Annotated in this window: 50 protein-coding genes (1 of these 50 running past the window's edge); 32 read left to right on the top strand and 18 right to left on the bottom strand. The window is 63.4% G+C overall.

Annotated features, from left to right (window positions below):
- Positions 1-270: 270 nt before the first annotated feature.
- Positions 271-960, bottom strand: a complete 690-nt coding sequence (locus HNP00_RS02155; protein ID WP_184735403.1) for a YigZ family protein — start codon at positions 958-960, stop codon at positions 271-273.
- Between the two features lie 22 nt (positions 961-982).
- Here HNP00_RS02155 and coaE point away from each other — a divergent pair, with 22 nt between their 5' ends.
- From coaE to HNP00_RS02130, 5 genes are all read left to right on the top strand, one after another.
- Entirely contained in the window at positions 983-2203 is a 1221-nt protein-coding gene (gene coaE, locus HNP00_RS02150; RefSeq protein WP_184735401.1) for a dephospho-CoA kinase, read from the top strand.
- 9 nt (positions 2204-2212) lie between these two features.
- Complete coding sequence (locus HNP00_RS02145) at positions 2213-2542, top strand: hypothetical protein (protein ID WP_184735399.1); 330 nt, start codon at positions 2213-2215, stop codon at positions 2540-2542.
- Between the two features lie 29 nt (positions 2543-2571).
- Positions 2572-4659, top strand: a complete 2088-nt coding sequence (gene uvrB / locus HNP00_RS02140) for an excinuclease ABC subunit UvrB (protein WP_184735397.1) — start codon at positions 2572-2574, stop codon at positions 4657-4659.
- Between the two features lie 178 nt (positions 4660-4837).
- Complete coding sequence (locus tag HNP00_RS02135; RefSeq protein WP_184735395.1) at positions 4838-5872, top strand: TerC family protein; 1035 nt, start codon at positions 4838-4840, stop codon at positions 5870-5872.
- Positions 5873-5944: 72 nt separating this feature from the next.
- Entirely contained in the window at positions 5945-7312 is a 1368-nt protein-coding gene (locus HNP00_RS02130; RefSeq protein ID WP_184735393.1) for an MFS transporter, read from the top strand.
- A gap of 24 nt (positions 7313-7336) precedes the next feature.
- Here HNP00_RS02130 and HNP00_RS02125 read toward each other — a convergent pair whose 3' ends face one another.
- The 3 genes from HNP00_RS02125 to HNP00_RS02115 are packed head-to-tail and all read right to left on the bottom strand — an operon-like array spanning position 7337 to position 11799.
- Positions 7337-8677, bottom strand: a complete 1341-nt coding sequence (locus HNP00_RS02125) for an alpha/beta fold hydrolase (protein WP_184735651.1) — start codon at positions 8675-8677, stop codon at positions 7337-7339.
- 4 nt (positions 8678-8681) lie between these two features.
- Entirely contained in the window at positions 8682-9182 is a 501-nt protein-coding gene (locus HNP00_RS02120; protein ID WP_184735390.1) for a GNAT family N-acetyltransferase, read from the bottom strand.
- A gap of 40 nt (positions 9183-9222) precedes the next feature.
- Entirely contained in the window at positions 9223-11799 is a 2577-nt protein-coding gene (locus HNP00_RS02115) for an RNA helicase (protein WP_184735388.1), read from the bottom strand.
- Positions 11800-11857: 58 nt separating this feature from the next.
- Between HNP00_RS02115 and HNP00_RS02110 the strand changes: the two genes are divergently transcribed.
- The 17 genes from HNP00_RS02110 to HNP00_RS02030 all read left to right on the top strand — a co-directional run bounded on the left by HNP00_RS02110 (position 11858) and on the right by HNP00_RS02030 (position 31369).
- Positions 11858-12637 (top strand): trans-aconitate 2-methyltransferase, encoded by a 780-nt coding sequence (locus HNP00_RS02110; RefSeq protein WP_184735386.1) that lies wholly within the window; start codon positions 11858-11860, stop codon positions 12635-12637.
- A 138-nt stretch (positions 12638-12775) separates the two neighbouring features.
- Complete coding sequence (locus HNP00_RS02105; RefSeq protein WP_311770468.1) at positions 12776-14521, top strand: ABC transporter ATP-binding protein; 1746 nt, start codon at positions 12776-12778, stop codon at positions 14519-14521.
- An 89-nt stretch (positions 14522-14610) separates the two neighbouring features.
- Positions 14611-16443 (top strand): ABC transporter ATP-binding protein, encoded by a 1833-nt coding sequence (locus HNP00_RS02100; RefSeq protein ID WP_184735383.1) that lies wholly within the window; start codon positions 14611-14613, stop codon positions 16441-16443.
- Positions 16440-16820: a GntR family transcriptional regulator gene (locus HNP00_RS02095; RefSeq protein WP_184735381.1), complete on the top strand. Its 381-nt coding sequence runs from the start codon at positions 16440-16442 to the stop codon at positions 16818-16820. Before HNP00_RS02100 ends, HNP00_RS02095 begins: the two co-directional genes overlap by 4 nt.
- A gap of 65 nt (positions 16821-16885) precedes the next feature.
- A complete protein-coding gene (gene uvrA, locus HNP00_RS02090) occupies positions 16886-19813 on the top strand; it encodes an excinuclease ABC subunit UvrA (RefSeq protein WP_184735379.1) in 2928 nt (975 codons plus the stop codon).
- 101 nt (positions 19814-19914) lie between these two features.
- The gene (locus HNP00_RS02085; protein ID WP_311770466.1) at positions 19915-20631 is read left to right on the top strand and encodes an HAD hydrolase-like protein; all 717 of its coding nucleotides are present in this window, start codon (positions 19915-19917) and stop codon (positions 20629-20631) included.
- Entirely contained in the window at positions 20618-21286 is a 669-nt protein-coding gene (locus HNP00_RS02080) for a 1-acyl-sn-glycerol-3-phosphate acyltransferase (RefSeq protein ID WP_184735377.1), read from the top strand. The genes HNP00_RS02085 and HNP00_RS02080 overlap by 14 nt, the downstream gene beginning before the upstream one ends.
- A 58-nt stretch (positions 21287-21344) precedes the next feature.
- Entirely contained in the window at positions 21345-23345 is a 2001-nt protein-coding gene (gene uvrC, locus HNP00_RS02075) for an excinuclease ABC subunit UvrC (RefSeq protein ID WP_184735375.1), read from the top strand.
- An 84-nt stretch (positions 23346-23429) separates the two neighbouring features.
- A complete protein-coding gene (gene rapZ, locus HNP00_RS02070; protein WP_184735373.1) occupies positions 23430-24353 on the top strand; it encodes an RNase adapter RapZ in 924 nt (307 codons plus the stop codon).
- Positions 24353-25369, top strand: coding sequence for a uridine diphosphate-N-acetylglucosamine-binding protein YvcK (gene yvcK, locus HNP00_RS02065; RefSeq protein ID WP_184735371.1), 1017 nt, complete (start codon positions 24353-24355; stop codon positions 25367-25369). Before rapZ ends, yvcK begins: the two co-directional genes overlap by 1 nt.
- 9 nt (positions 25370-25378) lie before the next feature.
- On the top strand, positions 25379-26359 hold the full coding sequence (gene whiA / locus HNP00_RS02060) for a DNA-binding protein WhiA (protein ID WP_133202987.1): 981 nt from the start codon (positions 25379-25381) through the stop codon (positions 26357-26359).
- A 122-nt stretch (positions 26360-26481) separates the two neighbouring features.
- Complete coding sequence (locus HNP00_RS02055; RefSeq protein ID WP_184735369.1) at positions 26482-27105, top strand: superoxide dismutase; 624 nt, start codon at positions 26482-26484, stop codon at positions 27103-27105.
- A 287-nt stretch (positions 27106-27392) separates the two neighbouring features.
- A complete protein-coding gene (gene gap, locus HNP00_RS02050; RefSeq protein ID WP_184735367.1) occupies positions 27393-28403 on the top strand; it encodes a type I glyceraldehyde-3-phosphate dehydrogenase in 1011 nt (336 codons plus the stop codon).
- A 9-nt stretch (positions 28404-28412) separates the two neighbouring features.
- Entirely contained in the window at positions 28413-29639 is a 1227-nt protein-coding gene (locus HNP00_RS02045; RefSeq protein WP_184735365.1) for a phosphoglycerate kinase, read from the top strand.
- A gap of 82 nt (positions 29640-29721) precedes the next feature.
- Positions 29722-30537 carry a triose-phosphate isomerase gene (tpiA, locus tag HNP00_RS02040; RefSeq protein ID WP_184735363.1) on the top strand — a complete coding sequence of 272 codons (816 nt, stop codon included), beginning with the start codon at positions 29722-29724 and terminating at the stop codon, positions 30535-30537.
- Positions 30538-30585: 48 nt separating this feature from the next.
- Positions 30586-30843 (top strand): preprotein translocase subunit SecG, encoded by a 258-nt coding sequence (gene secG / locus HNP00_RS02035; RefSeq protein ID WP_074589634.1) that lies wholly within the window; start codon positions 30586-30588, stop codon positions 30841-30843.
- A 130-nt stretch (positions 30844-30973) separates the two neighbouring features.
- Positions 30974-31369, top strand: coding sequence for an RNA polymerase-binding protein RbpA (locus HNP00_RS02030; protein ID WP_184735361.1), 396 nt, complete (start codon positions 30974-30976; stop codon positions 31367-31369).
- On the opposite strand, the gene pgl is transcribed toward HNP00_RS02030, so the two are convergent.
- The 6 genes from pgl to tkt are packed head-to-tail and all read right to left on the bottom strand — an operon-like array spanning position 31322 to position 39589.
- The gene (pgl, locus tag HNP00_RS02025) at positions 31322-32140 is read right to left on the bottom strand and encodes a 6-phosphogluconolactonase (protein ID WP_184735352.1); all 819 of its coding nucleotides are present in this window, start codon (positions 32138-32140) and stop codon (positions 31322-31324) included. The two genes, HNP00_RS02030 and pgl, sit on opposite strands and share 48 nt — an antisense overlap.
- An 8-nt stretch (positions 32141-32148) precedes the next feature.
- A complete protein-coding gene (locus tag HNP00_RS02020) occupies positions 32149-33072 on the bottom strand; it encodes a glucose-6-phosphate dehydrogenase assembly protein OpcA (RefSeq protein ID WP_184735350.1) in 924 nt (307 codons plus the stop codon).
- Entirely contained in the window at positions 33069-34634 is a 1566-nt protein-coding gene (gene zwf, locus HNP00_RS02015) for a glucose-6-phosphate dehydrogenase (protein WP_184735348.1), read from the bottom strand. Before zwf ends, HNP00_RS02020 begins: the two co-directional genes overlap by 4 nt.
- Positions 34635-34649: 15 nt before the next feature.
- Positions 34650-36281 carry a glucose-6-phosphate isomerase gene (locus HNP00_RS02010; RefSeq protein WP_184735346.1) on the bottom strand — a complete coding sequence of 544 codons (1632 nt, stop codon included), beginning with the start codon at positions 36279-36281 and terminating at the stop codon, positions 34650-34652.
- Positions 36282-36286: 5 nt separating this feature from the next.
- Positions 36287-37405: a transaldolase gene (gene tal, locus HNP00_RS02005; RefSeq protein WP_184735344.1), complete on the bottom strand. Its 1119-nt coding sequence runs from the start codon at positions 37403-37405 to the stop codon at positions 36287-36289.
- Positions 37406-37465: 60 nt separating this feature from the next.
- Positions 37466-39589: a transketolase gene (gene tkt / locus HNP00_RS02000; protein WP_395893768.1), complete on the bottom strand. Its 2124-nt coding sequence runs from the start codon at positions 39587-39589 to the stop codon at positions 37466-37468.
- A 485-nt stretch (positions 39590-40074) separates the two neighbouring features.
- Between tkt and HNP00_RS01995 the strand changes: the two genes are divergently transcribed.
- On the top strand, positions 40075-41037 hold the full coding sequence (locus HNP00_RS01995; RefSeq protein ID WP_184735342.1) for a heme o synthase: 963 nt from the start codon (positions 40075-40077) through the stop codon (positions 41035-41037).
- A gap of 272 nt (positions 41038-41309) precedes the next feature.
- Here HNP00_RS01995 and HNP00_RS01990 read toward each other — a convergent pair whose 3' ends face one another.
- From HNP00_RS01990 to HNP00_RS01980, 3 genes are read right to left on the bottom strand one after another with little or no spacing between them, the layout of a single operon-like run.
- Complete coding sequence (locus HNP00_RS01990) at positions 41310-42254, bottom strand: COX15/CtaA family protein (protein ID WP_184735340.1); 945 nt, start codon at positions 42252-42254, stop codon at positions 41310-41312.
- Positions 42255-42313: 59 nt separating this feature from the next.
- Positions 42314-43090, bottom strand: coding sequence for an ABC transporter permease (locus HNP00_RS01985; RefSeq protein ID WP_184735338.1), 777 nt, complete (start codon positions 43088-43090; stop codon positions 42314-42316).
- Complete coding sequence (locus HNP00_RS01980; protein WP_184735336.1) at positions 43087-44052, bottom strand: ABC transporter ATP-binding protein; 966 nt, start codon at positions 44050-44052, stop codon at positions 43087-43089. Before HNP00_RS01980 ends, HNP00_RS01985 begins: the two co-directional genes overlap by 4 nt.
- A 124-nt stretch (positions 44053-44176) precedes the next feature.
- Here HNP00_RS01980 and HNP00_RS01975 point away from each other — a divergent pair, with 124 nt between their 5' ends.
- From HNP00_RS01975 to HNP00_RS01950, 6 genes are read left to right on the top strand one after another with little or no spacing between them, the layout of a single operon-like run.
- Positions 44177-44989: a MarR family transcriptional regulator gene (locus HNP00_RS01975; protein ID WP_184735334.1), complete on the top strand. Its 813-nt coding sequence runs from the start codon at positions 44177-44179 to the stop codon at positions 44987-44989.
- Between the two features lie 11 nt (positions 44990-45000).
- Complete coding sequence (gene sufB, locus HNP00_RS01970; protein WP_184735332.1) at positions 45001-46476, top strand: Fe-S cluster assembly protein SufB; 1476 nt, start codon at positions 45001-45003, stop codon at positions 46474-46476.
- A gap of 2 nt (positions 46477-46478) precedes the next feature.
- The gene (sufD, locus tag HNP00_RS01965; protein ID WP_184735330.1) at positions 46479-47795 is read left to right on the top strand and encodes a Fe-S cluster assembly protein SufD; all 1317 of its coding nucleotides are present in this window, start codon (positions 46479-46481) and stop codon (positions 47793-47795) included.
- 26 nt (positions 47796-47821) lie between these two features.
- Positions 47822-48178 (top strand): non-heme iron oxygenase ferredoxin subunit, encoded by a 357-nt coding sequence (locus HNP00_RS01960; protein WP_184735328.1) that lies wholly within the window; start codon positions 47822-47824, stop codon positions 48176-48178.
- Between the two features lie 38 nt (positions 48179-48216).
- Entirely contained in the window at positions 48217-49011 is a 795-nt protein-coding gene (gene sufC, locus HNP00_RS01955) for a Fe-S cluster assembly ATPase SufC (protein WP_184735326.1), read from the top strand.
- A 14-nt stretch (positions 49012-49025) separates the two neighbouring features.
- A complete protein-coding gene (locus HNP00_RS01950) occupies positions 49026-49358 on the top strand; it encodes a metal-sulfur cluster assembly factor (RefSeq protein ID WP_059389266.1) in 333 nt (110 codons plus the stop codon).
- 79 nt (positions 49359-49437) lie between these two features.
- Here HNP00_RS01950 and HNP00_RS01945 read toward each other — a convergent pair whose 3' ends face one another.
- Positions 49438-50334, bottom strand: coding sequence for a neutral zinc metallopeptidase (locus HNP00_RS01945; RefSeq protein WP_184735324.1), 897 nt, complete (start codon positions 50332-50334; stop codon positions 49438-49440).
- Positions 50335-50395: 61 nt separating this feature from the next.
- On the opposite strand from HNP00_RS01945, the gene HNP00_RS01940 reads away from it, so the two are divergent.
- Positions 50396-51805: a class I adenylate-forming enzyme family protein gene (locus tag HNP00_RS01940; RefSeq protein WP_184735322.1), complete on the top strand. Its 1410-nt coding sequence runs from the start codon at positions 50396-50398 to the stop codon at positions 51803-51805.
- Complete coding sequence (locus HNP00_RS01935; protein WP_221451050.1) at positions 51798-53015, top strand: thiolase family protein; 1218 nt, start codon at positions 51798-51800, stop codon at positions 53013-53015. The genes HNP00_RS01940 and HNP00_RS01935 overlap by 8 nt, the downstream gene beginning before the upstream one ends.
- On the opposite strand, the gene HNP00_RS01930 is transcribed toward HNP00_RS01935, so the two are convergent.
- From HNP00_RS01930 to HNP00_RS01915, 4 genes are all read right to left on the bottom strand, one after another.
- Positions 53012-53635, bottom strand: coding sequence for an energy-coupling factor transporter transmembrane component T (locus HNP00_RS01930; protein ID WP_184735303.1), 624 nt, complete (start codon positions 53633-53635; stop codon positions 53012-53014). The two genes, HNP00_RS01935 and HNP00_RS01930, sit on opposite strands and share 4 nt — an antisense overlap.
- Positions 53632-54399, bottom strand: a complete 768-nt coding sequence (locus HNP00_RS01925; protein WP_184735300.1) for an energy-coupling factor ABC transporter ATP-binding protein — start codon at positions 54397-54399, stop codon at positions 53632-53634. Before HNP00_RS01925 ends, HNP00_RS01930 begins: the two co-directional genes overlap by 4 nt.
- Before the next feature lie 34 nt (positions 54400-54433).
- A complete protein-coding gene (locus HNP00_RS01920) occupies positions 54434-55048 on the bottom strand; it encodes a biotin transporter BioY (RefSeq protein WP_184735298.1) in 615 nt (204 codons plus the stop codon).
- Between the two features lie 162 nt (positions 55049-55210).
- Entirely contained in the window at positions 55211-55372 is a 162-nt protein-coding gene (locus HNP00_RS01915) for a hypothetical protein (protein WP_184735296.1), read from the bottom strand.
- A gap of 256 nt (positions 55373-55628) precedes the next feature.
- Here HNP00_RS01915 and HNP00_RS01910 point away from each other — a divergent pair, with 256 nt between their 5' ends.
- Positions 55629-56037 carry the 5' portion of an ABC-F family ATP-binding cassette domain-containing protein gene (locus HNP00_RS01910; RefSeq protein ID WP_184735294.1) on the top strand. It continues 1190 nt past the right edge of the window, so 409 of the gene's 1599 nt are visible here — the first part of the coding sequence; its start codon is at positions 55629-55631; its stop codon lies off the right edge, out of view.

Below are 56037 nucleotides of genomic sequence, written 5' to 3'. Positions count from 1 at the left end.
CCCGCGTTCCGAGGGGACATGTCCGGTTTTCTTGCCAGGTCTCCGTGGGACATGCGCATCCTTGGCAGCGAGGACTGGGCATATAGCTGTTATGTCCATCGGTGACAGCCAGGGGAGGGCATGTCCCGTGGCCCGCGTTCCGAGGGGACATGTCCGGTTTTCTTGCCAGGTCTCCGTGGGACATGCGCATCCTTGGCAGCGAGGACTGGGCATATAGCTGTTATGTCCAGTGGTGAGACCCAGGGGAGGGCATGTCCCGTGGATGTGGGTTCAACCCGGGACGTCGACCCATTCCGTTCCCTGCAATTGGAGTCCCGACGCGCCGCCGGTCATGGCTGCCAGCCGTTCGCCGGCGTCGGCGATTGATGTTGCATCGTCAGGCAAGGCCAGGCGCAGCACGGTCTCCGTGGGCTCGTAGCTTGTTTCAGCCATGACGTAGCCTGTAGAGCGCAGATCGTTCTCCAGCCTCCCGGCAGCGTGGTGGGCCACAGGGATGGCGCAAATCCGCAGGCGTCGCCGCTGAACCAGGGGAGCGGAGTCAAGCGCAGCCGAGACTGACTCGGAATAGGCCCGGACCAGCCCACCGGCGCCCAGGAGGATCCCGCCGAAATAGCGCACGACGACGGCACTGACGTCGCTGAGGTCGGTCACCCCGGGCAGCGTTTCCCGTTTGATGAGCGCCTCGAGCATGGGGATGCCGGCTGTTCCGGAGGGCTCGCCGTCGTCGTTGGAACGCTGGATGATGCGATCCGGACCGAGGACAAAAGCGGAGCAATGGTGCCGGGCATCATGGAATTCCTTCCGGAGCTCTGCCACCAAGGCGCGCGCGGCGTCTTCGTTGGAAGCGCGGCGCAGCACGGTGATGAAGCGCGAACGCTTGATCTCGAGCTCGTGGCGGAAATCGGCACCCAGCGCCAACGTTGTGTACGCCGTCGCCCGGCTTTCGTCCTGATCTGCCACCGACCCAGTCTAGTGTGGAGGGGTGTTGAAGATTGGACTTACAGGCGGGATCGCCTCCGGCAAATCACTCGTATCTGCCCGGCTCAGGGAGTTGGGCGCCGTCTTGATCGACGCCGATGCGCTGGCCCGGGAGGTCGTTGAGCCGGGGACGCCGGGCTTGGCGGGCGTCGTGGCTGAGTTTGGGGAGGACATCCTCGACGCCGAGGGGCGCCTTGACCGGGCACGACTCGGTGCGATTGTGTTCGCTCAGCCGGATCGCCGGGAGGCGCTCAACGCGATCATCCATCCGCTGGTCAGGGAACGGGCCGGCGAGCTGCTCGCCATGGCAAAACCCGGGAACGTTGTGGTCCAGGACATTCCGCTGCTGGTCGAAACCGGGCAGGGCAGCAACTTCCATTTGGTGCTGGTGGTGGATGCGCCGGATGAGGAGCGCCTCCGGCGCATGACGGAGATCCGTGGAATGACTCTCGATGACGCAGTCTCGCGGATGGCCGCCCAAGCCACCAGGGATGAACGGCTGGCTGCAGGCGAAATCGTGGTGGACAACTCCGGAAGCGTCGAAGATGTCACGGCGCTCGTGGACACTTTGTGGCAAGAGCGCTTGGCGCCATTTGCCCGAAATCTTGCGGCCGGTCGCCCGGCACCACGATCCGGCGGGCCCATACTGTCCGACCCTGACCCCAGCTGGCCGCTGCAGGCTGAAAGGCTTCTTGCCAGGATCAAGAAAGCATCTCCGGAAGTGCTGGGCGCGGACCACATCGGTTCAACCGCTGTACCCGGGCTTCCCGCCAAAGACATCCTCGATCTGCAAATCACCGTGCCCTCGCTGGAAGCGGCAGACCGGATAGCTCCCGCTCTGGGCGAGGCCGGTTTCCCGTTGCGGGAGGCTTCCGCTCGTGACACGCCCAAGCCGCCGGACTTGGATCCCTCGGCCTGGCAAAAACGCTTCCATTGCAACGCGGACCCCGGACGGGCCGTCAACATCCATGTGAGGGTCCTCGGAAGCCCGGGTTGGCGCTACGCGTTGTTGTTCCGGGATTGGCTCCGTGCCAACCCCGTTGCCGTGAAGATGTATGCGGACCTGAAACAGCGGCTCGCCGAGGTGCACGCCGGCGACCCCCGGACGCTGGGGTACGCGGAGGCCAAGGAGCCGTGGTTTACCGAGGTAGCCTGGCCGCTCATGGATGCCTGGGCCGAGAGCAGCGGGTGGCGGCCGCCGTCGTACTCCGTGGCCCAAGGCTAGGTGGCATGCATGACTGCCAAACGAAGAATCACCCCGCATCTTGAGGGCGAGCGTCTCGGCGCAGTCCGCGCGTTGGCGTGGACTGGTGTCGCCCTCATGGCCGGGGCCGCGCTGCTGTGGTTCCTTGCCGGTGGTCGTGAGGAATTCGTTGCCGGATCTCAAGCACCGACCTGGCGGGTTCTCCTACCAGCAACCGCATTCTGGCTGGCGTGGACTGCCTGGCTTGTGGCCGGGGTGTGGTTCGCCATCAAGATGTTCCGCTCCGTCATGGGGCGCCTGGATAACACTTGGATGCGGCCCGGCGACGATGCCGGGCAAGGAGGGAAACGCGGACAGTAGCTGTCCGCGGGCGGGGGTACATTGGATGCATGAGCCTTGCCCAGGAGATCAACCGTGTTGTCGCGCCCTTTGAGGTCATCAGCGAATTCCAGCCCGCAGGTGACCAGCCGACCGCTATCGCGGAACTGACCGAACGCATCAACAATGGCGAAAAAGACGTCGTGCTGCTTGGCGCTACCGGCACTGGCAAGAGCGCCACCACTGCCTGGCTGATCGAACAGGTCCAGCGGCCCACCCTGGTGATGGTCCAGAACAAGACCCTCGCCGCCCAGCTCGCCAACGAATTCCGGGAACTTCTGCCCAACAATGCTGTCGAGTACTTCGTTTCTTACTACGACTACTACCAGCCCGAAGCCTACGTTCCCCAGACGGACACCTTCATCGAAAAGGACTCCTCCGTGAACGAGGAAGTCGAGCGCCTGAGACACTCGGCCACCAACGCGCTGCTGACCCGCCGGGACGTCGTCGTCGTGGCCACGGTGTCCTGCATCTACGGCCTCGGTACCCCGGAGGAATACATCGCCGGGATGGTCACGCTCACCAAGGGCGCCGAGATGAACCGGGATCATCTCCTGCGCAAATTCGTCTCGATGCAATACACCCGCAACGACATGGACTTCCACCGCGGTACTTTCCGTGTCCGCGGGGACACGGTGGAAATCATTCCCATGTACGAAGAGCTCGCCCTGCGCATCGAGTTCTTCGGCGACGAAATCGAGAACATCTACACCCTGCATCCGGTGACCGGCGACGTCATCCGCGAGGAAACCGAGATGTACATCTTCCCGGCTTCGCACTATGTCGCCGGCCCGGAGCGCATGTCGCGCGCCATCACCGCGATCGAAGAAGAACTCGCGGAACGGCTTAAGGTGCTGGAAGGCCAGAACAAACTGGTGGAGGCCCAGCGGTTGCGCATGCGCACCACGTACGACCTCGAGATGATGCAGCAAATGGGATTCTGCAACGGGATCGAGAACTATTCACGCCATATCGACGGGCGCGGTTCCGGCACCGCTCCGCACTGTCTCATCGACTACTTCCCGGACGACTTCCTCCTGGTCATTGACGAATCCCACGTCACGGTCCCGCAGATCGGTGCCATGTACGAGGGCGACATGTCCCGCAAGCGCACCCTCGTGGACCACGGCTTCCGCCTTCCGTCCGCCATGGACAACAGGCCGCTCAAGTGGGATGAATTCCTGGAGCGCGTCGGCCAGACTGTCTATCTCTCCGCCACCCCCGGCAAGTACGAGCTCGGCAAGGCGGACGGTTTCGTCCAGCAGATCATCCGCCCCACCGGCCTGATCGACCCCGAAGTCATCGTGAAGCCGACCAAGGGCCAGATTGACGACCTCCTCGGCGAGATCCGGACCCGGGTGGAGCGGGACGAACGCGTGCTGGTCACCACCCTCACCAAGCGCATGGCCGAGGACCTCACCGACTACCTGCTGGGCCATGGGGTCAAGGTTCAATACCTGCACTCCGACGTCGACACCCTTCGGCGCGTTGAACTGCTCCGCGAACTCCGCATGGGCAGCTTCGACGTCCTGGTGGGTATCAACCTGCTCCGTGAGGGCCTCGACTTGCCTGAAGTGTCACTTGTCAGCATCCTCGACGCCGACAAGGAAGGTTTCCTGCGTTCGGCCACGTCCCTGATCCAGACCATCGGCCGCGCCGCCCGAAACGTCTCGGGCCAGGTCCACATGTATGCCGACCGGATCACCGACTCGATGGCCAAGGCCATCGAGGAAACCAACCGCCGCCGCGAAATCCAGGTCAAGTACAACGCCGACAACGGTGTGGATCCGCAGCCGCTGCGCAAGAAGATCGCTGACATCACCGATCAGCTCGCCCGCGAAGACGCCGATACCCGTGAGCTGTTGGCAGCGGCCGGAAAGGGTGGCCGGACCGGCAAGGGCAAGGGGGGCACCAAGGTCCGGCACGATGGCCTGGCTGCGGCCCCGGCCGAAGACCTGGTGGGATTGATCGAACAGTTGACCGAGCAGATGCACGCTGCTGCCGCCGAACTGCAGTTTGAGATCGCCGCGAGGATCCGTGACGAGGTCGGTGACCTCAAGCGTGAACTCCGCCAAATGCAATCCGCCGGGCACGCTTAGGGTAAAGTTGGGCCTACGTAGGGGAGTATCCCAAGCGCTAAGTCCGTCAACACGCAAGGCACAGATGCCTCGCCGGGCTTAGCGGATCGCCGTTGAGCGTTGTTTGCCGTTGGGCATGGAGACGCAGGCAGGTCGGAGAGACTTACGCCGTTTTGGCGTACCTGCGAAAGGCCTGTTGATGGAACTCCCCGTCTGGTTTGAGGTCGGCTCATTTGTCGTTCTCGGAATAATCTTGCTTGTTGACCTCCTGTTGGTGATCAAGCGCCCACATGAACCTTCCATGAAGGAAGCGGGTCTCTGGGTCGCCTTCTACGTCACCCTCGCCTTGGTGTTCGCCGGAGCGATGTTCGCTTTTTCCGGCCCGGAGCATGGCAGTCAATTCATCGCCGGCTGGGTCACTGAATACAGCTTGAGTATCGACAACCTCTTCGTTTTCATCATCATCATGGCGCGCTTCTCGGTGCCCCGTAAGTACCAGCAGGAAGTGCTGATGGTGGGCATCATCATTGCGTTGGTCCTGCGCGGGATCTTCATTGCCCTTGGTGCTGTGGTGATCGAACAGTTCAGCTGGGTCTTCTACGTCTTCGGTGCGTTCTTGTTGTGGACGGCGTGGAAGCAGGCCACGGACGACGGTGAAGACGAGGAAGATACGTCCGAGAACCCGCTCATTGCCCGCATCCGCAAGGTTGTGCCGATGTCCGAAAAGTTTGACGGCGGCAAGCTGCGCACCACGGTTGACGGCAAGAAGCTCTTCACCCCGATGCTGATCGTGTTCGTGACCATTGGCATGACGGACCTACTGTTCGCCGTGGATTCCATTCCGGCTATCTTCGGGTTGACCCAGAGCGCGTTTATCGTCTTCACTGCCAACATCTTCGCCCTCATGGGCCTGCGCCAGCTGTACTTCCTGCTCGGCGGCCTCATGAACCGCTTGATCTACCTCAAGCACGCACTGTCGGTGATCCTTGCTTTCATCGGCGTCAAGCTGGTCCTGCACGCCATGCACGTCAACGAACTGCCCTTCATCAACGGCGGCCAGCACATCGAATGGGCTCCGGAGATCCCCACTTACGTGTCCTTGGCAGTCATCATCGGCACCATCGCGGTGGCGGTTGTTGCGAGCCTCCTGAGCCCCGCGGCCACCAAGTCGAAGCTGGACGCACGGCTCGAGGAGGACTCCCGCAAGAGCATGAACAACGTCTCCGGCCACTAACAACTGTGGAACGCCTCGGAACCCGGTCACAGACGTGGCCGGGTTCCGCTTTGGCGAGGATATGCTCGTGAAATGGCGTTGACTTCCCCTAAAACACTCGAGACTGCAGCAGTGCAGCGACGCACCGTCCGATTGCTCAGCACGGCACAGTTGCTGAGTGGTGTGGGCAACGGCGCTACGTTGTCGATCGGATCGCTGCTTGCTGTCCAGCTCAGTGGATCGAGTGCTTGGGCGGGGTCTGTCACCACCGTGCTCACGCTCGCCGGAGCGGTCTCCGCTTTGCCACTTGCCGGCCTTGCCCAGCGCAGAGGGCGTCGCGTCGGATTGGTTACCGGCCTCCTGGCCGCGATGCTCGGAGCGATTTCCATCATCGTGTCGGCGGCTACCGGGGTTTTCGCGGTGCTCCTCCTTGGTGCCGCCCTCCTCGGACTTGGCACGGCGTCGAACCTCCAGGCGCGATTCGCCGCCGTCGATCTCGCTGCGCCGGAACACCGCGGACGCTCGCTTGCCACCGTGGTCTGGGCGATCACCATCGGCGCAGTGGCGGGTCCGAACCTCATCCAGCCGGGCGCCGTCGTCGGAGAGGCTTTGGGCCTGCCGGCGATCGCCGGGCCATTCGTTTTTTCCGTTGCCGGATTGCTGCTGGCGGCGGTGCTGCTGATGATCGGACTGCGCCCCGATCCCTTGTTGCTGGCCCGGCGGCTGGCCGAAGGGACGCACGACGACGGTGGACGCGCTGGTGCGCACGCTGGAGTAAGAGGGCCCCGGCGTCGTCCGCTGATGGTGGGATTCCGGGCGGTGCGGTCGTCTCCGCAGGCGATGTTGGCCTTGACGTCCGTCATTGCAGCGCACGGAATCATGGTCGCCGTCATGTCGATGACGCCACTGCATTTGCAGGAGCTCGTTTCAGGCGGGACGGCTGGAGACCATATGGGGCACGACGGCGGCCATGCGATGGGTACCGACGCCTTGGTGATCATCGGATTCACTATTTCGATGCACATCGCGGGGATGTTCGCCTTGTCCCCGGTGATGGGGTGGCTGACGGACCGGGTAGGCAGGACCCAGACGATCGTGCTTGGCTTCTTGCTGCTGGCGGTGGCCGTCGCCGTGGCAGGCTTCGGCCAGCAGGACCCCGTGTTGGTGACTGTTGGGCTGGTCGTGCTCGGTCTTGGATGGTCGGCCGCAACGATTTCGGGGTCAACCCTCTTGGCAGAGAGCGTCGAGCAGTCGCAACGCGTCATGGTCCAAGGAGTCTCGGACACATTCATGGGCGCGGCCGGTGCCCTCGGCGGAGGCTTCTCGGGGTTCGTGCTGAGTTGGGTGGGGTACCAAGGGCTCAATATGGCTTCAGGCGTCCTCGCGATGGCCGTGCTGGCGACTGCAGCGGTCGCTCTGGCGAAGCTTCCGGCCAGCAGGCTGAATCGTCCTGTGAACTGAACAGCCTGCTGGTGCGGAAATACCTCAGCCCTTGCCGCGGGCCATTGCCAACAGACGGTTGAAGATTCCTTCTCCGTCTTCGCCGATACCATCGTGATGAAAGTCCTCGGTGGTCCAGGCTTGCAGTCCGCGCACAGCCGCGGCGGTTTCCATGGATAGCTGGAAGTCCACATAGATGTCGTTGCGATACACCGCAGCCGCCACCGGCACGGCGTTCGCTTTCAGCTGGGCCACATCATAGAGGGGTTTCCAGTCCCGCTTGCCGGCCAACAGGGCGGCCACTTCCTGCAGGGGTACCAGGGCCGGGTCTTGTTCGAAGTACCAGGGGTAGACCATTTCGCCCGTAAGGAGCGGCTCGGCGGCCTCGGGCTGGAACTCCGGGAACTCCGCGAGCACGCGCCATGCCGCCCAGTCCGTGGCTTCCTCTTGGCCATAGATGGCCTCGTGCAGGACCGCGTACAGGGGATTCGATGCCCGGGATACGAGGCCATGGATCTGCTCGAGGAAGGCGTCAGAAAGGCGCTCTCCATCTGCGGAGGGTACAAAGGCGTCCTCCAGGAGTGTGTGCAGGGCATCCACGCGGGTGTTCCCACCCAGGAACGATCCCACCATTTGGAAGCGTTCCGCGGTCAGGCGTTCTCCGCTGGGCAGGCGCTCCTTCGTGGCGCTCAGATGCCGCGCGATCCGGGTCACCACCTCGCGGTCCTCCGGATACCAGGCGAAGTACTCCGCATTCCGTTCCGCAACCCGTTGGAAGGTGGCCCGGTAGACCCGCTCGGCAGACCCTTCCAACGGCGCAAGCCCTCCGGTGATGAGCACTTCGCTCAGACCTTCCGGCGCGAAGGACAGGTATGTCAGCGCGCAGAAACCACCGAAACTCTGGCCAAGGACGGTCCACGGCTCCGAGCCCAGGGCTTTCCGGATAAGTTCGGCGTCGGCCACGATCGAGTCCGCCCGGAAATGCGTGAGGTAGTCCGCTTGGGCCGCGGCATCGCCTCGGAGAGGCAACGTATTGCGGTCCGCCGGCGTGGACAATCCGGTACCCCGTTGATCCAGCATCAGGATGCGGAAGCTTCTTGCGGCAGCCTTCATCCAGCCGGACAAGGACGTGGTCCGCGTTCCGCGTCCGCCCGGTCCACCTTGGAGGTAAAGCAACCACGGCAGCAGGGCAGCGTCCTCGGCCGAGTGCTCGGCGGAGACGAACTCCCGGGCGAAGACGGTGATCGTCTCGGCAGGGCCACCGCCGGTGTCCGTCGCAAGCGCGGAAGGCCAGTGGTTGAGGGGCACCGTGAAGAAATGCTCGGTGGTCCGGAGTCCCCGGAATTCATGGCGTGCCCGGATCGTGTGTGCAGCCTGCCCAACCATGCGCTCAGCCACGCGTCAGGACCTTGTCATCGCTGCCAAAGGCACCCAGGGCTTCGCCAGTCAGCCTGAAGGTGGACCAGCCGTCCATGGGTATGGCGCCCAGGCTGCGGTAGAAGTTAATGGACGGCTCGTTCCAGTCCAGGACGCTCCATTCCACCCTTGCGTAACCGCGTTCGACGGCGGTGGCGGCCAAATGCTGCAGGAGAGCCTTGCCGTGGCCCTCGCCCCGCGCATCCGGTGTGACGTAAAGGTCCTCAAGGTAGATGCCGTGGACACCTTCCCACGTGGAGTAGTTCAGGAACCACATGGCGAAGCCTTGGACGTCCCCGGCTGCGTTCTCCGCCATGTGCGCATACACTCGTGGATTTTCACCGAACAGGGCAGCGGTCAGCATTTCCGGCGTGTTCTTCACGGCGTCGGGCTCTTTTTCGTAGACCGCAAGCTCGTGGATCATCTGCAGGATCGCGGGGACATCGGACGCGGTGGCAGGGCGGATAACACTCATGATTCGAGCTTACTAGGAGCCCCCGGTCTTGCTAGAAGGCTCAGAGGCGGTTGACCGCGGTCACCCTGACCACGGCGGTGCCGCTCTCGTCGGAGGCTTCCAGGTCCACTTCGGCCGAAATGCCCCAGTCATGGTTGCGGGCAGGGTCATCGAAGATCTGCCGCACACGCCAGATGCCGGGTTCCTCAGTGATCATGAGGAGCCCCGGACCGCGGGCATCCGGGCCGGTCCCGATGTCGTCGTGTTCGTCGAAATAGTCGTCCAGGGCGTCTTCCCAACGTTCCGCATCCCAGCCGCTGCCGGCGTCGAGCTCGCCCAAGGCGGCAGCGTCCTCGTCCGCGAACAGCTCAACACGCCGGAACATTTCGTTGCGGACCATGACCCTGAAGGCGCGGATGTTGGACGTGAGTGACGGCGGGGGAGGAGGCGGAGCATCGTGCGGGGTCGGAGCCACCCCGGAGGTGAGCTCTTCCCACTCGTCGAGCAGGCTGGAGTCGACTTGGCGGACCAGTTCGCCCAGCCAGGCGATGAGGTCCTCGAGGTCTTCGCGGAGCGAGTCCTGAGGGACCGTCTGACGCAGGGCCTTGAAACCATCGGCCAAATACCGCAGCACGATGCCCTCGGAGCGGGCAAGCCCATAGAACTGGACGAACTCGCCGAAATTCATGGCGCGCTCATACATGTCCCGGACCACCGACTTCGGGGCGAGTTCGAAGTCGCCCACCCACGGAGCGGCCTTGCGGTAGACCTCGAAAGCTTCGCCCAGGATCTCCGCGAGGGGCTGCGGGTAGCTGACCTCTTCGAGCATCGTCATGCGCTGGTCGTAGTCAATGCCATCGGCCTTCATCGCGGCGACGGCCTCGCCGCGTGCCTTCTTCTGCTGCGCAGACAGGATCTGCCGGGGTTTCTCGAGGGTTGCTTCGATCACGGACACAACGTCCAAAGCGTACGACGGCGACTCCGGGTCCAGAAGCTCCAGCGCCGCAAGCGCAAACGGTGAGAGTGGCTGGTTCAAGGCGAAGTTGGCTTGCAGGTGAACGGTCAGCCGGACGGAACGGCCTTCTTTCTCCTGCTCGGCTTCGGGAATGCGTTCCACCACTCCGGCGGCCAGCAGCTCGCGGTAGATACCCAGGGCTTTCTTCATGAGCTGCAGTTGCGCGGGCCGTGCCTCGTGGTTTTCGGTGAGGAGGCGGCGGGTGGCGACGAAGGGGTCGCCAGGACGCTCCAGCAAGTTGAGCAGCATTGCATGTGTCACAGTGAAACTCGACGTCAACGGATCCGGCACGGACTCCACCAAACGCGTGAAGGTGGGTTGCCCCCAGGAGACGAAGCCCTCCGGCGGCTTCTTTCGCACCACTTGCCGCAGCTTCTTCTGGTCGTCACCGAACTTTGCGGTGGCCTTGGCCATCGCCTTCGCGTTCTCCACCACGTGTTCAGGAGCCTGCACCACAACCGTTCCGGCAGTGTCATACCCTGCCCGGCCCGCGCGGCCGGCGATCTGATGGAACTCGCGGGAGTTCAGCAAACGGGTCCGGACGCCGTCGTACTTACTCAGGGCCGTCAAGAGGACGGTGCGGATAGGTACGTTGATTCCGACGCCGAGAGTGTCGGTGCCGCAGATGACCTTCAGGAGCCCTGCCTGTGCCAATTGCTCCACGAGGCGGCGGTACTTGGGCAGCATGCCAGCGTGATGGACGCCGATGCCGTGGCGGACCAGCCTGTTAAGGGTCTTGCCAAAGCCGGCCGCGAACCTGAAGCCGGCAATCAGCTCGGCAATCTTGTCCTTCTCCTCGCGGGTGCACATGTTGATGCTCATGAGGTTCTGGGCGCGTTCGATGGCCTCGACCTGGCTGAAGTGGACCACGTACACGGGAACTTGCTTGGTGCTCAGGAGTTCCTCGAGGGTTTCGTGGACCGGAGTTTCCTGGAAGTAGTAGTGCAGTGGGATAGGGCGCTCGGCTGAGCTGACAGTGGTGGTGGACCGGCCGGTGAGTTCGGTCAGGCCGGTTTCGAAGCGGCTGACGTCTCCCAGAGTGGCTGACATCAGGAGGAATTGGGCCTGGGGGAGTTCCAGGAGGGGCACCTGCCAAGCCCAACCGCGCTGGGGATCGGAGTAGAAATGGAACTCGTCCATGATGACCGTGCCAAGCTCGGCTTCCTTGCCTTCGCGCAGGGCGATGTTGGCGAGGATTTCGGCGGTGCAGCAGATAATGGGCGCGTCCTGGTTGACCCCCGAGTCGCCGGTGATCATGCCGACATTCTCCGCTCCGAAGATCTCGCAGAGGGCGAAGAACTTCTCGGAGACCAAGGCCTTAATGGGGGCCGTGTAGTAGCTGCGCATCCCCCTGGACATGGCCTCGAAGTGCGCCGCGATGGCTACCAAGGATTTTCCGGAGCCGGTGGGGGTCGCCAGGATCACGTTGGCGCCGGACGCGAGTTCCATGATCGCTTCATCCTGCGCGGGGTAGAGCTGAAGCCCGCGGCTCTCCGTCCATTCAACGAAGCGTGTGTAGATTTCGTCCGGGTCAACGTGTCCACTGCCCGATCCGGCGTCGGAGGTTCCAGCGTTGGATGTTCCGGCGGTGGAGGTTCCGGGGAGCTGCTCAAGAAGTTTCATTGCCCTCCAGCTTAGTGTGGAGAGGAAGAGACCACGGAGACAGACGATGGAGACAGCAGTGAAATGGGATCCAGCCAGGTACGTCGAGTTCGGAAATCACCGCGACCGTCCGTTCTTTGACCTGGCCTCGAGGATCCTGGCCGAGGATCCGCGGCACGTCGTGGATCTGGGCTGCGGTCCAGGGAACCTCACGGCGAGCCTCGCGACTCGCTGGCCCGGTGCCGCCGTCGTCGGGCTGGACTCTTCTCCGGAGATGCTGGCCAAGGCCGGACGCCTCGCGGGCACCCAACCAGGTCTTTCGTTCGCCTACACGGACATTGCCGAGTGGACACCGAAAGCGGACACCGACGTCGTGGTCAGCAACGCAGCCCTGCAGTGGGTGCCCGGGCACCTGGCAATGCTCGCCGGGTGGCTGGAAGCGCTGAAACCCGGCGCATGGTTCGCGCTCCAGGTCCCAGGAAACTTCGCCGCGCCGTCCCACGCGCTCATGCGGGAGCTAGCCGGTTCGCCTGAGTGGTCCGGGAGGCTGTCCGGTGTGCTGCGCCACGACGACGCCGTCGGCGAACCGGCCGACTACCTGCGGGTCATGCTCGACGCCGGCTGCGACGCCGACGCCTGGGAAACCACCTACCAGCAACTTCTGCCAGGGCCCAACCCCGTGCTGCACTGGGTACGGGGGACCGGCCTCCGTCCCGTCCTCGCGGCCCTTCCCGACGACGAAGCGGCCGTTTTCGAAAACCAGTACGCAGCCATGCTGCGCGAGGCCTACCCGACAGACCGGCACGGGACCGTGTTTCCGTTCCGCAGGATTTTCGCGGTGGCCCGAAAACGTGGCTGAGCAGGCCCGATTCCTGCGGACTCCGGAAGTGCTGGAATTGCACCGATTCCCAGTGTGATCTGAACTACAATGGCAAGGCGATCGTGGGGCGGCATCCGGTGGAATCCGCTGCTCTTGAGACCAACGATTGGAGGGGACGTGCTGGCATCCTTGCTGCTGCAGCGCCTAGCCCCCTACAAGGTCCACGTCGTGGCGATAGTTCTCCTGCAGCTGGTCCAGACCGGAGCCACCCTTCTCCTTCCCACCTTCAACGCCAAGATCGTCGACGACGGCCTTGTCGCCGGGAACAGCGAAGTCATCCTTCGCCTCGGTGCCTGGATGCTGCTGCTCACCGTCGTCCAGGTGCTTGCCGCCGTGCTGGCTGGCTACTTTGGTGCCATCGTCGCCATGAAGATCGGCAGAGGGCTGAGGGAAGACCTTTTCGACAAGATCCATTCCCTGCCCGACCAGGACGTAGCGGCATTCGGGCCCGCCAGCCTGGTGGTACGGACTACGAATGATGTCCTGCAACTGCAGAACATCACGGTGCTCGTGTTCAGCATGCTGGTGGCGGCGCCGGTCATGGGCATCGGCGGCGTCATTCTGGCAGTCGAACAGGATGTGGCCTTGTCGTGGATCGTCTTCGCCATCATTCCCGTGCTGTTGATCATCATGCTCTTGATCGTCCGCAAGCTCGTCCCGCTGTACCGCGAGGGCCAGGGTTTGGTGGACCGGATCAACAGCGTGCTCCGCGAACAGATCCTCGGGACCGCAGTCATCCGGGCCTTTGTCCGCCAACCGTTTGAGATGAAGCGGTTCGAGGCCGCAAATGATGCCCTGACGAACAACAATCTCCGTTCCGCCCGAATTGTCGCCGCTATGCTTCCGCTCGTCATGATCGTCGTCAACCTCTCCTCGGCGGGAGTGGTCTGGCTCGGTGGCCACCGCATCATCGCCGGCGACATGCAGCTGGGCGCGCTCACGGCATTCATTGCCTACATCATGCAGATCCTCCTCGCGATCATGATGGCAATGTACGTGCTGAGCACGGCCCCCCGCGCGGCAGTCAGTGCTGAACGCGTCACCGAAGTACTCAACACTGAATCGGAGCTGGTCCTGCCGGGAAGCGTTGCCGGCGGGACGGCCCTGGATATTGCGCCGACGGCGGGCTTGCGCTTCAATAACGTGTCCTTCGCCTATCCGGGAGCCGAGGCGCCAGTGTTGGAAGGGATCACTTTCGAAGCGGCACCTGGGACCACGACGGCGGTGATCGGGTCCACTGGAAGCGGCAAGTCAACCATCGTCAGCCTTGTGCCGAGGCTGCTCGAGGCAAGCGGCGGAAGCATCTCCCTCGATGGCCAGGACATCGCTGCAATTCCCCTCGCCACCTTGCGCAGTCACCTTGCCGTCGTGCCCCAAGAGACCTGGCTGTTCCGCGGAACCATCGCCGAGAACCTTCGGCTTGCGCTGCCTTCCGCGACGGATTCCCAATTGTGGCATGCCCTCGAGACGGCCCAGGCGGCAGGTTTCGTGGCCGAACTGCCACACGGGCTGGACGCTACGTTGTCCCAAGGGGGGGCCGGTCTTTCCGGCGGTCAGCGGCAGCGCTTGTGCATTGCCCGTGCAATGCTGCGCCGCGCATCGGTCTATTTATTTGACGACAGCTTTTCCGCCCTGGACACGGTGACCGAGGCGCGCCTCCGGGCCGCACTTGAACCGGAACTACGGGAGGCAACAGTCATCATCGTCGCCCAAAGGGTCAACACCGTGGTGTCGGCGGACCAGATCCTCCTCATCGACGAGGGCCGCCTGGTGGCAAAAGGAACCCATGACCAACTCCTTGAGTCCTCGGAGACATACCGGGAGATCGTGGCGTCCCAGCTGGAAACGGAAGAGGCCGCGTGAGTAGCGGCAGTGCGCACCTCGCCGCCATAGGGAGACCATCGCGGTCCCTCGTCCGCCTCGCGGGCTTGTTGAAGCCCGCCAGGGGAGTCATGACCGCAGCGATTCTGTGCATCTGCGGTTTTGCCACACTCAATGTCGCTGCCCCCAAGATACTGGGCGACGCAACCGACGTCATCGCGGCCGCCGTCTTCGGCGCTCAGTTCAACGCCGAACGCTTCGTCTTGTTGCTGCTCGTTGCCGCATCCATGTACGCGGTTGCCTCGCTGCTCAACTGGGTTCAAGGCCGGTTCAACGCCCTCGCCGTGCAGCGGCTCGCACACGACCTTCGGGAAGAGGTGGAAGCGAAATTGCATCGACTCCCCGTGGCCTACTACGACGGCCGGTCCCGGGGTGACGTCCTGAGTCGTGCCACCAACGACCTCGACAATGTGTCACAGACGCTCAACCAGCTTCTTTCCCAGCTCTTGACCTCAACATTGATGGTCATCGGTTCCCTGGGCATGATGCTGCTGCTTTCACCTTTGCTTGCCCTCGTGTCCCTGTTCGCTGTTCCAGTGTCGGCCCTGGCCTCGGTTGTGGTGACCCGACGCTCACAGAAGCACTTTGTCCGGCAGTGGGAGGCTACGGGAGACGTCAACTCCCTGGTGGAGGAGACAGCGACCGGTCACGAGACCATCAAACTCTTCGGCGCGCAGTCAGCGATGGCGGTCCGCTTCGCTGCCCATAACGACGGACTGTATTCCGCGAGTTCCAAGGCGCAGTTCGCATCCGGGCTGCTGATGCCGCTCATGGCCTTCGTCTCCAACGCCAGCTACGTGGGGGTTGCGATTGTGGGTGCACTCCAGTTCCTTGCTGGCGCTATGAGCATCGGCGGCATCCAGGCGTTCATTCAATTCAACCGGCTGTTCAGCCAGCCGTTGGGCCAGATCGGCGGTATGGCCCAGATCCTCCAATCATGCGCGGTTTCCGCCGCCAGGATCTTCGAGCTGTTGGACGCGCCGGAATTGTCGACGGAGACCGGAACAGGTGCGGGCGCCGACGCCGGTTCGCTTGCTGGATCCGACGGGCAGCCCGACGAGCAATTCGCAGCCGGCTTCGATGCCCAGTCTGATCTCCCTGCTGGAAGGGTTTCCTTTGAACACATTGCATTCAGCTATCGTGCTGATGCGCCCCTGATCGAGGATCTGTCATTCCATGTGGAGCCGGGACAAACGGTGGCCATCGTGGGACACACCGGTGCCGGCAAGACCACACTGATCAGCCTCCTCATGCGTTTCCATGAACTCCGATCCGGAAAGATCACCATTGACGGCGTGGACATTGCAGGCATGCGACGCGACGCCCTCCGCCGCAACTTCGGCGTGGTTCTTCAGGATCCATGGATATTCACGGGCACCATCAGGGAGAACATCGAATACGGGCGCCCAGGCGCGAGCGACGCGGACATCGTGGCCGCCGCCGAGGCAAGCTACGTGGACCACTTTGTGCGCTCGCTGCCGAACGGGTACTCCACCATGCTCACCAACGGAGGGGAACCGCTGAGCCAAGGGCAAAGGCAATTGCTGAGCATCGCCCGTGCGCGGCTCTCGGGCCGCTCCATTTTGATCCTGGACGAAGCCACCAGCTCCGTGGATACCCGCACGGAAGTCCTCATCCGCCAGGCGATGCACAGATTGCGGAGCAACAAGACGTCTTTCGTCATCGCGCATCGCTTGTCCACCATCCGCGACGCTGATCTAATTCTCGTCATGGACCACGGACGGATCGTTGAACACGGCACCCATCATTCGCTGCTGGAGCTTGGCGGGCACTACGCCCGCCTGCACGACGCTCAGTTTGCCATCGGAAACGGCGAGTTGGCCGCCGCCCCAGCGCGGACCGCCAAGCACCGCGCCGAGCAAAGCGAGAGGGAAGCCTCGTGAGCGGTTCCATAGAGTTCCCCGGTTCGTGGCGACCCAAGCAGTCGAGCACGGTGGCCTTGTATGAGCAGCTTCGGCTCCGCATCATCGAGTTGGCTGATGCCGGCGCACTCCCTGTCGGGACCAAACTCCCGGCGGTGCGCAGCCTGGCCGGTGAGCTGGATGTCGCCCCCCACACGGTTGCCCGTGCGTATAAGGAACTTGAAGCGGCCGGAGTGGTGGCAACCCGTGGCCGAAACGGAACGGTGGTCTGCGCCCGGGACGACCGCTGGAGCGCCTTGGCAGCCGTCGCGGCGAATTACTCGGCCGCGGCCAAGGCCCAGGGCGCCAGTTTCGCCGAGGCCGTGCAGCTTCTGGCTGCCGCCTACGACGCGGATTGATACCCGTCAGTAGGCTGCGCGGGGCCACATGGAAATTCGAAGAAGTTTTCGATTAGCATTAGTGGGTGCCTAAAGCCGTAGCTGAAGTCCCCGCCGTCGAATCCCTCGCAAGCGTTTCCGCGCAGCAGCCTGCCATGCCCGTAAGACATGACCTGTCCCGGCTCGTGGTCAAGGGAGCGCGTGAACATAACCTCCGCAACGTGGACCTCGACCTTCCCCGTGATGCCATGATCGTCTTCACAGGCTTGTCAGGTTCGGGCAAGTCGTCCTTGGCCTTCGACACCATCTTTGCCGAGGGGCAGCGCCGGTACGTGGAATCATTGTCGGCTTATGCCCGCCAGTTCCTGGGCCAGGTGGATAAGCCGGATGTCGACTTCATCGAGGGCCTTTCCCCGGCGGTGTCCATCGATCAGAAGTCCACCAGCAAGAACCCGCGTTCCACCGTGGGCACCATCACCGAGATCTACGACTACATGCGTCTCCTGTGGGCGCGTGTCGGCAGGCCGCATTGCCCGGTGTGCCATGAGCCGATCACGCGCCAGACGCCGCAGCAGATCGTCGACCAGCTGCTGGAACTCGAGTCGGGCACGCGATTCCAGATTCTCGGCCCCGTGGTCCGCGGGCGCAAGGGCGAATTCGTGGAGCTTTTCAAGGAGCTCACCGCCAAGGGCTACTCCCGCGCGCGGGTGGACGGCGGACTCGTCCAGCTGAGCGATCCACCCAAGCTCGGCAAACAATTCAAGCACTCCATCGAAGTAGTAGTGGACCGGTTGGTGGTCAAGGAAGGGATCAGCCAACGGCTGACCGACTCGATCGAAACCGCGCTCCGACTTGCCGAAGGCCGTGTGCTGGTTGAGTTCGTGGATCTCGACGCCGAAGACCCCGCGCGGATCCGGGCGTTTTCGGAGAACCTTGCCTGCCCCAACGAGCACCCACTGGCTATCGACGAAATCGAGCCTCGCTCCTTCTCCTTCAATAACCCCTTCGGCGCATGCGCGGCCTGCAGCGGCATCGGCACCAAGCTGGAAGTCGATGAGGAACTCGTGGTGCCCAACCCTGAGCTTTCCCTGGGCCAGGGAGCCATAGCGCCGTGGTCGTTGGGTACAGCAACCACGGAGTACTGGAACCGGCTCTTGGAGGGCCTCGCCTTGGAGCTCGATTTCTCCATGGACACCCCTTGGGAGAAGCTGTCCCAGGAAGTTCGGCAAACGGTGCTGCACGGTAAGGACCACAAGGTGGTCGTCCAGTACCGCAACAGGTTCGGCCGGGAGCGCAAGTACAGCACCGGCTTCGAAGGTGCCATCCAGTACGTTCACCGCAAGCACGGTGAAACGGATTCCGATTGGGCGCGCGACCGCTACGAAGAGTACATGCGCCAGGTTCCTTGCCCCGCATGCAACGGTGCCCGGCTTAACCCCGCGTCGCTCTCCGTGCTGATCAACGGCAAGTCCATCGCAGAGGTATCGGCCCTTCCGATGCGTGATTGCGCTGACTTCCTCGGTAGCCTCACGCTCACTGACCGCGAGGCACAAATTGCCCATCAGGTTCTCAAGGAGATCCAGGCCCGCCTGACCTTCCTTCTCGACGTCGGGCTTGAGTACCTGACCCTCGAACGGCCGTCCGGAACCCTGTCCGGCGGTGAAGCCCAGCGCATTCGACTCGCCACGCAGATCGGCTCTGGCCTGGTGGGTGTCCTGTATGTCCTGGATGAGCCGTCCATCGGGCTGCACCAGAAGGACAATCGCCGCCTCATCGAGACCTTGACCCGTTTGCGCGACCTCGGCAATACGCTGATTGTTGTAGAGCACGACGAAGACACCATTCACGAGGCCGACTGGGTAGTGGACATCGGACCCGGCGCAGGCGAACACGGTGGCCAGGTGGTGCACTCGGGTTCCTACAAGGAACTCCTTGAAAACACGAACTCGCTCACGGGCGACTACCTGTCCGGGCGACGGAAGATCGACATCCCGCCCAAGCGACGCAAGTATGACAAGAAGCGTGAGCTCAAGGTTGTCGGCGCACGCGAAAACAACCTGAACAACGTTGACGCCACGTTCCCACTGGGTCTTTTCACAGCCGTGACCGGTGTCAGTGGCTCAGGCAAGTCCACCCTGGTGAACGAGATCCTCTACAAGGTTCTTGCCAACAAGCTCAACGGAGCCAAGCAGGTTGCAGGCCGGCATCGCTCGGTAGTGGGCCTGGAGCACCTCGACAAGGTGGTCCACGTCGACCAGAGCCCCATCGGCCGGACGCCGCGTTCCAACCCCGCCACGTACACGGGCGTCTTCGATAACATCCGGAAGCTCTTCGCTGAGACAACCGAAGCCAAAGTGCGCGGTTACCAGCCGGGCCGCTTCTCGTTCAACGTCAAGGGCGGCCGCTGTGAGGCCTGCTCCGGTGACGGCACGCTGAAGATCGAGATGAACTTCCTCCCGGATGTCTACGTCCCGTGCGAAGTGTGCCATGGTGCCCGCTACAACCGGGAGACCCTCGAAGTCCACTACAAGGGCAAAACCATTGCGGACGTCCTCAACATGCCCATCGAGGAAGGCGCCGAGTTCTTTGCGGCGTTCACGCCCATTGCCCGGCACCTGAACACCCTCGTCGACGTCGGTCTCGGCTACGTCCGGCTTGGTCAACCGGCCACCACCCTTTCCGGCGGCGAGGCGCAGCGCGTGAAGCTGGCCTCGGAGCTCCAGAAGCGGTCGAACGGTCGCAGCGTCTACGTCTTGGACGAGCCCACTACCGGCCTGCACTTCGAGGACATCCGCAAATTGCTTATGGTGTTGCAGGGCCTGGTGGACAAGGGCAACACGGTCATCACCATTGAACACAACCTTGACGTCATCAAGTCCGCCGACTGGATCGTGGACCTTGGGCCCAATGGTGGTTCGGGCGGTGGACGCATCGTGGCGACCGGCACGCCCGAACAGGTCGCCAAGTCCACGGAAAGCCATACCGCTACCTTCCTGGCAGAGATTCTGGGTTAGGTGCGGTGGCTCCCGCCAGGGAATATTTCGGCAGCGTCCGGAGTATTCCCTGGCCGGCATGTGAGTTTCAGGCATGCCTCAACTCGTGAGAAACTAACCCGGTGACTCAAACAATGGTGCCCGTAATCTTTGATCTGGACGGCACCCTTGTCGATCCTGCAGGTGGCATAACCGGCGGCATCGCCGCGGCCCTGCGCGAATTTGGCCTCCCCGTCCCGGAGCAGCCCGTTCTTGACTCCATGGTTGGACCCAAGCTCAGCGATTCCCTTGAGCACATTGCCGGGGTTCCCGCGGGGAGAGTGGACGAAGTCATCGGGCGCTACCGCAGCTACTACCGTTCTGTGGGAATCGCTCAAAGCCGGCTCTATCCCGGTATCCGTGAGCTCCTGGAGTTCTTCGCGGAGTCGCGGCGCCCGGTCGCTGTGGCCACGCAGAAACCCCAGGGCCTGGCGCGCGTCGTGTTGGCGCATCACGGTATTGCCGATTTCTTTGCTTCCATCTGCGGAGCCTCGGATGATGAATCAAGGGCCGCCAACATAGCCCCCGGCAAGGTGGAAATCGTTGGTGCGGCGCTGGCCACGTTGCATTCGCAGCCGGCGGTGATGGTGGGGGATCGCCACCAGGATGTTGCCGGTGCCATGGCCAATGGACTCGACTGCATCGGTGTGAGTTGGGGATTTGCGCCCGACGGCGAGCTTCAGGAAGCGGGAGCCGTCGCCGTCGTGGATTCCACTGCGCAGCTGCTGAAGAAGATCGAAGAACTTGACGCCGTCCGCGCGGCGGCCCTGAGCGAGGTGCAGAACGATGGAAGCCTTTGATGTCATCCGGTGGACCACGCGCGGACTGATTTCCAGCACCTGCCGTCCAACGGTCATTGGGCTGGAGAACGTGCCCAAGGAAGGGCCCTTCATTGTGGCCCCGAACCATTTGTCTTTTCTGGACAGCGTGATTGTCCAAGCACTGATGCCCCGCCCGGTGGGCTTCTTTGCCAAAGCCGAGTACTTCACGACCAAAGGCTTCAAAGGCCGGGCCATGAAGGCGTTCTTCCAGGCGGTTGGATCCATTCCGGTAGAGCGCGGAGAGCAGGCGGCCAGCGTGCAGGCGCTCAAGACCCTCTTGGACATTCTGGAGAACGGGAGGGGCATCGGGATCTATCCGGAGGGAACCCGTTCGCGTGACGGCTTGCTCTACCGTGGGCGTACCGGGGTCGGCTGGCTTGCGCTCACCACGGGCGCGCCCGTGGTGCCGGTTGGCCTGATTGGCACGGACAAACTGCAGCCCGTGGACCGTAACACTGTCCGTCCGCAACACTTCACCATGAAGGTGGGGGAGCCGCTGTACTTCGAGAAGACAGGTCCGGACCATTCCCTGCCTGCCCGCCGTGAAGTGACGGACAAGATCATGGATGCCATTGCGGCATTGAGCGGCCAGGAACGTTCCACCAGCTACAACCAGAGCAAGTCCGCGGAGTAGCTCTGGTGGCTGGTCCGGTGCGTACGGGGTAGCGTCTTTCCCTTACTAGACTGGATCTGTGGCAGATCCAGCGAGTTATCGACCCCAGACGGGAGAAATCCCCACCACCCCCGGCGTCTATCGGTTCCGGGATCCGCACGGCCGTGTCATCTATGTAGGCAAGGCGAAAAACCTGCGTTCGCGGCTGAACTCCTACTTCGCCAACCCGGCAGGCTTGTTGCCGAAAACCCACGCCATGGTGCACACAGCCAGCAGCGTGGAGTGGACCGTGGTGGGCAGCGAGCTTGAGTCGCTTCAGCTCGAATACACGTGGATCAAGGAATTCAAACCGCGTTTCAATGTCGTGTTCCGCGACGACAAGACGTATCCGTACCTTGCCGTGAGCATGGGGGAGAGGCTCCCCCGGGTCCAGGTCATGCGCGGGGAGCGCCGCAAGGGTACCCGCTACTTCGGCCCGTACACGGCGGGCGCCATCCGGGAAACCATGGACACCTTGCTCAGGGTCTTTCCGGTCCGTAGTTGCAGCCCCGGCGTGCTGAAGCGTGCACAGGCCAGTGGGCGGCCGTGCTTGCTTGGCTACATCGATAAGTGCTCGGCACCGTGTGTCGGTCGCGTCACCCCCGAGGAGCATCGGGCCATTGCCGAAGACTTCTGCTCCTTCATGGGCGGTGAGGCGAAACGCTTCATCACCCGCCTCGAAAAGGACATGGCGGCTGCCGTGGCCGAACTCGACTACGAACGGGCGGCGCGAATCCGCGATGACATCGCGGCCTTGCGCAAAGTGTTCGAACGCAATGCCGTGGTCCTTTCCGAAGACACGGACGCGGATATCTTCGCCCTGCACGACGACGACCTCGAGGCTTCCGTTCAGGTGTTCCATGTCAGGGGTGGCCGGGTACGCGGCCAGCGGGGCTGGGTGGTGGAAAAGGTCGAAGACGCCACCACCCCCGAGCTCATTGAGCACCTGCTGCAGCAGGTCTACGGGGAGGACAGCGACAACCAAGGGCGTATTCCCCGCGAAGTCCTGGTCCCGGAGATTCCGTCCAACCATCATGAGTTGCTTGAATGGCTAGGTGGCCTCAGGGGTGCCAAAGTGGATATCCGAGTGCCGCAGCGTGGCGACAAGGCAGCCCTCATGTCCACCGTCCGGGAAAACGCTGAGCAGGCACTGAAGCTGCACAAAGTCCGGAGGGCGGGCGACATCACCGTCCGTTCGCAGGCGCTCCAGGAGCTGCAGGAGGCCCTCGAGCTTCCCGTGCCGCTGCTCCGGATCGAGTGCTACGACATTTCCCACGTGCAAGGCACCAACGTGGTTGCGTCCATGGTGGTGGTGGAAGACGGCCTCCCCAAGAAATCCGACTATAGGAAGTTCGCCATCACGGGGGCGGCCGCAACGGACGACACTGCCGCGATGCACGACGTCCTCACGCGACGCTTCAGGCACTACCTGCAAGATAAGTCCGCGCAGCTTCCCAAGAGCGGGGAAATTCCCAACGCCAGTTCCGGAGAGGGTCCGACACCCTCCGATGACGCTCCCGGCACCGCGACAAAGGCGAGGTTCGCCTATCCGCCCAACCTCGTCGTCGTCGACGGCGGGCAGCCCCAGGTGAACGCGGCCGCGCGGGCACTTGCGGAACTGGGGATCGGCGACGTCTACGTCGTCGGCTTGGCCAAACGGCTCGAAGAAGTCTGGTTGCCGGAGAGCGATTTCCCCGTGATCCTGCCACGGACTTCGCAAGGGCTCTACCTGCTGCAGCGCATCCGCGACGAAGCCCACCGTTTCGCCATCACTTTCCACCGGCAGAAGCGGGGAAAGGCCATGACGATGTCCGCGCTCGACGGCGTTCCCGGCCTCGGGGAAGCCAAAAGGAAGGCGCTCGTGGCGCATTTCGGTTCGCTCAAGAAGATCAAGGCTGCCACGGTAAGTGAGCTCACAGCCGCCAAGGGAATCGGTCCGGCTTTGGCAGAAGCCGTCGTCAGCCACCTGGCGGCAGCCGGCGCCTCGGAAGAGACCGCTCCGGCAGTGAACATGACCACCGGCGAAATCCTTGAATATTAGCTAGGGTAATAATCGGACCGCTCCTCCAGGCGGTCCAGCCTGGACCAACAGAAACTTGGACCATATCAGAAACGGGGACACTTGATGTCAGAGTCAACAGCAGAATCCGGCGCGGAGCAGGACGGTCTCATTCCCGTCAAGCCTGTCGAAGCGGAACTGCTGGTGGTGACTGGCATGTCCGGAGCAGGCCGTAGCACCGCCTCGGACGCACTGGAGGACCACGGCTGGTACGTCGTCGAAAACCTCCCTCCGCAGATGTTGGGGACGCTTGCCGAAATCGTTTCGCACGCACCCCAATCGATCCCCAAGCTGGCCGTCGTGGTGGACGTCCGCAGCAAGGGCCTCTTCACAGATATCAGGACCGCCCTCGGCGCACTCAGCGCCAGCGGAATCACGTTCCGCGTGCTCTTCCTCGACGCCAGCGACAACGTCCTGGTCCGGCGCTTTGAACAAGGGCGCCGCCCGCATCCGCTCCAGGGCGGAGGCCGGATCCTGGACGGTATAGCCGCAGAGCGCGACGTCCTGAAGGAACTCCGGGAGTCGGCAGACGTGGTCTTGGACACGAGTACGTACAACGTGCACGGCCTGGCGACTGCCATCACTGAACTCTTCACCGACACGGGCCCCGTGGCGCTGCGCTTGAACGTCATGAGCTTCGGCTTCAAGTATGGCCTGCCAGTGGACGCCAACTTTGTGGCCGACGCGCGCTTCATCCCCAACCCGCACTGGGTCCCGAAGTTGCGCCCGCACACTGGACTCGACGCCGATGTCAGCGACTATGTGCTGGGAGCCGCCGGTGTCAAAGACTTCGTTGACCGCTACGTCCTTGCCTTGGAGCCCGTCCTCGATGGCTATCGGTCGGAAAACAAACACTACGCGACCATTGCCGTCGGTTGCACAGGCGGCAAACACCGTTCGGTTGCGGTCGCCGTCGAACTTTCCAAACGGCTGGCGCAATACCCTCGGGTCACCGTCACCACGAGCCACCGCGATCTGGGTCGCGAATAATGGGGGTTCTGACAGGACCCCTGCCGCTTGTCCCGCCGAAGGGGACTCCAGGCAGCCAGCCTGCCAAAGGCCCGACGGTTGTAGCGCTCGGCGGCGGACACGGGCTGTCCGCGTCACTGTCTGCGTTGAGGCTGCTGACCTCAGAGCTCACCGCGATTGTGACCGTCGCCGACGACGGCGGATCTTCCGGGCGGCTGAGGGAAGAGTACGGTGTCCTTCCGCCCGGCGATCTTCGGATGGCGCTGAGCGCCCTCTGCGATGATACGGATTGGGGGCGTACGTGGCGGGACGTCATGCAGCACCGCTTCAAGACTCCGAGCGGCCGGCAAGGTTCCTTGGACCACCACGCCATGGGAAACCTGCTCATTGTTACCCTCTGGGAGCTGCTGGGCGATGCCGTGGCTGGACTGAAATGGGCGGGTGCCCTCTTGGGTGCCCGCGGTCAGGTCCTGCCGATGTCCACGCAGCCGCTGAACATCGAGGGTGACGTACGGGTGTCCTTGCCCGGGGGCGGGTTCGAGTTCCAGACCGTCAAGGGCCAGGCCAAGTGCGCTGTTGCCGGGTCCCTCGAAAACGTGCGGCTCTTCCCGGAGGACGCGCGTGCATGCATCGAGGCGCTGACGGCCATCGAGCTCGCGGACTGGATCATTCTCGGCCCTGGCTCCTGGTACACCTCAGTGTTGCCCCACTTGTTGTTGCCCGAGATGCGCCAGGCCTTGTGCGATACCCCGGCCAAGCGATGCCTCACCATGAACCTCGCCATGGACACCAAGGAAACGTCCGGGATGTCCGCAGCGGACCACCTGGACGCCCTGCGCCGCTATGCGCCGGAGTTCAGTGTGGACGTAGTGCTCGCCGATCCTTCCTCGATTTCCGACCTCACGGAATTCGAGCGCGCTGCCGGAATGATCGGTGCAGAGGTGGTCTTGGGTAAAGTGGGGGCGTCGAGCCGCCGTCCAGTCCACGACCCGCTGCGTCTGGCATCGGCGTATCACGATATCTTCGGGAATAGTTAGGAACATGCGATGGCACTGACCGCATCGGTCAAGGAAGAACTTTCCCGGCTGGACATCAAGAAGTCTTCCGTCCGCAAGGCCGAGGTCTCGGCCATGCTGCGTTTTGCCGGGGGATTGCACATCATCTCGGGCCGCATCGTGATAGAGGCCGAGGTGGACCTCGCCTCCACGGCACGCCGGCTCCGCGCCGCGATCGCCGAAGTCTATGGGCACCAGAGCGAGATCATCGTCGTCTCCGGTGGCGGCCTCCGTCGCGGCAGCCGCTATGTTGTTCGTGTAGTGCGCGACGGCGAGGCCCTGGCGCGCCAGACGGGCCTCCTGGACGGCCGTGGGCGGCCTGTGCGCGGGTTGCCGTCCGCCGTCGTCAATGGTTCGGCGTCCGACGCCGAAGCGGTATGGCGCGGAGCCTTCCTGGCGCACGGTTCCCTCACCGAACCCGGCCGCTCCTCCTCGCTCGAAGTCACGTGCCCCGGGCCGGAATCCGCGCTTGCCTTGGTCGGAGCCGCCCGTCGCCTCGGCATCCAGGCCAAGGCGCGGGAAGTGCGCGGTGTGGATCGCGTCGTCATTCGTGACGGCGACACCATTGCCGCGCTGCTCACACGGATGGGTGCCCATGACGCCCTCATGGTGTGGGAGGAACGCCGCATGCGCAAGGAGGTCCGGGCCACCGCCAACCGCCTGGCGAACTTCGACGACGCCAACCTGCGCCGCTCGGCCCAGGCTGCCGTCGCCGCCGGTGCTCGGGTGGACAGGGCCTTGGAAATCCTGGGCGACGACGTTCCGGACCACCTCAAATACGCCGGCGAGCTCCGGGTGGCGCACAAACAGGCCAGCCTGGATGAACTGGGCCGGCTTGCTGATCCGCCCATGACCAAGGACGCCATCGCGGGACGGATCCGCCGGCTGTTGGCCATGGCGGACAAACGGGCCGGAGATCTGGGCATCCCCGGGACCGAGGCAAATGTGACCCCCGAGATGATGGACGAATAGGGCACCCGCCCTAGAATCGTGATGGTGCGGAGTAGCACCCAAGATTTCCGGCCGGTTCGCCGATCGGATGAACAATACGAGAGTTACCAACCGGACCCCGGTCCACTACATTGGAGGATTTCGTGACAGAGTACGTACTGCCCGAGCTCGGCTACGACTACGCAGCACTTGAGCCGCACATTTCGGCGAAGATCATGGAGCTGCACCACAGCAAGCACCACGCTGCCTATGTAGCCGGCGCCAACAACGCCCTGGCCCAGTTGGCCGAAGCCCGTGAAAAGGGCGATTTCGCCAACATCAACCGCCTGTCCAAGGACCTCGCGTTCCACACCGGCGGACACATCAACCACTCGGTGTTCTGGAACAACATCTCCCCGGACGGCGGCGACAAGCCCGAGGGCGAGCTCGCAGCAGCCATCGATGATGCGTTCGGTTCCTTCGATGCCTTCCGTGCACAGTTCTCGGCAGCCGCACTTGGCCTGCAGGGATCCGGCTGGGGCTTCCTCGCCTACGAGCCCATCGGTGGCAACCTCCTCATCGAGCAGCTCTACGACCAGCAGGGCAACGTCGCCGTCGGCACCACGCCCCTGCTCATGCTGGACATGTGGGAGCACGCTTTCTACCTGGACTACGTCAACGTCAAGGCTGACTACGTCAAGGCATTCTGGAACATCGTCAACTGGGCCGACGTCGCCAAGCGCTTCGAAGCAGCCCGCGCAAACGCGACCGGATTGATCGTTCTCTAGGAATTTTTCCTGCCATTTTCGGCGAGTGATGCGGAATATACGAGGATGTAACAAACTTCACATTCAGGTGAATTTCGCCCAAAAATCGGATTGCCTGCCCCCGCAGTTGCGGGGGCAGGCGTAGTTAAACGTAAGATAGGTCACGGAAGGCGGTTAGCCTTCAGCAACGTGGCTGGTCGCCCTCCGATCTGATAATCACTTCTGCCCAAAGACGCGCGGGAATTGTTAGTTGGAATCAAGATCCGACTCACTAGGTGTGCTTGCAAGAGCACCAAGGAGACTGAATAGTGACCACCCGTATTGGAATCAACGGCTTTGGCCGCATCGGCCGCAACTACTTCCGGGCAGCACTCGCCCAGGGCGCCGATCTCGAAATTGTCGCGGTCAATGACCTCACCAGCCCCGAGGCACTTGCCCACCTGTTGAAGTACGACTCCGTCGGCGGTCGCCTGACCCAGTCCGTTGAAGTCAAAGAGGGCAACCTCATTGTTGAGGGCAACATCATCAAGGTCCTTGCAGAGCGCGATCCCGCAAACCTCCCTTGGGGCGAGCTGGGCGTGGACATCGTCATCGAGTCCACCGGCTTCTTCACCAAGGCTGCCGCCGCGCAGAAGCACATCGATGCTGGTGCCAAGAAGGTCCTGATCTCCGCTCCGGCTTCGGACGAAGACATCACCATCGTCATGGGCGTCAACCACGAGCTCTACGACCCCGCAACACACCACATCATCTCCAACGCTTCCTGCACCACCAACTGCCTCGGCCCGCTGGCCAAGGTTGTCAACGACGCCTTCGGCATCGAGCGTGGCCTCATGACCACGGTGCACGCCTACACGGCAGACCAGAACCTACAGGACGGTCCCCACAGCGACCTTCGCCGTGCCCGCGCCGCAGCCATCAACATGGTTCCCACCTCCACGGGTGCTGCCAAGGCGATCGGCTTGGTCCTTCCTGAGCTCAAGGGAAAGCTCGACGGCTACGCCATCCGCGTACCGGTCCCCACCGGATCCGCCACGGACCTCACCGTCACGGTTTCCCGTGAAGTCACCGTCGAGGAAGTCAACGCAGCCCTGAAAGCGGCTTCGGAGACCGAGCAGTTCAAGGGCATCCTCAGCTACACGGCAGATCCGATCGTCTCCTCGGACATCGTTGGCGATCCTGCATCCTCGATCTTCGACTCCGGCCTGACCAAGGTCATCGGCAACCAGGTCAAGGTTGTTTCCTGGTATGACAACGAATGGGGCTACTCCAACCGCCTCGTTGACCTCACGGAGCTTGTCGCATCCAAGCTGGGCTAGGGTAGACACATGACATCTCACACCCTCAACGAACTGATCGCTGAAGGTGTCCGCGGGCGGTACATTCTCGTCAGAAGTGACCTGAATGTGCCGCTCGACGGCTCTACAGTGACCGACGACGGCCGCATTAAGGCCTCACTCCCGGTCATCGAAAAGCTTTCGGACGCCGGTGCCCGCGTGCTCGTCACGGCCCACCTCGGTCGCCCCAAAGGTGCCCCAGAGGCCAAATATTCGCTCAAGCCCGCTGTAGCGCGGCTCGCGGAGCTCGCGCCCTTCAAGGTCCGGCTCGCGGAAGACACCGTTGGTGATTCCGCGAAGGAGCTGGCCGGGTCCCTCGACGACGGAGACGTCCTGGTCCTTGAGAACGTCCGCTTCGACGCCCGCGAAACCAGCAAGGACGACGCCGAGCGCGGAGCCTTCGCGGATGAACTCGTAGCTCTGACCGGTGACAACGGCGCCTTTGTTGATGACGCCTTTGGAGCTGTTCACCGCAAGCACGCGAGCGTCTACGACGTCGCCACACGGCTTCCTTCCTACCAGGGTGACCTCGTGCACACCGAGGTCGAGGTCCTGCGCAAGCTCACCACGGATACGCAGCGCCCATACGTTGTAGTTCTCGGCGGCTCCAAGGTATCGGACAAGCTCGCCGTGATCGATAACCTCTTGGGCAAGGCAGACACCATCCTGGTCGGTGGCGGGATGCTCTTCACCTTCTTGGCAGCTTCCGGCTACAAAGTTGCAGGCAGCTTGCTTGAAGCAGACCAGATCCCCGTGGTCCAGGACTACCTCAAGCGCGCTTCCGACGCCGGTACCGCTTTCGTCGTCCCCACCGACGTCGTGGTCGCGAGCCGCTTCGCCGCGGACGCCGAACACGAAGTGGTCGCCGCCGATGCGATCGAGGACAGCTCATTCGGTGCCGCCGGCATCGGCCTGGACATCGGGCCCGTATCGGCAGCGGCCTTCGCCGAGCAGATCAAGGCTGCGAAGACTGTGTTCTGGAACGGCCCCATGGGCGTCTTTGAATTCGAGGCTTTCTCGGCCGGTACCCGTGCCATCGCCCAGGCTTTGACCGAGACGCCTGCATTCACCGTGGTCGGCGGTGGCGACTCCGCTGCGGCTGTCCGGACCCTCGGCTTTGAGGACTCCCAGTTCGGCCACATTTCCACCGGCGGCGGCGCCAGCCTGGAATACCTTGAAGGCAAGGATCTTCCCGGCCTGAGCGTGCTGGACCGCTAAGGCTACACAGCCGGCGGGGCGCCCTTCCTAGAAGGCAAGCGCCCTGCCGGCTTCCCTATCTCAACGCATTTTTGGAGCACACGTGACAACTTCTGCCAACGGAAACTTCGTCCGCAAGCCTTTCATTGCCGGCAACTGGAAGATGAACATGGACCACGTCCAGGGCATCACCCTGCTGCAGAAGCTGGCATGGACCCTGTCCGACGCCAAGCACGACTACAGCCGGGTCGAGGTTGCGGTATTCCCGCCGTTCACGGACCTCCGCGGTGTGCAGACCCTCGTTCAGGGCGATGAGTTGGACGTTGTTTACGGCGGCCAGGACCTCTCGCAGTTCGACTCCGGGGCATACACCGGTGACATCTCCGGCCAGTTCCTCAACAAACTCGGTTGCGCATACGTCCTCGTGGGCCACAGCGAACGTCGCACCATCCACAACGAGGGTGACCAGGTCCTGAACGCGAAGGTCAAGGCTGGTTTCCGCCACGGCGTGACCCCCGTCCTGTGTGTCGGTGAGGGCCTTGAGATCCGCCAGGCTGGCACTCACGTCGAGCACACGCTTACCCAGTTGCGTGCCGGCGTCGAGGGGCTCTCAGCGGAGCAAGCAGGTGACTTGGTCGTCGCCTACGAACCGGTCTGGGCCATTGGCACGGGCGAAGTCGCTGGTCCGGAAGACGCACAGGACATGTGCGCGGCGATCCGTGCCGAGCTCGCTTCCCTGTTCGATGATTCCGTCGCTGCCAAGACCCGGCTCCTCTACGGCGGCTCAGTGAAGGCCAACAATGCGGCCGCGATCATGGCCGGCGCCGACGTCGACGGCCTGCTGGTGGGTGGGGCGAGCCTTGACCCTGCCGAGTTTGCTAACATTGTCAGGTTCGAGAGCCACCTCAGCGCGGCTTAGTCCGTTTCTAGGTTTCGCTCCCGTTTTCCGTTCTTCTGAAAGGCCGTCGTGGACGTTCTTCAAGTCATTCTGCAGATCCTGCTGGGTATCACCAGTCTTCTGCTGACGCTGCTTATCCTCCTGCACAAGGGACGTGGCGGTGGATTGTCCGATATGTTTGGCGGCGGCATGAGCTCGGGATTGAGTTCCTCGGGTGTCGCGGAACGGAACCTCAACCGTTTCACCATCGTCTTGGGCTGCACTTGGGGTGTCGTGATCATTGGTCTTGGCCTCATCATGCGCTTCACCTCAGGGGGAGACTCCTAGAGTCTCCCCGGTTTGAACTCCGGGAGGATCAAACTACCCGGAAGCGACCCTGCCGTCGTCGGGATCCCCGCACTAGACTAGGCTGCATGGCCCTCACCGCCATGTAGCCGAACTCTCAAGGGGATCGACGATGGTTCATGGTTCTTCAGGATTCCGAGGCACACGGGCCGGCGTAACAGCTGGATCGGCCCCGAGAAACCAATCCGACTCCATAGTTGGCGAAAGTTTGCCGCGTATTCGTGTTCCCTATTGGTGCGCCAAGGGACACGAGACGCGGCTCGTTTTCGTTAAGCTCCCGGAGGATCAAATTCCTGTTCGGTGGGACTGCCCGAAGTGTGGTTTGGTTGCCGTCCGCGAACAGGGCGAGGCAACGACGGAGCGGGCGGACGAAGAAATCTTCAAGAGCCACCTGGATTACGTTAAAGAAAGGCGCTCCAGCCAAGAAGCGGAAATTGTCTTGGCTGGAGCGCTCAAGCGGCTACGCGCCCGCAGGATCCTTCCGGATGAGCTGCTGGGGGACACGTGAGGCTGCATTTTCGTCGATAAGCCACAGGGTCCTCGAACGGCCAAGAGGGCCGGAGGCGGGAACCTGGACGGGGTTGGCGCCGGCGAGGGCCAAGCCCACGGCCCCGGCCTTGTCCTCGCCTGCCACGACCATCCAGATTTCCTGGGCTGAATTGATGGCGGGCAAGGTCAGCGAAATCCTCGACGGCGGCGGCTTGGGGGAGTTCTCTACCCCCACCACTGTGCGGTCCTGGACACGGATACCCGCCTGCTCAGGGAAGAGCGAGGCAACATGCGCATCCGGGCCTACGCCCAGCAGCAGGATGTCGAAACGCGGCAGCTCGCCGGCTTCTTCCGGACGATTGTCCGAAGTATCTGCGGCGTGCTCAGCCTCCGCGGCTGCTTTGAGGCGTGCTGCGTAGTCCGCTGCGGCGTCGTCCGCGGTTGCGAACTCGTCCGACGAACCTGGTTCGTGCACGCGGTCCGGATCCAGCGGCAGGCTGGAGAGCAAAGCCTCACGGGCCTGTACGGTGTTGCGGTCCGTGCTGTCCTTGCCAACGAAACGCTCGTCACCCCACCAGAAGTTCACCCGGGACCAGTCGACGGCGGGCGCCGCAGGTGAGTCGGCAACCGCTTTCAGGGTGCCGATGCCCACGGTTCCGCCGGTGAGGACCACAGTGGCTTCGCCGTGCTTGTCCTGCACGTCCACCAGCTTGGTGATCAGCCGTGCTGCGATCGCGGCCATGAGGACGGCGGAGTTGGGATGGATGCTTACTCTGGGGTCAGCGCTCACTGGGACGGTCACTCCTTGCTATTGGTTCGGGGCAGTCCCATAGTAATCACTTCTCCGAAGACATCGTCTGGATCAAGGCGACGCAGTTCTTCGGCGAGGCAGTCCCGCAGGCTTCGGCGCGGCAGCGAAATCCGCTGGGCGGGCTGTCCCGGCTGGGTCAGCTCCGCCACGGTGAGGCCCGGCCGGACCAGCTGGACGTCGCCCGTCGCGCGGCTAAGGTGTACCCTCCGGATGCCGGTTCCCGCCGGATCGGCGACGATCTGGACCGGCGCGTCGAGGAACAGCGTGAGCCACGCCGCCAGCAGCAGTGTGCTGGGGGAGTCCGAAGCGCCTTCGACGGCGATCGCCGTAACGGGGGATTCGTCCACCTGGTCCAGGGCGGCCGCAAGCTGGAGGCGCCAGTTGGTCAGGCGTGTCCAGGCGAGGTCGGTGTCACCCGCGCGGTACGTGTTTCGGATCCTGTTGAGTGCCGCGGTGGGGTCGGGCTCGTTGGCGGAGTCCGTGATGCGGCGGTGCGCAATACGCCCGATGGAAGTCTCGCAGGCGTTCTCCGGTGCCCCGTGCGGCCACCAGGCCACGATCGGGGCGTCGGGCAGGAGCAGCGCGGCCACCAGCGATTCACTCTCCTTGGCGAGCGAACCGTAGCCGCGCAGCACGATCACCTCGGAGGCTCCGGCGTCGCCCCCCACCCGGATCTGGGCGTCGAGGCGGTTGGGCGCTTCGCTGCCGGCATCGGCAAGGACGATGATGCGGCAGGGGTGTTCGCGGCTGGCCTCGTTGGCTGCCTCGATGGCTTCTTCCTCAAGGCCCGACTTGGTGACGACCACGAGGGTCAGGACACGTCCGAGGGCGATCACGCCTCCCTGCTCGCGCAGGGAGGTGATCTTCTTGGAGATCTTGGAGGTGGTGGTGTCGGGAAGATCTACGATCATGGCCTTCTCCAGGTTCGTCCGTCGCGGGCAAGCAGTTCGTCGGCCGAGGCTGGACCCCAGCTGCCGGGAGTATAGGGTTCGGGCTGTTCGTCGAGTCCGGCCCAGTAATCTTCGAAGGGATCCAGGATCTTCCAGGACTCCTCGACTTCCTGGTGCCGCGGGAAGAGCGGCGGCTCGCCCAGCAGCACGTCCAGGATGAGGCGTTCGTAGGCTTCCGGGCTGGACTCGGTGAACGAGTGGCCATATCCGAAGTCCATGGTGACGTCGCGGACTTCCATCTGCGTGCCGGGAACCTTGGATCCGAAGCGGATCGTGGCGCCCTCGTCGGGCTGGACGCGGATGACCACGGCGTTCTGGCCGAAGTCGTCCTCACCGTGACCACGGAAAAGCAGGTTCGGTGCCCGTTTGAACACGACCGCGATTTCCGTGACGCGCCGTCCAAGACGCTTGCCAGCCCTCAGGTAGAACGGCACGCCGGACCAGCGCCGGGTGTGGATGTCCAGACGGATCGCCGCATAGGTCTCCGTCTTGGAATCGGCCGGAATGCCGTCTTCCTCAAGGTAGCCCTGCACCAGCTCGCCGCCTTGCCAACCGCCGGTGAACTGGCCCCTGGCCGAGTGGGTGGACAAGTCGTCGGGCAGCTTGACCGCTGCCAGCACCTTTTCCTTCTCGGCACGCAGGTCATCGGCGTTGAAGGAAATGGGCTCCTCCATGGCTGTCAGGGCCAGCAGCTGCAGCAGGTGGTTCTGGATGACATCGCGAGCCGCCCCGACGCCGTCGTAATAACCAGCTCGACCGCCAGTGCCGATGTCCTCGGCCATGGTGATCTGGACGTGGTCAACGTAGTTGGCGTTCCACAAAGGCTCGAACAGCTGGTTGGCGAAGCGCAGCGCCAGAATGTTCTGCACCGTCTCCTTGCCCAGGTAGTGGTCGATACGGAAGACCGCGTCGGGGGGGAAGACGGACTCCACGATGTCGTTGAGCTTGCGCGCGGACTCCAGGTCGTGGCCGAAGGGCTTCTCGATGACCACACGACGCCATTGGCCGTCGCCGGCTTGCGCCAGCCCGTGCTTGGACAGCTGGCGGCAGACCTGTTCGAAGGCCTTGGGCGGAATGGACAGGTAGAAACCGTGATTGCCGCGCGTGCCGCGGGTCTCGTCCAGTTCGTCAAGGGTGGCGCTGAGGCGCTTGAACGCCTGGTCGTCGTCGAACTCTCCCTGGACGAAGCGGATGCCCTCGGAGAGCTGGTTCCAGACGGCGTCGTCGAACGGGGTACGGGAGTGCGCTTTGACGTTCTCTTTGACCTCGTTCGCGAAGTCCTCGTTGCTCCAGTCGCGCCGGCCGAAGCCGACGAGCGCGAAGCTCGGCGGCAGCAGCCCGCGGTTGGCGAGGTCGTAGACCGCTGGCATGAGTTTCTTGCGGGCGAGGTCACCGGTGACTCCGAAGAACACCAGTGACGAAGGCCCTGCGATGCGGTTCAGGCGCCGGTCGCGCGGATCCCGGAGGGGATTGCGGTGGCTTGCCTTTCCGGTGGACCTGTAACCGATTTCAGTTTCTGGCATGTTGGGGTTTGTGCCTTAGCTTTCGAGCGCGCTGGCCTGGCCGGCCAGCGCGGCGACGATTTCCTGGAGCTGGGCAACTCCGGCTCCCCGATCCGTGAGGTGCAGCCGCAGGACCGGGCGGCCGTGGTTCTCCAGAACCTGGGCATCGCCAGCCGCCTGGGCCGCAATCAGCTGACCGAAAGTAAACGGCCGCTCCGGAATGGCGATGTCGCCGGTCGCAGAAGCCGTCACCTGTAGGAATGAACCGATGGCCGGTCCGCCTTTGTGGAACTGTCCGGTGGAGTGCAGGAAGCGCGGACCCCAGCCAAAAGTGACCGGACGGCCGCTCACACCGGCGAGCTCATCGCGGATGCCTTCGAGCTGCGCGAAAGCGATCCGGTCGAAGTATGCCTGGACGCTCAGGTAGCCGTCCGTGCCGAGTTCGGCAAGCAGGGCCTTGACGGCGTCCGCAGCTGTTGCCGCGTCGCTGAGCCAGGCACCCCCGCGGACCTCGATGGCGCCGTCGACGAAGTTTGCCGGCGTCGGCTCGGGACGCGCGTCCAAGAGGCCGCGCGCGGCAATTTTGGCTGCCTCGACGTCGGGCTGGTCAAAGGGGTTGATGCCCAGCAGGCGCCCGGCGACGGCGGTGGCAAACTCCCAGACGAACATCTGGGTGGCCAGGCCACCGGCGATGGCGGCCTCGTTTTCGCCGAGTTCGACGTCGGATTCGGTACCGACGAGACGGATCACCAGAACGTCTTCCGCGCCGCTGCTGACCTCGGGTGCGGAAGGACCTGCAACAACCGGCAGAACCCCCGTGCCGAGCTTGCCGGTGGACTCGGCGATGAGCTGTTCGGCCCAATCGGCGAAGCCAACGATTCCCGAACCGTCTTCGACAATGACGATCTTGTTGCGCAGCGGGGTGGTTCCGCCAAGCGCAACACCAAGCCTGAGCCCGATGTTTTCGGGGGAGTCCTCGTTCAAGATCTCTGCCGCTTCCTCGGCCTCGTCCAGGAATGCCTGGATGTCGACTCCGGCGAGTCCGCTGGGCACGAGGCCGAAAGCCGTCAGCGCCGAAAAGCGGCCGCCCACGTTCGGGTCGGCGTTGAAGACTGCGCGGTAGCCGGCTTCACGGGAGGCCTTGTCCAGCGGAGAACCAGGATCGGTCACGATGATGATGCGGCTCTTGGCATCGATGCCGGCCTCGGTGAAGGCCTGCTCGAATACCCGTCGCTGGGAGTCGGTTTCCACAGTGGAACCGGACTTGGAAGAGACTACGATGGCGGTCTCGGCGAGGCGGTCTGCGAGGGCAGCACCGACCTGTTCGGGGTCGGTGCTGTCCAGCACAGTCAGCTCGACGCCAGCGGTGCCGGCAATGACCTCGGGGGCAAGCGAGGAGCCGCCCATGCCACACAGGACAATGCGGGAGACGCCTTCGGCCTTGAGGGCATCCCGGAGTTCCAGGATTCCTTCGACCAAGGGCTGGGAAACGGTTGCCGCCTCCACCCATCCGAGACGGATGGCGGATTCGGATTCGGCATCCGGACCCCACAAGGTGTGGTCCTTCGCGAAAATCCTGGTGGCAATCCGGTCTTCAACAAGTGCCGGGATGTGCTGCTCGATGGCCTGCTGCGCAGCACCGCTGGCGTCATAGCTGAGAGTGCTCATGTGGGTTAGGAAGCCTTCCGTGCAGAGGCGAGGGCGCCTTCGACGTCGGCCAGAAGTTCCTTCCAGCTGGCCACGAACTTGTCCAGGCCCTCGGATTCGAGGATTGCGACGACGTCGTTGTAGGAGATGCCCAGGCCTTCCAGTGCGTTGAGGACGCTGTTTGCTTCTTCGTAGGTGCCGGAGACGGTGTCACCCGTGACCACGCCGTGGTCGAACGTGGCGTCGAGGGTCTTTTCCGGCATGGTGTTGACGACGCCGGCGGCGACCAGTTCGGTCACGTACAGGGTGTCCGGGTAGGCCGGGTCCTTGACGCCGGTGGAGGCCCACAGCGGGCGCTGGGGGAGCGCGCCGGCTTCAGCCAGGACGGCCCAACGCTCGGTGGAGAACAGCTCTTCGTAGACCTGGTAGGCGAGGCGGGCGTTGGCAACGCCGGCCTTGCCCTTGAGGGCCTTGGCTTCATCGGTGCCCAGGGCATTGAGGCGCTTGTCGATCTCGGAGTCCACGCGGGACACGAAGAAGGACGCTACCGAGTGGATCTTGGAGAGGTCGTGGCCGTTTTCCTTGGCCAGCTCCAGGCCGGACTGGAAAGCGTTGATGACGGCGCGGTAGCGCTCCAGGGAGAAGATCAGCGTCACGTTGACGCTGATGCCCTCGGCCAGGGTTGCCGTGATGGCCGCGAGGCCTTCAAGGGTTGCCGGGATTTTGATGTGGACGTTGTCCTTGTTGACCTTCTTGTAGAGGTGCTTTGCCTCGGCAATGGTGCCTTCGGTGTCCCAAGCCAGGCGGGGGTCCACCTCGATGGAGACACGGCCGTCAACGCCCTTGCTGGCTGCGGCGACCGGGGCGAAAAGGTCGCAAGCATCGGCGACGTCGCGGGTGGTGATCTCGAAGACCGTCTCTTCGACGGTGGCGCCCTTGGCGGCCTCTTCGGCAATCACGGCGTCGTAGTCGCTGCCGGAGGTGATTGCGGCGTGGAAGATCGACGGGTTGGTGGTGACACCAACGACGTTCTTCTCTTCGATGAGCTTCTGCAGGCTGCCGCTGGACAGGCGTTCCCGGGAAAGGTCGTCAAGCCAGATGGACACGCCGGCGTCGGAGAGCTGCTGGGTGGGAGTCGTAGTCATTTCTTTAATCTCCTTGGAAATCTGTTCGTTGCAGTCGGATTCGTCTCAGGCGGGTTTCAGCTACCGAGACCCAGCGAGGGAGTCCTTGGCGGCGGCGGCGACTGCTTCTGCCGTGATGCCGAACTCCTTGAAGAGGCGCTTGTAGTCTGCCGAGGCGCCGAAGTGCTCGAGGCTGATGGAACGGCCGGCATCGCCGACGAAGTCCTTCCAACCCAGGGCCAGGCCTGCTTCGACCGAGACACGGGCCTTGACGGCGGCCGGAAGCACGGACTCACGGTATGCGGCGTCCTGCTTGTTGAACCACTCGACGCACGGCATGGAGACAACGCGCGTGGCGATGCCTTCGGCTTGGAGCGCTTCGCGGGCGTTCACGGCGAGCTGGACCTCGGAACCGGTACCGATCAAGATGACCTGCGCGGGAACCGTCCTGCCCTCCTTGGATGCTTCGGCGAGGACGTAGCCGCCCTTCGCGACGCCAGCGGTGGAGCCGAAGGTGTCACCCTCGGCAGCGCCTTCGCCGCGTGCGTAGGTCGGGATGTTCTGGCGGGTCAACACGATGCCTGCCGGGTTCTCGTGGTTTTCGAGCATGGCCTTCCATGCTGCGACAACCTCGTTGGCATCGCCGGGACGGACCACGTCGAGGCCCGGAATGGCGCGAAGGGTGGACAGCTGTTCCACCGGCTGGTGGGTGGGGCCGTCTTCCCCGAGACCGATGGAGTCGTGGGTCCAGACGTACAGCGACGGAACGCCCATGAGGGCGCCAAGGCGGATCGCGGGGCGCTGGTAGTCACTGAAGATCAGGAAGGTACCGGAGAACGCCCGGGTCCGGCCGTGCAGCGAGATGCCGTTCACGATCGAAGCGGCGGCGTGCTCGCGGATGCCGAAGTGCAGGACCCGGCCGTACGGGTTGCCCTTCCACGCGCTGGTGGAGCGCGAGGCCGGAATGAACGACGGCGAACCCTCGATGGTGGTGTTGTTGGACTCGGCAAGGTCGGCCGAGCCGCCCCACAGTTCCGGAAGGACCGGGCCAATGGCGTTCAGGACCTTGCCCGAGGCTGCGCGGGTGGAGACTTCCTTGCCGGCCTCGAACGCCGGCAGCGCGGCGTCGAGCTCAACAGGAAGCTTCTTGGCCTCGATGCGCTCAAGCAGCGCCGCGCCCTCGGGGTTGGCGGTCTGCCACGCCTCGAAGGATGCCTGCCATTCGCTGCGCTCGGCTGCGCCGCGCTCGACAACGGCACGGGCGTGCGCCAGGACGTCCTCGTCAACCTGGAAGGAACGCTCGGGGTCGAAGCCCAGGACCCCCTTGAGTGCTGCGACTTCTTCGGCTCCGAGTGCGGAGCCGTGGATCTTGCCGGTGTTCTGCTTCTTGGGAGCCGGGTAACCGATGATGGTGCGCAGCGAAATGATGGAAGGTTTGGAGGTCTCGGCCTTCGCGGCCAGCAGTGCCGAATACAGCTCCTGGACGTCTTCGACGTATTCGCCGGTCTTGGTCCAGTCCACGCGCTGGGTGTGCCAGCCGTAGGCCTCGTAGCGCTTCAGGACATCCTCGGTGAAGGCGATGTCGGTGTCGTCCTCGATGGAGATGTGGTTCTCGTCATAAATCACCACGAGGTTGCCCAGTTCCTGGTGCCCGGCCAGGGAAGAAGCCTCCGAGGTCACGCCTTCCTGGAGGTCGCCGTCGGACGCGATGACCCAGATGGTGTGGTCGAACGGGCTCTCGCCGGCGGGAGCATCGGCGTCGAACAGGCCGCGCTGGCGGCGCTGCGAGTACGCGAACCCGACCGAGGAGGCCAGGCCCTGGCCCAGCGGACCCGTGGTGATTTCGACACCGGCAGTGTGCTTGTATTCGGGGTGGCCCGGGGTCAGCGATCCCCAGGTGCGCAGGGCCTCAAGGTCCTTCAGCTCCAGGCCGTACCCGGAAAGGAACAACTGGATGTACAGGGTCAGCGATGTGTGCCCGGGAGACAGGATGAAACGGTCGCGGCCGATCCAGTCAGGGTGCTTCGGGTCGTGGCGCATCAGCTTCTGGAAGAGAAGGTATGCGGCGGGTGCAAGGCTCATGGCCGTGCCGGGGTGACCGTTGCCGACCTTCTCGACGGCGTCAGCGGCCAAAACGCGGATGGTGTCCACGGCGCGCTGGTCCAGGCTGGTCCAAGTCAGTTCTTGCTCTTCCAAATGTGGCACGTAAACCGAGCCCCTCTCTGTGCTGACGGCGGGTGACGGCACATGGCAAGCCTCGGGCACAGGATGGTGCCCGCTGCGGAGTGTCTACCAGCCGTTCACCATTGAAACGTTGATCTATCATCCAGACATGCAAATCTGAGAATGCGCTTTCTCGGAAACCTGCGTGAGCTGATCTGCAGACAGCTTAGCCCGGTTCCGGGCCCCAAACGGTGGGAATCTCAAAAAATGGACGCAAATTCCGTTTTATGAATCACCGCGACGTCAAAGTGCCGGTGAACTTTCGGAAACAAGCGAAAGTTCCGGGTGCCGTGGCGTCGGACGGGCCACGGTATGATATCTGGAGGCCACCAGCGGCGAGTGCGCCTTTCATCCAAAGCGCGGATCCAAAGCACGGATTGAATCCACGCTTCACCCTGCGCCCCTGATTTTGAGGTGCCGGATGAACCGGGCGCCGCCGCTGCGAGAACACCAGAGCAAAGAACAGAGTGACTGCCAACGTGAGCACAACAGATACGCCCGTCAACGCCTCCCCGGCTGTGGGGAAGAGCGGAATGTCCCGTAAGTTCAAGGCGTATCTGGCACTGACCAAACCCCGCGTGATCGAGTTGCTGCTGGTCAGCACCCTGCCCACCATGATCTTCGCGCAGCGGGGCTTTCCCTCCGTCGGCTTGATTCTGGCCACGTTGGTGGGTGGCGCCTTCGCAGCCGGCAGCGCAGGGGTCTTCAACTGTTACATCGACCGTGACATCGACAAGCTGATGCACCGGACCGAAAAGCGGCCCCTCGTGACGGGCGAAGTCACCCCCCGGGAAGCACTCGTCTTCGCTTGGGTCCTTGGGGCGGCCTCCATCGCCATTCTGTGGCTTGGGGCAAATCCGCTTTCGGCATGGCTTGGCCTCGGTGCGATTGTTTTCTACGTTGTCATCTACACCATGATCCTCAAACGCCGTACGGCTCAGAACATCGTGTGGGGCGGTGCGGCCGGCTGCTTCCCGGTGCTGATCGCCTGGGCGGCGGTAACAAACACTGTTGAGTGGCCCGCCGTCGTGCTCTTCATGGTGATCTTCCTGTGGACTCCTCCGCACTACTGGCCGCTGTCCATGCGCTACGGCGAGGACTACCGCAACGCCAACGTCCCCATGCTGGGTGCCATTGCCGGTGCCAAGGTGGTTTCTGTCCAGGTGGTGCTGTACGCCTGGGCCATGGTTGTGTGCTCGCTGCTTTTGGTGCCGGTGGGCCGAGCGGGTTGGGTGTACACCATCGCTGCCGTCCTCGCGGGCGCCTGGTTCCTGTATGAATCCCACGCCCTCTACAACCGGGCACAGGGCGGCGACGTCTCGAACAAGGGAGCCATGAAGGTCTTCCACGGCTCCATCAGCTACCTGACGCTTCTCTTCATTGCCCTCGCGGTGGATCCGTTCATCGGTTCCCCGATCATCGGCAGCTAGATCGTCGGCGACTGACGCCCCCGTCACCTTGGGACGCTCGCTCACGTATGTGGCCCATATGACAAACCCTCCCTCACGTATGTACCAGTCCAGCTGCGTAGGGGAGGGTTTTCGTCTTCTCGGATCTGATCGAGCGTTTGGGTTTGCGGCGTGATATCTGCGCGAGCGTTTGGGTTTGGGGACCTATACCTGATGGAGGGTCGGGGTTAAACGCTTGATATGTGAGCGAGCGTGGGGCTCGGGACTGGGGCCGGGGCTTGGGAACGGGCGTGCTAGGCCTTCGGGCTGAAGCGCGCCACATCTGCCGCGTTGGTCGCGGCACTCATAAGTAAGGCGGCCCCCAGCATGTGCGCTCCGACCAGGAGGGCGGGAATGCCGTTGTAGTACTGCGTGAAGCCAATGACGGCTTGCAGGACGGTCACAGCGAGCAGCGTCAGCGTCGCAGTGCGGAACGGGCCGGTGATTCCTTTGCGCAACACGAAGTAGACGGCGAACAGGGCACCCGCCGTGATGAGGTACGCCGGCACTGCGTGGATGTGAGAGAAAAGGTCCCAGTCGAGGTCGTTACGGGGGGCGTTGGCGTCTCCGGCGTGCGGTCCGGCGCCAGTCACCACGACGCCCAAGCACACGGCAACCGCCGAGAAGAACGCGACGGCGGTCATGACCGGGCTCATCGCGCCCGGGATCGGTGCCAACGGCCGTTTCATGAAGCGGCCGGTCCGGCCATAGGCGCGGTTGACCAGGAGCGTGGAAAAGACGACCAAGGCCATCGAAACGAGGAAATGCAGTCCGACAACCCAGGGGTTCAGATTGGACAGTACGGTGATGCCGCCGATGATGGCCTGTGCCGGGATGCTGGCGAGCAGACCCACTGCCAAGAGGAAAAGGTCGCGACGTTCCTTGCGGAGGTTCCACAAATACACCAGCATCAGGACGGCGATGGCCGCCAAGGCGAATGTCAGCATGCGGTTGCCGAATTCGATGAAGCCGTGGATGCCCATCTCCGGAGTGTTCACGAGGGAACCGCTGGTGCAGCGCGGCCATGTCGGGCAGCCGAGCCCTGAGGATGTCAGCCGGACCGCGCCGCCGGTGACCACCAGGACCACCTGGCCGATCAGGGACAACATCGCCAGCCTGCGAATGGTGCTGTTGACTTCCGTGGGGAGCTTGGCGGTCAACTGCTGGATGGACTTCGGGAGGCGGGAAGCCGTGCTCACAGTTTTCTCAATTCTCGGTACTCAATTCACGCTGACGGTTCGGTTCCACAAAGGGACGCTCAGTTCCATTTGAACCAGCGGACGGCGGCCGCGCCAGGGACAATGGTCCACAGCAGCAGCACAAGAACGTAGGGCAGGGAGACGCTGCCATGGAGGAACGCGTCCCGGAGCGATTGCCCCAAGGCGCCGGACGGCAGGAAATGCACGATGTTCTGGGCCAGAACCGGCAAGCGCTCGGCGGGAACCACGATTCCTCCGAGGGCGCCCAACAGGATCCAGAGTAGGTTCGTGATGGCGAGGGTTGCCTCCGGCCGAACGGTGCCGGCAACCAAGAGTCCGAGCGCTGTGAAGGCGGCAGCGCCGAGGACCAGCAGCCCCAGGCCGGGAAGCCAACCTTCGGGACGTGGCTGCCAGCCCAGCAAAGCCGCCACGCCGCCCACCACCAGCACCTGGAGGACCAGGACAGCCAACACGGCCAGGATCTTTCCGGCGATGAGGCCGATCCGGCCCAGGGGAGTGGTGGAGAGGAAGCGCAGTACGCCGTAGCGGCGGTCGAAGCCGGTAGCGATGCCTTGGCCGGTGAATGCCGTGGACATGGCACACAAGGCGAGAATGCCGGGCGTCGCGATGTCCACGCGATTGCCGCCGAGGCCATCAAGAAGCGGTGTGACCGTGAGTCCCACCAGGGCCAACAGGGGCATGATCACCGCGAGGATCAGCTGTTCGCCGTTTCGGATCATAGTTAAGGTCTCGTAGCGGCCTTGGAGCAGGATCCTGCGCAGAAGGGGAGCCGGTCCGGCGTGGGGTGTGGTGAGTGTGGGGGTTGCGCTGGTCATCTGATGTCCCTTCCGGAGATGTCCAGGAAGACGTCTTCCAAGCTGCGTGCCTCCAAGCGGAGGGACGCCGGCATGATGCCCTTCCCCGCCCACCAGGCCGTGAGTTTCGCCAAGTGTTGAGGTGTGAGGGTTCCCGCAACGGAGTAACTGCCCGCCCGCGTTTCGGTGATGGTCAGGTCGTCACCGATGGCCGCAGCGATGTCGAGACCGGCGGGAGCATCAAAGAAAAGGGTGCGTTCGGTAACCCCGTCCATGGCCTCGTGGCCGTGGCTCAGCAAGTCGGCGACCGTTCCCTCTGCGACGTTGCGTCCGGCGTCGATGATGTACACGTAGTCTGCAAGCCTCTGGGCATCGTCCATGAGGTGCGTGGTCAGGATGATGCCCATGCCTGCATCCCGCAGTTCGGCGATAAGCTCGAAGACGATCTGGCGGGACTGGGGATCCAAGCCCGCGCTGGGCTCGTCGAGGAAAAGGACTTCGGGATTACCGATCAGGGCCGCGGCAAGCGACAGCCGTTGCTTCTGCCCTCCGGACAACCGGCGGACGCCGGTGCGGCTGAAGGTATCGATGCCCAGCCGTTCCACGAGGCCGTCCAAGGGCAAGGGGCTTTGGTACATGCCCGCAATGTGCCGAAGCAAGGGGATGGGACGGGCCGACGGCGGCAGGCCCCCATCCTGTAACATCACACCGACGCGCGAGCGAAGGCTCGCTCCGGCCGTGTCGGGGTCCTGGCCAAGCAGTTCGATGCGGCCGCCGGTACGCTTTTGAAGGCCCTGCGCGCATTCGAGGGTGGTTGTTTTGCCTGCGCCATTGGCACCCAACAACGCAGTGATCTGGCCGCGTTCTGCAAACATTGACAGTCCGCTGACCACCCGGAGCATCTTGCCGTCAAGGGAAGCCAGCGGGCCGACGTCCTTGATGAGTCCATCGATAGTGAGGACAGGGGATTCGGGGGATCGCACCAAAGTATTCTACGTGAAGTAGTAAGGGTGCCGCGGGCAGGGTGCCGCGGGCAGGGTGCTGCAGGCCAGCCTTGCCTTACTGGATGCGCGGACTAAATTACGACATGATTGTGTTGTGTATTCCATGAGGAGTTCTGTTTCTGTGCCCGCAACGCGGCACCGCGCAGTCATGCCTGTGCCCGGCGGCACCGCCGTGGGCGCGGCCGATGCGGAAGACCGCACCAGAGACCGTGTTCTCAACGCCGTGTTGGAGCACGGCCCCGTCAGCGCGGCTGAACTTGGCGACATGCTGGGCTTCACCCCGGCAGCAGTCCGCCGGCACCTGGATCACCTTCAGCGTGCCGGGGTCATCGAGGTGAAGCGCGTCGCGAAGGCAGGGGCCGGTGCGGGCCGTCCTGCCCGTCGCTACGTCCTCAGCTCCCAAGGCCAGTCGAAGCTCGGAGATGACTACCTTAACATTGCAAGTTCCGCGCTTCGGCGGCTGCGGGACCTTGTGGGCGAAGAAGCAGTCAGGGACTATGCAGTAGAGCGCTTTGCCGAAATGGAGCAGCGCTACGCGCCGGAAGTGGACCTCGCGGGCTCGGACATCACTGCCCGGGCGATGGCACTGTCAAAGGCTCTGAGCCGCGATGGATATGTTGCTTCCGCAGCCTCCATCGAGACCAAAGCTCCGTTGCCGGCTTCCCTCTCCAGTGTCCAGTTGTGCCAGGGACACTGCCCCATCCAGCAACTTGCCGCCGAATTTCCCGTTTTTTGCGACACAGAGACCGAACTGTTTTCCCGTTTGGTCGGCGTCGATGTCCGCAGGCTCTCCACCCTCGCGCAGGGCGGCCACGTCTGCACCACCCACATTCCTACCGGCAGGCCAGCCGCCAAGGAAGCCCTCGGGTTTCCGAAGTTGCCAGCATCGCCCCATGTCGAATCCAACAATCAGTAAGAAAGGCCGTGATGACGGGTCAATTAGCTGAAGGAACAGCAGAGAAAGCGCTAGCTGACGGTGCTGTGATCTCGGAGATTCTGGAGAAGAATCCCGAGCTGCACGGTATTGGCAACTATGAGTACGGATGGGCTGACAAGAACGACGTCGGCGCCAATGCGCGCCGTGGTCTCAACGAAGATGTAGTCCGCGACATTTCGGCCAAGAAGAGCGAGCCGGAATGGATGCTGGACCTCCGCTTGAAGGGCTTGAAGTACTTCGACCGCAAGCCCATGCCCACATGGGGTGCGGACCTCTCGGGCATCGACTTCGACAACATCAAGTACTTCGTGCGCTCCACGGAGAAGCAGGCTGCCACGTGGGAAGACCTCCCCGAGGACATCCGCAACACCTATGAGAAGCTGGGCATCCCGGAAGCTGAGCGCAGCCGCCTCGTGTCCGGTGTGGCGGCACAGTACGAATCCGAGGTGGTGTACCACCAGATTCGTGAGGACCTTGAGAAGCAGGGTGTCATCTTCCTGGACACCGATACTGCGCTTCGCGAGCACCCGGAGATCTTCCAGGAGTACTTCGGCACCATTATTCCGGTGGGCGACAACAAGTTCGCTTCCCTGAACACGGCTGTGTGGTCCGGCGGTTCCTTCGTGTACGTCCCCAAGGGCGTCCACGTGGACATTCCGTTGCAGGCCTACTTCCGCATCAACACGGAAAACATGGGCCAGTTCGAGCGCACCCTGATCATTGCGGACGAGGATTCCTATGTCCACTACATCGAAGGCTGCACCGCGCCGATCTACACCTCGGACTCGTTGCACTCCGCCGTGGTGGAAATCATCGTGAAGAAGGGCGCCCGCGTCCGCTACACGACCATCCAGAACTGGTCCACCAATGTATACAACCTGGTCACCAAGCGCGCCATCTGCGAAGAGGGCGCCACCATGGAATGGATCGATGGCAACATCGGCTCCAAGGTGACCATGAAGTACCCGGCTGTCTACCTGGTTGGCGAGCACGCCAAGGGTGAGACCCTGTCCATCGCCTTCGCAGGCGAAGGCCAGCACCAGGACACCGGTTCCAAGATGGTCCACATTGCTCCGAACACCAAGAGCTCCATCATCTCCAAGTCCGTGGCACGCGGCGGCGGTCGTGCAGCCTACCGAGGCCTGGTCCAGGTCCGTGAAGGCGCCAAGCACTCCGCCAACACCGTGCGTTGTGACGCCTTGTTGGTAGACACCATTTCCCGTTCCGACACCTATCCCTACATCGACATCCGCGAGGATGACGTGGTGATGGGTCACGAGGCCACCGTTTCCCGAGTCAGTGAGGAGCAGCTCTTCTATCTGATGTCCCGCGGTATGCCCGAGGACGAGGCCATGGCCATGATCGTGCGCGGCTTCATTGAGCCGATTGCCCGTGAGTTGCCGATGGAATACGCCCTTGAACTCAACCGCCTGATTGAACTGCAGATGGAAGGATCCGTCGGTTAGCAATGACTGAAATCACTACTGAAAAGGCCCGCATTGGCGCGCCATCGGCACAGCCATTTATTGACGGTTTCACCGAAGAGGGCGAGAACCTCTCGCCGGTCAACACCGGAACCAACACTTCTACGACGTCGGAGCTGGCGCCGTCGGCAGGTCCGCTTGCCGGCGCCTCGGCCAAGAGCCACTCCCACGGTGGCGGGGTTGGAATTCCGGACAGCTCGCGCGCAGGTCGACTGACCTCGTACAAGCTGGCCGACTTCAAGCCCCTCACCGGGCTGGAAGAAGACTGGCGCTTCACTCCGCTCAAGCGGCTTCGCGGACTTCACAACGAGGTCCTGTCCGGTTCGGCACCGTCCGTCGCCGTTACCGCCCCGGAGGGCATCGTCGTCGAGACGGTGGGACGGGACGACGTCCGCATCGGCTCCGCGGCCATCCCGGAGGACCGTGTGTCCGCCAACGCCTGGGAGAACTTTACTGAGGCCACCGTCATCACGGTGCCCGCCGAGCTCCAGCTCGACGGCGAAGTGTCCGTCCTGCTGACCGGCACCTCCACTGAAGCTTCCGCCCAGCACATCGTGATCGTGGCGGGCCGCTTCTCCAAGTCCCGGATCGTCCTGGATCACCAGGGCAGCGCGATCGTTTCGGAGAACGTCGAAATCCTCGTCGAAGACGGTGCTGAGCTGACGGTCATCTCGCTCCAGGAATGGAACGACGACGCCGTTCACGCCTCGTCACAGCAGGCGAAACTGGGCCGTGACGCCAAGTTCAAGCACATCGTGGTCAGCCTCGGCGGCGACGTTGTGCGCATGACTCCGTCCACCCGCTTCACGGCTCCCGGCGCGGAAGCCGAGATGTTCGGCCTGTACTTCGCCGACGCAGGCCAGCACCTTGAGCAGCGTTTGTTTGTTGACCACGCCGTAGCCAACTGCAAGTCCCGCGTGCTTTACAAGGGTGCCCTGCAGGGCCGCAACGCACACACCGTGTGGGTGGGCGACGTCCTGATCCGTAAGGAAGCAGAAGGCACCGATTCTTACGAGGCGAACCGTAACCTGGTCCTCACGGATGGTGCACGCGCGGACTCCGTCCCGAACTTGGAAATCGAAACCGGGCTGATCGAGGGTGCCGGCCACGCCAGCGCCACCGGCCGTTTCGACGACGAACACCTGTTCTACCTCATGGCACGCGGCATCCCGGAAGACGTCGCCCGTCGTCTGGTGGTCCGCGGCTTCCTCAACGAGATCATCCAGCAGATCAAGGTACCGGCCCTCGAAGAGCGCCTCACCGAAGCTGTTGAGCGCGAGCTCGCCGCGAGCGACAACTAATACAAGCCAAGCAGGGAAAACAGACTATGAGCGAACAGCCACAAGGCGAGCTGGTATGCAACGCCAACGAGATCCAGGTCAAGCAGGCGCTGCGCATCCTGATCGATGACTACCCCGTAGCCATCGTCAAGGACTCGATGGGACAGATCCACGCCATCGGCGACACCTGCTCGCATGCCGACATTTCGCTCGCCGAGGGTGAAATCGAAGGCTGCGCGATCGAATGCTGGGGCCACGGTTCCCAGTTCGATCTCCGCACCGGACAGCCCTTGCAGCTCCCTGCCTATGACCCCGTCCCCGTCTTCGCCGTCACCCTCGACGGTGACGACGTCTACGTGGACGTGACCAACGTTGTGAACGGCGCCTCAGTACAGAACTACTGAGCACCAAGTGCCTAAAGACTTACGAAAGAAAGAAGAGCATGTCTACTCTTGAGATCAAGGACCTGCACGTCAGCATCGAGACGGAGCAGGGCACCAAGGAGATCCTGAAGGGCGTCAGCCTGACCATCAAGACTGGCGAGACCCACGCAATCATGGGCCCCAACGGTTCGGGCAAGTCCACCCTGGCGTCCACCATTGCCGGCCACCCGCGCTACAACGTCACGAGGGGCACCATCACGCTCGACGGCGAAGACGTCCTGGCTATGAGCGTTGACCAGCGCGCCCGTGCAGGCGTCTTCCTGGCCATGCAGTACCCCGTAGAGGTTCCGGGCGTCACCATGACCAACTTCCTGCGCACCGCCAAGACGGCAATCGACGGCGAAGCTCCCGCCCTCCGCACCTGGACCAAGGACGTCAAGGCGGCCATGCAGCAGCTGCGCATCGACGCCGACTTCGCACAGCGCAACGTCAACGAGGGCTTCTCCGGCGGCGAGAAGAAGCGCGTGGAGATCCTCCAGCTCGAACTCTTCAAGCCCAAGTTCGCCGTGCTTGACGAGACCGATTCCGGCCTGGACGTCGATGCGCTCAAGGTCGTCTCCGAGGGTGTCAACCGCGCCCACGCTACGGGCAACATGGGTACCTTGCTCATCACCCACTACACCCGCATCCTGCGCTACATCAAGCCGGACTTCGTCCACGTGTTTGTTGATGGCCAGGTTGTCGAAGAGGGCGGCCCTGAACTGGCCGACCGCCTCGAAGAAGAAGGCTACGACCGTTACGCCACGGGCGCCGGCGCAGCAACCATTGCTGCTGCCGCAGCAGCACAGGCCTAGTTAGGACTCCCGCCATGACCGAAATCAACGCGGCTCGCACCAGCCTCGAGGACGTCGAGGAGGCGCTCAAGGATGTCATTGACCCGGAACTCGGTGTCAACGTGGTGGACCTTGGGCTGCTCTACGGTCTGAAGTACTCCGAAGAGGACGGCGCTCTGCTCATCGACATGACGTTGACGACGGCGGCCTGCCCGCTGACGGACGTCCTTGAAGAGCAGGTCGGCCAGTCGCTCGACGGCATCGTGGACGACTGGCGCCTCAACTGGGTATGGATGCCGCCATGGGGTCCCGAGCGGATCACCGACGACGGCAAAGACCAGATGCGGGCCCTCGGCTTCAACATCTAGCAACAACGACTGCTCAGAGCACGACGGCGGCCGGCCACCTTCGCTGGAAGGTGGCCGGCCGCCGTCGTACTTTCTGCGGTTAAGGCTGGGTCACGCCGAAGGTGTCGCATTTGTTGATGTCGCCGGTGGTGTAACCCTGCGAAAACCACTTTTGCCGCTGGGCGCTTGAACCGTGCGTCCAGGACTCCGGCGAAACCTTCCCGGTGGCGGCCTTCTGGATGCGGTCGTCGCCCACCGACGAGGCAGCGGACAGGGCATCCTGGATGTCTTGCTTGGTCAGCGGATCGAGGAAAGGTTGACCGGTTTTCGGGTCCCTTGTAGTGCTGGCGTATTTGACCCAGAGGCCCGCATAGCAATCGGCCTGAAGCTCCACGCGCACGCCACCGGATTTCGGACCTTGAGGATCTTCTTGGGCCTTGTCCAGATTCCCCAGGATGTTCTGGATGTGATGGCCGAACTCGTGGGCAACCACATACTCCTGCGCGAGCGGACCGCCGGAGGAACCAAAGCGGTCCACGAGCTCCTGGAAGAATCCGGGATCGAAGTAGGCCGTGGTGTCTGCGGGGCAGTAGAACGGACCAACGTCGGTGGAGGCAGGGCCGCAACCGGTGCTCGTGGCACCGCTGAAGATCACGGTTTTCGGCTGCGGGTACTTCACTTTGTAGTCGGCCAGATAGGCGGGCCAGAAGGCGTTGAGGCTATTGACGGTACCGGTGATGCGGCAGTCGAGTCTCTTGTCGGCGTCCGCGCCTGTCCGGCATTGCTGGGTTCCGCCGGAGGCTGTCCCGACGGCCGGTGGTTGCTGCTGGCCGGCGAGACCCTCGAGCAGGCTCGGGTTGATGCCGAAAAGAGCGGCCAGCAGAAGGATAATTCCCCCTCCAATACCGCCGCCGATCTTCGTTCCACGCCCCATCCCGCCGCCGCGCCGGTCCTGCACTTGGTTCGGGTCGAGGTCCGCGCCGTCATTGAAACTCATAGTCCCAACAATAGACGTCACACACAGGCCCGAAGTTCGCCGCAGAGGCTAAAATTCGATGATGCCTTTTTTGGACCGACTACAGCGCTGGGCCGATGATCGCCCCGACGACACCGCCGTCGTCGTGGGCGACAAACGGCTCACTTGGGCCGACCTTCGAGACGCTGCGACCCTGCGCCTGGAAGAGACAGCCGCGACGACGATACTTGCTGAGCCCAATTCCCTGGACTTCGTGGTGGCATACGCTGCCGCAGTGGCGGGCGAGCGCTGCTGCGCCGTACTCGACCCGCTGTGGCCGCAGCCGATCCTGGATGAGGTCGCCGAGCGGATAGGACAGGACGGGCCCGCCACCGCAGAAGCTCCCCCTACTGACCGGGAGCTTGCCGACGGCCTTCCCGACACCACGTTCCTGGTCGGCCTGACCTCTGGAACCACATCCGTCCCCAAAGCCTTCACCCGTTCACGGCGCTCGTGGCAGGTCTCGTTTGACGCCTCCATCGAATTCTTCGGACTGAGCCCCGAGGACAAGACGCTTGCCCCCGGGCCGCTCGCCGCGAGCCTGAACCTGTACGCCCTCTCCGAGTGCCTCTACGCGGGGGCGGCCTTCCATACCTTGGAGACCTTCGACGTCGGCGACGCCCATGCGGCCATCAGCCACGACGGCGTTACTCGCCTGGTCCTCGTGCCGACCATGCTGCGCTTGTTGAGCGAGCGCGGACTGGTTGGCGGTGTCGATGCCTCCGGGGTGCGCAGCATTATCTGCGCGGGTTCGAAGCTAGATGCCCGTACTTTGGAGGCCGCCAGGCGTTGGGCGCCCAATGCGGCGATCTTCGAGTACTACGGCGCTTCCGAGCTTAGTTTTGTCTCGGGAACACGCCTTGCGGCGGGCGAACCGCTCGATGCGGGCGGCACCGGCATCGGGGGTCCGTTTCCCGGCGTCGAGCTCAAGATCCTGGATGATACCGGCGCGGAACAGCCAGAGGGGGCGCAAGGCAATATCTGTGTCCGCAGCGGCATGGTCAGCAACGGATATCTGTGGGGCGACGACGGGCAGGCGCTGCGCTGCTTTGAGGGTTGGTACACGGTGGGGGACCAAGGCTATGTGGACGCCGGTATCTTGCATATCCTGGGCCGTCGATCTGACATGATCATCACCTCCGGCAAGAACGTCTACCCGCATGAGGTGGAACTCGCGTTGGCGTGCGTCCCCGGAGTCTCAGCGGCCGTCGCCGCGGGAATGGTCGACGACATCCGCGGACAAAGAGTCGTGGCAGGAATCCTCCCCGCCTACGGCTCGGTGACCGCAACCCAAGTGAAGACGGGCTTGGACGGTCTACTTGCGCGGGACAAGCGGCCGCTGCAGTACTTCTCCCTGTCCGAACTGCCGGTGACGGACCGTGGAAAAGTCAGCCGCCAGATCCTGCTGGACTGGATCAAGAACCACGATCCTCGGGCGAAACCCCTTGCTTAGCCGCGAGCCGGGCACAAGGCTGGATCCCTCCCGCCAGCCCGTGATCATTGCCGCCTTGCGGACACCCATTTGCCGCGCCAACGGACAACTGAAGTCGCTCCGTGCCGAAGATCTCCTGGCTCCGGTCCTACGCTCACTTCTGGCGGAGACGGGTGTTGGCGACTTTGATGTCAGCGACGTCGTGATCGGCAATGCCGTGGGTGGTGGCGGCAACCTGGCCCGCTACGCCGCACTGCAGGCAGGACTCCCGGTGGAGGTTCCCGGGCTGACCGTGGACAGGCAGTGTGGTTCCGGGCTCGATGCTATAGCCCTGGCGTCGCGGCTGGTGGCCGCCGGCGGCAATGGCGTCTTCCTGGCCGGGGGAGTGGAGAGTATCAGCACAGCTCCACTGCGTGCCAGGCGAAATCAGGACCCCGACGGCGATCCGGACTTCTACGCCCGGGCCACCTTCGTGCCGCCCGAATTCGGGGACCCGGACATGGGCGTGGCCGCTGAAAATGTGGCGCGGGAATTCGCCATCAGCCGCGAGCGGCAGGACGATTTCGCCTTGCGGAGCCATCGGCGCGCCGTCGCGGCGGCGGCTGCCGGCACCTTCGTCCCGGAAATCGTTCCCTTGGAAACAGGGGGTGCCCTGATCCAAACCGATGATGGTCCCCGCGCGTCACTCAAGGCCGGACTCATGGCGCGCTTTCCCGCCGCCTTCGTTCCGGGCGGCACTGTGACGGCCGGAAACTCGTGCTTCGACGCGGACGCGGCCGCCGCCGTCGTGATCACTTCACTGCAACGGGCCCGGCAACTTGGTGCCGCCGACGGACTGATCGTACTGGGATGCGACACGGCAGGAGTGGACCCGGAGCTACTGGGTATCGGAGCTTCGGTGGCGGCTCAGCGATTGCTGGCGGGGCTGGGCTTGGCGCCGGAGGAACTGGACTTGGTGGAATTCAACGAGGCATTTGCCTCGCAGGCTCTCGCCTGCCTTGATGCGCTGGGAGTCGATCCAGAGCAGGTCAACCTCGACGGCGGGGCCCTGGCTTTGGGGCACGGCTACGGTGCGTCTGGGGCTGTTTTGGTCACGCGGCTACTGGCCCAAGCCCGCACGATCGCCAAGGACAAGCCTGGCCGGGAGAGCTTGGCGCTGGCGATGATCAGCATCGCGGGTGGAATGGGCACGGCGGCAATGTTCCGGTACGCCCTTCTCCAGGACGACTAGTCTTCCGGGTCGCCCAGGCCGCGTGCTGCCAAGGCGTCGCCGGTCTGCCGCGCATAAGCCACAGTGGTGATGAACACCGGAAGGACCAGGGCGCGGGGATTGCGTTCCAACCCCCGCGCGCGGGCAGAGTCGCGGACATCGGAGAAAGCGCCGGCGATGAACGGAAGGCTGCGCAGCATGATGGCGATGGTCAGCGCGAAGCGCTCCGGGTCTGCCCCGAAACGCTCGAACGGCCTAGACAGCGAGACCACCCCGTCCAGCAACGCCTGCACCGGCGTCGAGACCGTTAGTACCGACGCCGCGACGACGCAGACGAGCACATTGAGGACGATCCGGGCGGCGACAGGGCCGCCCAGCTGCCACCATTGGAAGGCGCCGATGACGAGAAGGATGGGCGTCACCAGCCACACGGAATGCACGAGCCGTTTGAACCCTGCACCGCTCAGCATGAAGAGCCCGCACATCACGGCCAGGACCACCGCCGAGACGAGCCAGTCGACAATCAGGAACGAGGCCAGGCCGCAGCCCGCGACCAACAGGAATTTCAGCCACAAGGGCGTGCGGTGCACGATCGAGCCGCCACGCACATAGTTGGGGATCAGGACCCCACGGCCCCTCACGTCGCCTGCACCTTGCCTTGGGAGGATCCAGCGGCGACCCCGCGGACTTCGCCAGGTGCCGCTGCCTCGGAGCAAAGCGCACGGTAGTGTTCGACGGCGTCCGCTGCTCCGCCGTCGAACACTATCCGTCCGCCATCCACCACCAGGGCGCGTTCCGCTTCCAGCGCGAGCTCGAGATCGTGGGTGGACATGATGATTTGTTGCTCAAGGCCGGCAAGCGTGCGTCGGAGCAGCTCCCGATTGCGCAGGTCCAGCAGCGTTGAAGGCTCATCGAGCACCAGTACAGCAGGATTCACCGCGAGGACGGCGGCGAGGGCGAGCAACTGCCGTTCTCCGCCGGAGAGCTCGTAAATGCTTTGATCAGCGAGCTTGAGGAGGCCGAACCGTTCCAGGACGGATTCTGCCCGGGCCGCACGCTCTTTGGAATTCTTGATGGAACGCCGCAGTGAGAGTTCAACATCTTCCCGGCCGGTCGGCATGACCAACTGCGACAGGGGATCGGTGAAGACGAAACCTACCTGGCTACGGACCTGACGAACGTCTCCCATGCTGTCCGCGCCGTTGACGGTGACGGCACCTTCGCTCGGGGCGACCAAACCGTTGAGCAAACGCAATAGGGTGGATTTTCCGGAGCCGTTTGCCCCAATGACGGCGATGCGCTCCTCGGTCAGTTCCAATGACACGTCCTGCAGCAAGGTCTTGGGCGCGGGGCTGCCATCGACGGCCACGCGCACCGAGACTTCGCTGAGAATGATGGTGTTCATGTACTGATTGTTCCCGCTCTATTTGGCGCGGCGTCTATTTGACGCGGCGGACCAGGATGTCCGGGAATGCTTTGTGGAGGGCGACGGCGATGATCGCGGCCAGGACATTCTTGATGGTATCGCCGGGGTAGTAGGGCAGGTCGGCCAGAAATGCCTTGGCGAAGTCGAACTTGCCATTGACCATGAAGCCAAGCACGCCGAGGCCGTGGATGAGGACGATCGTGCTGACCATTGCTGCTGCAAACAAGAACAGAGTACGGTACTTGACGGTCCTGCGGATCACGCGGGCCGCGAGCCATCCGGCGGCCGCGGCGGCGAGCGGGAACGCGATGATGTAGCCGGCCGATGGTGTGGCCAGGATGCCAAGCCCGCTGCGGCCACCGCTAAAGATCGGCAGCCCGGCAAAACCGAGCAGGGTGTACAGCCCGACGGCGGCAAAGGCCCGGCCACCGCCAAGCACAAGGCCGGTCAACAAAACGGCAAGTGTCTGTAGCGTGATCGGGACACCAAGGGCGCCTACCGGAATCCCTGGAATCATCGTTGAAGCGGCCACCAAAGCCGCGAACACCGCGATGAGGCCGATGTCAGTGGACGTCCAGCGGGTGCGGGTGCCGGTGCGCCCAGTAGCTGCTGTTTTGATGCTGCTCATGTTGTTTCCTGTCTGATGCCGGGGGCGGAATGAATCCCCTGAAACCGAGACTACAGAGCAGCCAAGCGCAGTATTTTGTAGGGTGTCCACGAGCAGTCCGGCAAGGCCTTGGAGCGAAGGGACAAAGAGCAGCGGACCTTTCGGGATCGGACTTGTCCTCCCTCAGTCCACGCCGTCGTCGTCCACTGGAGTGAAGCCCACCCGGTCCACCTTGCGGTGGTAGTGCATGCCGGCCAGGCCGCCCAGCACCGCTGCGACGAGGGTCACCACCGCCACGACGACGGCCGCGATGATGCCAGCCGTGCTCAGCTGTCCCTCGTTCACGGGAAGACGGTCTCCCTTGTGGCGGCACGTGGCTCGTATGCGGCCGGAACGACGCCATAGCCGCGTGTGTCGTCAACGTAGCCGGGGTGCTTTCTGTTTCGGGATCGTGGACGATGGATGCTCAACGTCTACGCTGGCAAGCGTGGGACTCGGCGGGCGGTAGAATCGTATAGGCCGTTTGTTCGGCCCCCTCCACCCCAGCTGCGCCGATGACTTCCGTGCCGCGGGTGTTCCCCGTTGAAAGGCATTCCCCGAATTGATTACCGTCCAGGAACTCGAACTGCGCGCCGGCGCCCGCCTGCTCATGGATCAGGTCAGCTTCCGCGTGGACAAGGGGGACAAGATCGGCCTGGTTGGCCGGAACGGTGCAGGCAAAACGACCCTCACCCGCGTCCTGGCCGGCGAGGGGCTGCCCGCGGCAGGCAAGGTTGCCCGGAGCGGCGAGATTGGCTACTTGCCACAGGATCCGCGGACCCCGGACATGGAACAGCTGGCGCGCGACCGCATCCTCTCCGCCCGCGGCCTCGACGTGGTGGTGGGCAAGCTGAAGCAGGCTCAAACGGACATGTCCAGCGAAGACGCCACCGTACAGCGCAAAGCGATGAACCGCTACGACCGCCTGGAAGCTGAGTTCCTCGCCGGAGGCGGTTATGCGGCCGAGGCCG

Source organism: Arthrobacter sp. AZCC_0090, from assembly GCF_014207375.1.
Lineage (GTDB): Bacteria > Actinomycetota > Actinomycetes > Actinomycetales > Micrococcaceae > Arthrobacter.
The sequence above is the reverse complement of the archived record's forward strand: the minus strand, read 5'-3'. Positions and strand labels throughout refer to the sequence as shown.

What these genes read in the sequence shown, in the direction of transcription:
- HNP00_RS02130 (WP_184735393.1), top strand. Translation starts at nt 5,945, where the DNA reads ATGGCGTTGACTTCCCCTAAAACACTCGAGACTGCAGCAGTGCAGCGA.
- sufC (WP_184735326.1), top strand. Translation starts at nt 48,217, where the DNA reads ATGTCTACTCTTGAGATCAAGGACCTGCACGTCAGCATCGAGACGGAG.
- HNP00_RS01925 (WP_184735300.1), bottom strand. Translation starts at nt 54,399, where the DNA reads ATGAACACCATCATTCTCAGCGAAGTCTCGGTGCGCGTGGCCGTCGAT.
- HNP00_RS01950 (WP_059389266.1), top strand. Translation starts at nt 49,026, where the DNA reads ATGACCGAAATCAACGCGGCTCGCACCAGCCTCGAGGACGTCGAGGAG.
- HNP00_RS02135 (WP_184735395.1), top strand. Translation starts at nt 4,838, where the DNA reads ATGGAACTCCCCGTCTGGTTTGAGGTCGGCTCATTTGTCGTTCTCGGA.
- HNP00_RS01985 (WP_184735338.1), bottom strand. Translation starts at nt 43,090, where the DNA reads ATGACCAGCGCAACCCCCACACTCACCACACCCCACGCCGGACCGGCT.
- uvrB (WP_184735397.1), top strand. Translation starts at nt 2,572, where the DNA reads ATGAGCCTTGCCCAGGAGATCAACCGTGTTGTCGCGCCCTTTGAGGTC.
- HNP00_RS01920 (WP_184735298.1), bottom strand. Translation starts at nt 55,048, where the DNA reads ATGAGCAGCATCAAAACAGCAGCTACTGGGCGCACCGGCACCCGCACC.
- HNP00_RS02120 (WP_184735390.1), bottom strand. Translation starts at nt 9,182, where the DNA reads ATGAGTGTTATCCGCCCTGCCACCGCGTCCGATGTCCCCGCGATCCTG.
- HNP00_RS02030 (WP_184735361.1), top strand. Translation starts at nt 30,974, where the DNA reads ATGGTTCATGGTTCTTCAGGATTCCGAGGCACACGGGCCGGCGTAACA.
- HNP00_RS01940 (WP_184735322.1), top strand. Translation starts at nt 50,396, where the DNA reads ATGCCTTTTTTGGACCGACTACAGCGCTGGGCCGATGATCGCCCCGAC.
- HNP00_RS02145 (WP_184735399.1), top strand. Translation starts at nt 2,213, where the DNA reads ATGACTGCCAAACGAAGAATCACCCCGCATCTTGAGGGCGAGCGTCTC.
- HNP00_RS02115 (WP_184735388.1), bottom strand. Translation starts at nt 11,799, where the DNA reads ATGAAACTTCTTGAGCAGCTCCCCGGAACCTCCACCGCCGGAACATCC.
- HNP00_RS01975 (WP_184735334.1), top strand. Translation starts at nt 44,177, where the DNA reads ATGAGGAGTTCTGTTTCTGTGCCCGCAACGCGGCACCGCGCAGTCATG.
- yvcK (WP_184735371.1), top strand. Translation starts at nt 24,353, where the DNA reads ATGGGGGTTCTGACAGGACCCCTGCCGCTTGTCCCGCCGAAGGGGACT.
- zwf (WP_184735348.1), bottom strand. Translation starts at nt 34,634, where the DNA reads ATGCCAGAAACTGAAATCGGTTACAGGTCCACCGGAAAGGCAAGCCAC.
- sufB (WP_184735332.1), top strand. Translation starts at nt 45,001, where the DNA reads ATGACGGGTCAATTAGCTGAAGGAACAGCAGAGAAAGCGCTAGCTGAC.
- rapZ (WP_184735373.1), top strand. Translation starts at nt 23,430, where the DNA reads ATGTCAGAGTCAACAGCAGAATCCGGCGCGGAGCAGGACGGTCTCATT.
- HNP00_RS02100 (WP_184735383.1), top strand. Translation starts at nt 14,611, where the DNA reads ATGACCGCAGCGATTCTGTGCATCTGCGGTTTTGCCACACTCAATGTC.
- HNP00_RS02045 (WP_184735365.1), top strand. Translation starts at nt 28,413, where the DNA reads ATGACATCTCACACCCTCAACGAACTGATCGCTGAAGGTGTCCGCGGG.
- HNP00_RS02080 (WP_184735377.1), top strand. Translation starts at nt 20,618, where the DNA reads ATGGAAGCCTTTGATGTCATCCGGTGGACCACGCGCGGACTGATTTCC.
- whiA (WP_133202987.1), top strand. Translation starts at nt 25,379, where the DNA reads ATGGCACTGACCGCATCGGTCAAGGAAGAACTTTCCCGGCTGGACATC.
- tal (WP_184735344.1), bottom strand. Translation starts at nt 37,405, where the DNA reads ATGACTACGACTCCCACCCAGCAGCTCTCCGACGCCGGCGTGTCCATC.
- HNP00_RS01960 (WP_184735328.1), top strand. Translation starts at nt 47,822, where the DNA reads ATGAGCGAACAGCCACAAGGCGAGCTGGTATGCAACGCCAACGAGATC.
- HNP00_RS01945 (WP_184735324.1), bottom strand. Translation starts at nt 50,334, where the DNA reads ATGAGTTTCAATGACGGCGCGGACCTCGACCCGAACCAAGTGCAGGAC.
- sufD (WP_184735330.1), top strand. Translation starts at nt 46,479, where the DNA reads ATGACTGAAATCACTACTGAAAAGGCCCGCATTGGCGCGCCATCGGCA.
- HNP00_RS02010 (WP_184735346.1), bottom strand. Translation starts at nt 36,281, where the DNA reads ATGAGCACTCTCAGCTATGACGCCAGCGGTGCTGCGCAGCAGGCCATC.
- HNP00_RS02125 (WP_184735651.1), bottom strand. Translation starts at nt 8,677, where the DNA reads ATGGTTGGGCAGGCTGCACACACGATCCGGGCACGCCATGAATTCCGG.
- HNP00_RS02020 (WP_184735350.1), bottom strand. Translation starts at nt 33,072, where the DNA reads ATGATCGTAGATCTTCCCGACACCACCACCTCCAAGATCTCCAAGAAG.